This window comes from Marinitoga hydrogenitolerans DSM 16785 (genome assembly GCF_900129175.1).
GTDB classification, from domain to species: Bacteria; Thermotogota; Thermotogae; order Petrotogales; family Petrotogaceae; genus Marinitoga; species Marinitoga hydrogenitolerans.
This window is the reverse complement of the sequence record NZ_FQUI01000014.1, coordinates 1-46,839: the sequence shown is the minus strand read 5'-3', so window position 1 is coordinate 46,839 and position 46,839 is coordinate 1. Positions and strand designations below refer to the sequence as shown.

The window sequence follows — 46,839 nt, the reverse complement described above, 5'->3', positions numbered from 1 at the left end:
GGGGATGTTATCTAAAACTATTTTACCAGAGGTAAAACTTAAAAACAAGCAAAAAATAAATACTGAAAAAGATGCTCAACAGAAAACTACTAATATAAAACATATAACTAAAAACACATAAATCAATATAAATAAAATATATTTACTTTTCAAAGAGCATATAAATAATAATAATAATAATAATAATCAATAACAATAATATAATTATTCTATACTAATTATACGAGGAGGGGGATTAGATGAAAAAATCTTTTTTCTTCATAAGTATTTTTTTCTTAGCATTTTTATTGTATGGTTGCATGAATTTGAACAGTGAAAAAACATATTATATAGAAGGGTATTTTAAGGATGACTGGGGTGATGGACAGTTACATCCATGGTCTGGAAAATTTCTTATACTTGCTTTAGATTCAAGTAATAAAATTAAAGGATATGATATTGCTAATGACCAAGAATCAACAGATGACTATTTTAAAATAAAAAACTTGCCTGAAGGAAATTATATTTTAAAGGTATATACGGATTCCAATAATAATATTGATGAAAATAATTTAGAACCATTATTAAATATTACACCAGATGCAACAAAACATTATAACTTAACGAATAATGCAAGTATCACTATTCTTTTTGGTGAAGATGATTAAGGGGGGATAAAATGCCAGAATTTGCAAATCCATTTTCCGGATTAAAAAGTGATAGGAAGTTAACAGATGAAGAATTAATTAGGGCTATCCGTTATATGATCGCAGCTGAGTATGAAGCAATACAATTATATATGCAATTGGCAGAGTCTACAGATAATAGATTAGCTAAAGAAGTATTGATTGATATTGCTAATGAAGAGAAAGTTCACGCAGGAGAATTTTTGCGATTATTGAAAGAACTCGACCCAGAAGAAGAGAAATATTATATTGAAGGTGCAGAAGAGGTCAAAGAAGAAATTGAAAAAATGAAAAAGAATGATTAATAATAAAATAACCGGTATCAATTTATTGATGCCGGTTATTTTATTATTAATATCTAATTATTCATGATATGTTTTAATTATTTGAAAATATTATTATTTATGATATAATATCTCCGTTAAATTCAAAAAATGGAGGTGAACGATGAAAATACATGTTATAGGTCATAAAAGACCCGATACAGACAGCATTGCAGCATCTATATCATATGCGTATTTAAAAAATCAAATTGATGAAAAGAACGAATATATTCCATTTAGATTAGGTGAATTAAATCCTGAAAGTAATTATGTGCTTGATTATTTTAATATAGCGAAGCCAAATTATTTAGAGCATGTATATATACAGGTAAAAGATGTAATGATTGAAAAAGTAATAACAGCGGATAAAGAATCAACTATTTATGAAATAGGAAATACAATGCTTGAAAAACAAGTAAAATGTATCCCAATTGTGGATGAAAATAGAAAATTAATTGGTCTATTAACCGAACGTGAATTAGCTAAAAATTTTTTAAAAGAGATTCAAAATTTTACTTTAGATGAAAACCCTCCAAAAGTAAAAGATATAATTAAAACAATGAATGGAAAGTTAATTGTTGGAGATGAAAATAGAAAATTAAAAGGTTGTCCGACAATAGGAGCTATGAGTGCTGATGAGGTAAAACGTTATGTGAAAAAGGATGATGTTTTAATTACTGGAAATAGAAAAGATATCCAAAAAATAGCTATTGAAAAAGAAGTAAGTTGTTTAATAATAACAGGTAATTTTATTCCTGATAAAAATATTATAAAACTTGCCAAAGAAAAAAATATTCCAATTGTTGTTTCTCCACATCCAACATATATAACTGCTCGTTTGCTTAGATTAAGTACACATGTTGAAAGGATTATGGAAAAGAAACCCCTTACAACGCATCCGGAAGAAATACTTAAAGACTTTGAAGAAGAATTAATGCAAGATAAAAAAGGAATTGCGATAGTTGTTGATGATAATATTAAAGTAAAGGGAATTATTACAAGACATGATTTAATAAAACCAAAATCAAAGAAAATTATATTAGTCGACCATTCTGAAAAATCTCAAACTGTTGAAGGAATTGAAGAAGCAGAAATTTTAGAAATAATAGATCATCATAGACTTGGAGGTTTAGAAACAGGACTTCCAATAACTGCTCATATTAGACCAGTTGGATCTACTAATACAATAATTTGGGATTTGTATAAAAAAAATAACTTAAAACCCCCAAAAGAAATTGCAGGATTAATGATTTCAGCAATATTATCTGATACAATGATCTTGAAATCACCAACAACAACTTACGAGGATAAAAAAGCAGTAGAAGAACTTTCTAATTTATTAAAAATTGATCCTATTGAATATGGAATTCAAATGTATAAAGCAAAAACCAATCTTGAAGGATTTTCAGAAAAAGAAATTTTAACGCTTGATTTGAAAGAAACACGTTTATCTAAAGGGAAAATCGGAATTTCTCAAATCGAAGTAATCAATCCTGATCAAATACTTTTGAAAAAAGAGAAAATTATACATGCAATGGAAAGAATTGCGAAAGAAAAAAAATATATATTATTTCTTTTCTTATTAACAGATGTTTTAAAAGAAGGTTCATACATATTTGCAGCAGGACAATATAAATTAGCAGAAAAAGTATTTAAGACTAAATTTCACAATCAAATTTCGTTTTTAGAAGGGATTGTTTCAAGAAAAAAGCAAGTTATGCCTTTAATTTTTAGAAATATTTAAAAAAGATATTTTTTATCGGTAATTAAATAGTTGTAAAGATATAATTAAAGAGCGCTAAATGCGTTCTTTTTTTATATTTTATATAAATCAGAGATTATAAATGATTATATCCGTTTAGAGAAGGATATTGTTAATAAATATAAAAAATCTTTATTTTAATAATTGGTTTTTTTGTATTATAATAATATTAGAATTTTCTAATATTCTTTTTATATTGAATTCAAAAAGGGAGATGATAATATTGGATGAATGTAAGTTGATTTCTAACATTTTTAAATCTTTATCGCATCCGATTAGATTAAGAATTATCAAGCTTTTAAATGGGAAAAAATTATCTGTTTTAGAAATTGCTGAAAAATTAGGAACAAGTCAATCGAGTATTTCCCAACATCTTAAAATTTTAGAAGAAAATGGAATTATCGTGAAAGAAAAAAAAGGAAATGTTGTATATTGCAAATTAAAGCATAATTTGGTTATGGAATTATTATCTGACGGAAAAAGAATAATTTCACAAGAACTAAAAGAAGTTAATAATATAATTAAAGAAGCATAATATACACACTTTGTGAAGATAAAAGTTTTAGTAATTTAAAGATTTTTTTCACAAATAAATTTTTAGAAGGAGGGAGTATTTTGAAAAAGTACATTTCAACTTTTCTAACCTTATGGGCTATTTGGATAGCACTTACAGGGTTTAGTATTCAAGAGATATTAACAGGTTTATTAGTATCTCTTGTATTATCAGGGATAATTTCAAAAGTAGTTGATTACTCTTTTGATTTTACTCTGATTCCAAAGGTTTTTATGTTCGTGTTTGTTTATATTCCTGTTTTTATTATAGAGATGATAAAAGCAAACATTGATGTGGCTGTCAGGATTCTAACTCCATCTTTACCATTGAATCCAGGATTTGTAAAAGTTCCCACAAAATTAAAGGGTAACGTTGGAAAATTAACTTTAGCAAATTCTATCACATTAACTCCAGGAACATTATCCATAGATGCTGATAAGGATAGTATTTATATTCATTGGATTGATGTGAAAGGTGAAACTCCCGAAGAATATCAAAAATTTGTTTCAGGAAAGTTTGAGAAAATTTTGGGAGGGATATATAAATGAATATTTTTATTGGAATTTTAATTACATTTGGGGCTTTTTTTTCTGTTTTAAGACTCATTTTTGGACCGACCACACCAGATAGAGTAGTTGCTGTAGACACTTTAAATGTCATTATAACAGGTTCAATAGTTTTTTTGGCTTTTGTTTTCAACAGTAGTTTATATTTGGATATTGCTTTAGTTTATGGAGCATTATCTTTCTTAGAAACTGTTGTAATTGCCCGTTATTTGGAGGGGAAAAAATGATTGTTATAGGATATATTTTAATGACCATAGGAGCTCTTTTTTATGTTTTAGGTGGATTGGGTCTTATTAGAATGCCAGATGTTTATAATAGACTTCAAGCTGCAACTAAAGCTACAACGTTAGGAACTTTTTCACTTGTTTTAGGAGTTGGGATTGCAAATCCTTCATGGTTTATAAAAACATTATTAATTGTAATCTTTTTAACTATTACAAATCCAGTTGGAAGTTCTGTTTTAGCAAAAGCTTCTTATATTTATGGTATAAAACCTTTTAAATTAGTAAAAAACGAGTTAGATGAGCTCTACAAAAGTAGAGGTGATGAAAATGCAGATAATTGAAATTTTAGTAGGTATTACATTGTTAGTTTTTGCTTTTTTAGCTATAGAATCAAAAAAAATAATTAATTCAGTAATTTATTTATCAATATTGAGTATGTTATCAGTAGTATCTTTCATATTTATGAAAGCTCCTGATGTTGCTATTACAGAAGCAGTAATAGGTTCAGGTTTAGTAACAGCAGTATTTATATTTACCCTTTTTTCTATAAAAAAGGTTGGTGATAAAAAATGATGAAAAGATTTATTGCTGCATTAATAGTATTAGTTTTAGGAATTTTTATTTTTACTAACCTTTATTCAACAGGTGAAGGTAAATTATTCCCAAAATTTGGTGAAGTAAACTTAAGCGAAAGAGTATCAAATAGCTTTGTAAATAAAAATGTTAGTGAAAATTCAGGTGAAGTAAAATTTAAAGAAACAAAAAATGCTGAAAGTGGTTCTGCAAATATGGTAACTTCAATTGTTGTAAACTACAGGTCATTTGATACATTAGGCGAAGTTACAGTATTATTTGTTTCTGCTTTAGGTGTTGGATTATTATTAAGCGGTAACACAAGAATGAAATTTAAAACACCACCAAACTTTATTTTAAAAACTGCAGTAAGAATAATTTCAGGAATTATTTTAATAACAGGTGTTTATATATTCATTCATGGTCATTTAACTCCTGGAGGAGGATTTCCAGGTGGTTCTATGATTGCTTCTGCAGTATTATTGTTCTACTTATCTGATGATGAATTCAGAACAAAAGTAAAAGCTTTTAAAGTATTAGAAGGAACAGCTGGAAGTTTATATTTAATATTTGGCCTTTTAGGAATATCATTGGGTGGATATTTCTTATACAATTTTTTACCTACAGGTACAGTTGGAGAATTATTCAGCGCAGGTATAGTTCCAATTATTTACATTTTTGTAGGATTAAAAGTAGGATCTGAGCTTTCAAACTTAATCTCAGATTTTCTCTCAGAGGAGGGGAAATAAATGATACAATACTTATTTATTGGTTTAATATTAATTGGTATATATGGTCTTCTAACTCAAAAGAACTTAATTAAAATTGTAGTAGCATTAAACGTTTTAGAGATTGGTGTTAACTTGTTTATAATTTCCATAGGTTATGTGAATGATGGTGTGGCTCCAATATTATTTAAAGGAGTAGTATCAAATAAAAATATATTTGTAGACCCTTTACCACAAGCGTTGGTTCTTACAGCTATTGTCATAGGTGTTGGAGTTACAGCGTTAGCATTAACAGTTGCAAGAAAACTTTATGAAAAATACAAAACATTAGAATTGGATGAGATGGGGAGTGAAAGCAATGATTAATCCTGTTTTATTAATAGCGATCCCTTTATTGTTTGCTTTTTTGTCCGTTATTTTCAAAAAAGCTGATAAAACATTACTATTAGCTGCAGTTGCATTTAATGTTTTTGGAACTTTGATTATTCAGGAAGGAAATATTATCATTGGCGGTTGGAAACCACCATTTGGTATAAACCTCGTTGTTGATCAATATTCAATATTTGGATTAACAATATTGAATATTGTTTTTGCTTTATCTGTTATTACATCAGTAGCTTCAATAAAAAAATATTCAACTGTACTATTGGTTTCATTAGCTTCCTTGAACGGAATGATGTTAACTGGAGATTTATTTAACTTATTTGTATTTTTGGAAATTGCATCAATTTCAGCATATATAATGTCAACAATGACAAAAAATTTTAAAGGAACATTTAACTACATAATTTTAGGAGCTTTTGGCTCAAATCTTTATTTATTAGGAATTATAATTCTTTATGCTACAGTAGGAACATTGAACATGGCTGATATGGCTTCAAAAATTAGCCTTGTAAATAATAATGTATTATTATTAGCAGTAACATTTATATTTGCCGGATTTGCTGTAGAAGCTAAACTAATGCCATTCAACGGTTGGGTGAAAATGGTATATGGAAATGTTAATGATTTAAATGGTGGAATCTTTGCTTCTGCATATGCAACAGCTGCCATTATGATGTTTGGAAAAATATTTACAAATATATTTGTAGTAGACGGAACATTGAAAACACTATTACTAACAATTACAGTGTTAACATTTGTATTCGGAGAAATTGCAGCTTTTGCACAAAAAAATGTAAGAAGTATTCTTGCATTTTCAAGTATAGGACAAGCTGGTTTAATAGCAACATTGTTCTTAGCTGGGATTACAGGTGGAGCAATGATGCAAGTTGCAAATAATGCCTTTACTAAATTATTAATGTTCACAATTGCAGGAGCAATGTACGTTTATGCTGGTACAGATAATGTAGATAAATTACAGGGTTTATTCAAGAAACATAAATTAATAGGTTTTGGATTTTCAGTAGCAGCACTTTCTTTAGTTGGACTACCATTATTCTATGGTTTTTATGTAAAAATATTTACATTAACAAATCTATTCAAATTAAATAATTTTTGGATTCCTGCATTAATACTATTTGCAAGTTTAATTGAAGGTATTTACTTCATTAGAATGCTAGTTAAATTATGGAATCCTGGAGAAGAAGGAAAAGAATCAAAAGATGAATATACAACAAAACTTTCTTTGGAAAACACATTTGCTTATGCCGTTTTAGCTATTGCTGTTGGATTATTCATAATTTACATTAGTTTCAATCCGGAATTTATAACACAAGGTATAAGTAATTACCTTTCCAATATACCGGGAGGGATGTGAAGTGGCTTTAAATACTTTAATTTTATTCATATTATTAGGTAGTTTAGTAACATATATTGTTTCAAAATTCAACAAACAAGCTGGCGCATGGTTAACTATAATAATTTCATTAGTATCATTATTTGCAATTTATACATTAAAGGATTCATCTGGACAAATTTTTAATATATTCAATTATGGAAATTATTCATTAGATTTAGTATCAACATCATATGCATGGTTCTTCTCAATAGTAATGGTAATTGTTTATTCAATGGTAGCTTTCTTTAATACATATTGGATGGAGAAAGTTATACACCCTGCAGCATACAATCTATTCTATGTATTATCTTTAGGTGGAACAATTGGGGTATTTTATGCAAAAGACTTTTTAACATTATTTATTTTCTGGGAATTAGTAGTTTGGTCATCAATGTTTATAATTCCATTAGGTAAATCTCGAAGAGCTTCAGTTGTTTATTATGGAATAAGTACTATAGGTTCATTTACAATGTTATATGCTATTTTAATGTTGAATGTAAAATATGGAACATTTGAAATAAATACAGTTATTCAAAAAATGACAGAAGATTCTAATTTTGCAATTCTCTTCTTCTTTTTGATAGTAATTGCTGGTTTAACAAAATTAGGTGTATTTCCATTCCATACATGGTTACCTATTGCGCATGGTAATGCACCGCATACATTTTCTCCTGTATTATCAGGTGGCCTTGTAAAAATGGGTGGTTTTATAGCATTTTTAATGACGGCAGTATTACCAACTTCCAAAGTATTTTCAAATCATTTGAAAATTTTAAATAACCCATTTGAAAACTATATGTTGATGATATTAGGAGCTATAAGTATAATTATTGGTACATTAATGGCTATAAAACAAGATGATGCAAAAAAACTCATTGCTTATTCCACAGTAAGTAACAGTGGATATATATTAATTGGTTTATCTTTAGTTGATCAAACAGCATTTGCTGGTGGTATGATGCACGTATTTAATCATGCTATGGCTTCAGCCGCTATGTTCTTGTCATTTGCAGCTATTGCATATAGAACAGGAACAACAAAGATATCTGAACTTGGCGGATTAATTAAAAAAATGCCTGTTACTTTTGCAGCATATTTGATCGCAATAATTTCATTAGCCGGAATTCCTCCAATGAGTGGCTTCGCATCAAAATGGCTTATTTTTCAAGGGTTAATTAGAAAAGGCAATATGTTTATTGCTTTTGCGGCATTCTTTGGTAGTGTAGGTTCATTCTTATATGTTTTCAGACCTTTAGCAGGTGCATTTTTGGGTCAATTATCACCAAAACATGAAGATGTAAAAGAAGTTCCTTTTTTAATGCAATTACCAATGTTAATAATATCTGGTTTAACTATATTATATGGTATATATCCTGGTTTAATGTTAAAATATATAGCTAAAATACAAGAAATGGTTGGTATAAAGGCTATAGTTATTGATGGATTTAAAATTATAACTCCAAATGGTATGTGGGATTCATGGGTTGTAACTCTTGTGTTTACAATTGGATTTGTTATAGCAGCAATACTTTATTTTGTACTTCCAAAAGCAAAATCAGTTGGTTTGATGGATACATATACATCAGCTGAATTTATTCATGATCCAGATAAATATCATTATGCATCGAATTATTATGCCCCATTTGAAAGATTATATAAAAACCATCCTTCAGTTGAAAAATTCTATGACTCAGTTGCTTTAAGAGTAAAGGAATTAGGTCAATTGGTAAGAACATGGTTCTTTAATGAAAATCCTGCGTTTAGTATTTTCTGGATTTCATTAGTGATAACTGCAATATTTATGTGGGGTGATAAAATATGACAACATTCTTTTTAGCTGTTAGTTTAGTATTATTAGCATTCTTTTGGCAAATAACATTGTCTGGTATTCAAAGAAAAATAATTGCGAGAATACATAGACGAGTTGGTCCTCATTGGTATCAAAATTTCATAGATTTATTTAAAACATGGAGTAAAAGTTCAATTTCACATGGATTTATATATGATTTTGGTGTATTGATGGCTTTAGGTGGAACAATAGCAACGTTAATATTTATTCCAGCTGGTCATATCGTAGTTTTTGATAAATTGGATAATTTCTTTGTTATCGTGTATCTTTTAGCTGTTGGATCTTTAGGAATGGCTATGAGTGCTGTTGGATCTGGAAACCCTTGGGCAAGTATAGGTGTTATGAGGGCTTTAACTCAAATGTTGGGTTATGAATTGCCTTATATAATGACTGTATTTGGGATTATATATGCAAATAAAACAGCTTCTATTCATGCTATAGCTCAAGCCCAACAAACAATGGGCATCCTTGGATGGAATATGTTTAGAATGCCTTTAGGAGTAATAGTTGGATTTGTAACATTAATGGGAATGCTCGGTAAAAAGCCTTATGATACCCCAATTGCTCCAGCAGAAATTGCATCTGGTCCATTAGTAGAATATGGTGGAAAACATTTAGGAATGCTTATGTTACAGCACGAATTTGCAACATTTATTGAAATTGGTTTATTTGTAAATTTATTTTTAGGAGGCGGAACAATAATAACATTTTTAATAAAATACTTCTTTGTATATGTTTTAGCTACAATGATTTCTTCAGTAGTTGCCCGATTTAAAATTGATCAATTAGTAGTATTTTATTATAAAGTACCTTTAGCTTTAGCTTTTATTCAAACAGCAATTGTAATATTCACCGGTTTGGGGGTGAGCATATGGCTTTAAATGAAAATGAAAAAATAAATGAAATTGATGTTAATGAATTAGATTGTAGAGATACTTTGACATTTTGGGAAAAATTTGGAAATATATTTAGAAGCAAATCTATTTGGATGTTGCATTACTGTACTGGTTGTGGCGCTATGGAATTACCTCCAACAATGACATCTAGATTTGATATGGAAAGAATAGGTATGGCTCCAATGGCAACTCCAAGGCAGGCTGATGTTTTATTGGTTACAGGATATTTAAGTGTTAAAACATTGAGAAGGGTAATTTATACATATGAGCAAATGCAAAATCCAAAATATTTGGTTGGTTTTGGATCTTGTACCTTAAATGGTGGCGTTTATTATGATTCATATGCCGTTATTTCAAGATTAGATTATTATTTACCTGTAGATTTATACATTGCAGGATGTATGCCCAGACCTGAAGCCGTAATGTCGGGATTTAAAAAATTAATGGATATGATAAAAAAAGGTGATGCTCTTGGATGGAAAAGATATCAGAAATATTATGATTGGTATAAAGCTAATCAGGTTCGAGCCCTTGGGGAGGTGTATGTAAAAGATGAATTCCACGAATAATATAATTGAAGATATAAAATCTAAATTTAACCCTGAAAATATTGAAAAAGTGAAAAAAAATCAAGTTGCTATTGATTTAAAACATGAAGAAGTCCATTCGGTATTAGCTTATTTGAAGTCTCAAGGTTGGAAACAACTGACATTATTAACCTGTATAGATTGGATTAAAGAAAACAAATTTCAATTAGTATATATAATTATGAATTGGGAAAATTCTATGACAATTCAGGTGAGAACAAAAATAAATAGAGATAATCCGCAATTTAGAACCATAATAAATATTTATCCTGGTGCAGAATTTTATGAGAGAGATGTTCATGAGTTTTTTGGCGTTGAATTTGAAGGAAATGAAAAAGCAAACAAACCATTATTTTTAGAACTTTGGGATGATATACCCCCAATGAGAAAAGATTTTGATCCATTAGCTTATTCAAAAAAGAAATTTGATGTAAGAGAATATAAAGTTGATTTCATTCCGAAAGAAGGTGAAGCTGAATGAAAAGACAGGTGAAATTATTTTTAGGACCAAATCATCCAGGTATGCATGGTAATTTCAGTGTTCATCTTTATGTTGACGGTGATATTGTAGAAAAAGCAAGGCCAGTACCTGGAATGCTTCATCGAGGATTTGAAAAATTAATGGAAAGACGATTATGGATGAATAACCTTGCTTTAATACCAAGGATTTGTGTTCCAGAACCTGATATAAATGAAATGGTATATGCTATGGGTGTAGAAACATTGGCCAATGTTGATGTTCCAGAAAGAGCTCATTGGATAAGGATGATAATTTTAGAATTAGCAAGAATTGCAAATCATTTAATGTCTTTAGGTGGAATTGGTGGTCCTACAGGTTTATATACTGGTCCAAATTGGGCTATAGCAGATAGAGATTTGATATTAGATATATTTGAAGAAATTACTGGAGCTAGAATTTATCATATGTATATAGTTCCTGGTGGTGTTAGAAAAGACCTTCCAAATGGTATTGAAAAGAAAATAGAAAATTTCCTTGATTATTTAGAAAAAAGATTACCAGAATATGATGATTTAATCTTAAAAAATCCTATGGTACAGGTAAGAACTGTTGATAATATTATTTTAACAGAAGAAGTATGTTGGGAATTGGGAGTCACTGGTATAGGGTTAAGATCGTCTTCTGGAAAACCTTATGACATCAGAAAAATAGATCCATATGCAAGATACGATGAAGTCGAATTTGAAGTTCCAATTGCAACATATTCTGATGCATATACCAGATTAACAATAAAATATAAAGAAATACAACAAAGTATTAAAATAATAAGACAAGTATTAGATAAAATGCCAAAGGAAGGTCCTGTTAGAGTTAGTTTTTCAAGAGGAAGTGCTTTAAGATGGAGAGTCCCAAAGGGTCAGGTATTTAGCCATATTGAATGTGCCCGTGGTGAATATGGTTATTATATTGTTTCAGACGGTTCCAACAAACCATACAGAATAGCTGTTAGAGGTGCTTCTTATCCACAAGGGTTATTAGGTATAGAAAAATATTTACCAGGTACAAGAATTGATGATGTTGCTATTTGGTTAGATACTATGGGGGTATGTGCTCCAGAAATTGATAGATAATAATTTATTTTAATTATATAATTTTAAAAAAGGGAAAAATTTTTATCCCACCGGAGGTGAGTTCATGTCTGAAATAAACAAAAGTTTTTTTTCTCCAGCTAAAGCCTGGAAATATTTAACAAAAAAGCCAGTTACTTTACCTTTAGATAATATAATAAAAAATCCTCGTGAAGCTGCTGATAATTATAGAGGTTTTCATACAAATGATTGGGAAAAATGTATAGGATGTGGGACATGTTCAAAAATATGTCCAGCAGAAGCAATAAACATGATAAAAATACCTGAGTTACCCGATGAAGAAGGGTCAAAACCTGAAAGACCCGCCTTTGACTATGGACGATGTACATTTTGTGGTTTATGTGTAGATATATGTACAACAGGTTCATTAAATATGTCAAAAGAATATGTACATTTATCTAATGATCCAAACACATTCTTTTTCTTACCCAAAGAAGATGGTATTCATCAGATCAAGGTAGAAAAAGCATATCAAAGAACAGATGACTCAGAATTACTTGATCTCGAAAGAGTTCCAATGGAAATTGTTGATGCAGAAACAAGAAAAAAATCATTTATAGAAGTTGTGAAGGGCTTTTCGAAACAACAAGCCATTGAAGAAGCTGCAAGATGTGTTGATTGTGGAATATGTACAAAAACATGTCCAGCTCATATGGATATACCTGATTACATTAGAACTGTATATGATGATAATGTAGAAGAAGGGTTAAGATGGTTATATAAAACAAATCCTTTGCCATTAGTTTGTGGAAAAATGTGCACTCACAGATGTGAAACATCATGTACTATTGGCCACAGAGGAGAAGCTGTATCCATTAGGTGGTTAAAAAGATATATTGTTGATCAAATTCCAGCAGAAGAATATCATGATGTTTTGAAACACGACCAACAAATCATTAAAAAAACGGATAAAAAGGTTGCTATTGTAGGTGGAGGGCCTGCAGGTTTATCTGCTGCATATTACTTGATATTAATGGGATATAAAGTTACAGTATTTGAAGCTGAAAAAAGACCTGGTGGAGTTTTAAATTATGGAGGGCCAACATATAGATTGCCGTTGGAGTCATTCGAAAAAGATTGGAAATATATAGAATCATTAGGTGTTGAGTTTAAATTAAATACAAGAGTTGGTGTGGATGTAACTTTAGAAGAACTAAAAGATAACTATGACGCTGTATTTTTATCAACAGGATTCACATTAGGGAGAACAACTGGTGTTCCTGGTACAGAACATCCAATGGTAAAACAAGCAATGGTTGTATTAAAAGAAATGAAGTATTATGTTGTTGGAGATGGGCCAAAACCATATATTCCTAAAAAATTAGTTGTTATTGGTGGCGGAAATGTTGCTATGGATGTTGCAAGAACTATGGTAAGATTACAAAATATAGAATATGGTAAATCAGAAGTTCATGTTGTAAGTTTAGAAAGAACCTTAGAAGAAATGCCAGCCGATTGGGATGAAATTGAAGAAGGCGGCGAAGAAGGAGTAATCTTCCACCCAGGTTGGGGACCAATTGAAATAGTAACTGAGGGAGATAAAATTAAAAAAGCTAGATTTAAAAAAGTTTTATCTATATTTGATGAAAATAGAAGGTTTAATCCAAAATATGATGAGTCACAAGTAATAGAAATAGAAGCTGATTTGGTTGTTGAATCTATTGGACAAATGCCAGATTATTCATATTTACCAGAAGAGATTAAAAATAAAGTAACAATTGAAAGAGGAAGATTAAAAACTGATGAATACAATCATGTAGTAGGAATTCCATGGTTGTTTGCAGGTGGAGATATAGTGCATGGTCCAGATATAATTCATGGTATTGCAGATGGTCATAAAGCGGCACAAGGAATAGATTTTTATTTAACAGGTTATGATAAAGATAAAAAATAAAATATAAAAGGTGAAGGATAATTCCTTCACCTTTTAGTTTATGATATTTCGTATAGTAGTATCTAATGCTGTATTTAGTGAAAATGTAATTGTATATAGATTTGATTTTGGATAGTAATAATAATTAAATTCCAAATTTATAGGAATATTTTGATCTAAAAGAAAATAGATTTCTGGTGAAATTACAAAGGAAAATCCAAAAAGATTATTAAAGTCAACATTTTTATAAATTAAACTTAATGTCGTATCAATATCTCCAACAGAAAATAAATTATAGAAATTCATTCTCTTATTAGAATTATCAGAAAAATTTAATAGTTCTATGTTTATACCTAAAATCTGCTTAGCTAAACTCAAATTATTCAATAATTCATCATTTTCTTTAATTAAAGAAACTTTTCCATATAATGGATTAAATACGTAGTTATTTGAATAATCTAATTCTATACTAAATGAGTTTAATATTGGAGAGTAATTATCGAAAAAATATGCAGTATTGAATGAAAAAGCATGAATATAATTATTTAAACTGTTCATAAAATAATATTGTCCAGCGAAATATAACCCTAAATTATATAGATTTTCAAATATCAGGTAGGGACTTAAATAATAATTGTTAGACTCCAAAAATTGCCCATAAAATCCAAAATGTGTTGTTGAAGCAATAACTTTTGATGATTCTCCTATATCCAATTCATTTGGTATGGATAACATAAAATTACCATTTAAATCTTGCATATCAAAATAATAACTTTTCAGATAGTTTAGTTTTAAGTTTATCCAAGGATTAGGATTTAAATTCAAGTTAGTAGTTAATCCCATATCAACTAAATTATAATCACTTGAAAAAGTAGAATATTGTCCAAAATCAATATTATAATATGGGTATTTTTCAAAAGATAAGGATAAATATTGTGAGGAATAATTCTCTGTATAGTCAAAATTTCCAATTATATTTATACCATATGCATCATATTTAGAAATATCTGTATCAAATAAATTATTTCTAATTTGTATTGGAAAGTGATTATTATGCCTTTCAATGTCAAAAGTATGCATTTCTGGATCAATATCAATTTTAATAGAAGGATCATACTCTAATTCTATATTTTTAGTAGTTATAATTTCTTTTGTTCCATCTTCAGTGATAATTCTAATTTTTGTCGGTATTTTCATATTATCTAAATCTATAATTATTTTGTCTTTTATACGCTTTACAGAAGCATCAAAGCTTTTTGGATTTTCAAATAAATCATATAATATATCTTTTTCAACATATTTTGAAAGGAAATCGAAAAATTCCTCTTCAGTCGGATTTTTATCTTTATACTCATAATAGTATTCAGATAATATATTTAATAGTTTTTTTCTTGAGAGGTATTCTTCTAAGGAGAATAATGCTCTTTTTCCTTTATTATAATATATATAAGATGCAAAATTCGCAGGAATTTCATCAATATTATCTTTAATAGCGTTTTCAATATTATAATATCCTAATTTGAATATAGCAGCTTGGTCCAATTCAGAAAAGTCCTTTGTAATATCTTTTGTAATATTTTCAACCAGAATATCAGGGAGAAATGTATTATATAATCTATCATCATCATATTTTTCATACATAGAGATATGAGCAGAATAATCAGCTAAGGATTCACTCATAAAATTATTATTTGCAAAATCCACACCTACACCTATTCCAAACCACATATGTGCTAATTCATGAGAAATAACATAAAAAGTTAAGGGTTCGAATAGTCCTGGCAATACTAAATCAGCTGTGGTAAAAAAACCATCTCCTAATAAAAAGATACCGTCAGCAGCCATGCCGTATACTCCAGGATATGGATCTTGAACAATATTTATTTTTTTATATTTTAATTCACCAAAATCTTTTGTATGTAATTCTAAAGCTTTTATTACATGTGTAGCCATAATAGCTGCTCTTTGTTCTTGCCCTTTTCTAAACCATACATTAATTTCATAATTTTTGGTATTTAATGTAAGGTTTTTATAAGAATTTTTATTTGCTAATATTAAAGGCATAGTTCTGTATTTTCCATATGAGTAGTAAATCCCTTTTTTATATATTCCTGATATTATAGGTATAAACTTTTTATTCAAATTTTCAAATTGTATAGATACATTATGCGAAGAAAGTGAATAATCAGTATTTCTATCAAATATTAAAGGATACCATCCAAATCTCCATATTATAATGTCATCAAAAAAAACATTATCAGGAGCATTTCCATCAAATAAATATGTTTTAAATTTTATTATTAATGTTTTTTCTTTTGATTTTACTTTTAAAAGTGAATTTTTTATTTGATAATCTCTGAATCTTTTTGATGAATAGTCTTCTATAGTATAATCTAAATAATTATTATTTTCATCTTTAACTTCTAAAATTTCAATTTTAGATTTCCTCTTTGATTCAAACAATGCATTTATATATGGATTATCCTTGCTTTCTAAATTAGGAAATAAGGCAAAATATGGATCCTCATTATCTGAAAGATGTACTTTCATGGTACCAAGTATAACCTTTGAATTTTCCAAAATTTTAACAGTTAAATCATAATCTGCAGCAAATACTATAAAAGAAATAAATAAAAATAATAGCACTAAATATTTTTTCACTCAATATCACTCCTTACAATTTTTATATAATAAAAACAATAATATTATATCATAAGTTATAAAAATAATTTTAGATGTATAATTATGATATAATTATTCTATAATAAATTATAAAATTTAATAAAAAGGAGACTAAATATGAAAATTTTACACACATCTGATTGGCATTTGGGAAGAAGGCCTACAGGAGGAATTGGAGAATATTCTAAAATACGTTATGAAGATTATTTTTTAGCTGCTGAATATATTGTCGATGAAGCTATTGAAAATAAAGTAGATATTTTTATTATTGCTGGAGATTTATTTGATAGAAGTTCATTATTACCTGATATATTATTTAAAACAGAAAATATTCTTGAAAAACTTAAAAAATCTAATATCACGACATTATTAATAGAAGGAAATCACGATAAAATTTATTCTCATAACGATTCGTGGATATCTTATTTGGAAAATAAAGGACTGGTTAAAGTACCAAAATTTAAAAAAAATGGAGATGATTATAATTTTATTCCAATAAGAATAGACAATATAAATTTTTATGGTATACCTTATCATGGAGTCCTTATAGATGATATTCTTTTAGTATTATCAAAAAAATTAGATGAAAATGAAAAAAATATAGTTATAGCACATACTGCAATTGGTGGAAACTTTATTCCAGGATGTACAAAAAGAGAAATAATTGATTTGTTTAAAGATAAAGTTTTATATATTGCTGGAGGTCATTTGCATAGTTTTAAAATATATCCAGAAGATTTGCCATATTTTTTTGTACCAGGTTGTCCTGAATATTGGGATTTAAATGAAAAAAATAATAAAGGATATATTATATTTAATACAGAAAACAAAGAATACAAATTTTATCCTTCGAAAAAAAGAAAAATAACATCATATAAATTCAAATCATCTGAAAATATTATAGAGAAAATAAAAGATATAGAGATTGAATATAATGAAATAATTATTTTAAAAATATTAGTGGATTCTGATGGATTAATTGAAGATAATGAAATAGAGCAGATTTTAAAAGATAAAGGAGTATTAAAAGTACTCATACAAAAAAAATATGATATAAATGAAGAATATAATTCATTTGAAGAAGTTGATACTAAAAGCATAGAATATAAAGTTGTTAAAAAATGGGGGAATATCTTTTCTAAAAATAGTGTGGAGACAGTTAATTACATTGAAAAGTTAAAAGAAAAAATTACAGAAAATGATAATGAAATTTTTGAAGTTTTTGATCATTTTTTAAATAAACTGATAAAGGGTGAAATAGATGAAAATAAATAAAATTTCATTGAAAAATTATAGAAATCATATAGATAAAACAATAGAGTTTAAGAATGGAATAAATATTTTATTGGGCAAAAATGGTTCAGGCAAAAGTTCTATATTTGAAGCTCTTGGTATAGCTCTTTTTGATGTTGAACCAAGAGATAAAAACCTAAAAAATGCCGTTAATAAAGAAGCAAAATTTTCAACTATAACAGTTGAATTTGTAGGAAATGATGATGTGGAATATATAGTTGAAAAAAAAATTGGGAATCAGAGTAAACATATGTTAAAAGAAAAAAATGGAGACACATTATCTGAAAGAAAAGAATATGTTTTAAAAAAAATTGCTGAATTGGCTGGAATTAATGGAAAAAATTCAAAAGAAATTTTTAAAAATGTTATAAGTGCTTATCAAAATGATCTTATCAATATTTTTAATCTAAGTCCATCACAAAGAAAAGAATTGTTCAATAAGATTTTTGATACAGAAATATATGAAAAAATATATACACATCTTTTAAATTCAGAAAATAAATATAAAAATTTACTATCAATATATGAAGAAAAAATAAATCTATTGAAAGAACAATTAAAAGAATATAATAATGTAGAAGAAGAACTTGAGAAAATTAACGCAGATATTTTAAATTTAAAGAAAAAAATAGATGAACTTGAAAATCAAGAAAAAGTTTTTGAACAAGAAATAAAGAAAAAGGATCTCGAAATTAAAACTTTAGAAAAAATAAAACGTAATTTAGAAATAAAAGAAGCACATCTTAATAATAAACAAGAAAATAAAGATAAATTAAAAAAACAAATTGCTGATGCTCAAATGGCTGTAGAAATGCTAAAAAGTACCGAAAATGGATATAATGAATATATAAAAGCAGAAAAAAAGTTAACAACGCTAAATGATTCTGAAAAAGAACTAATAAAAAAACAAAAATTAAGAGATAAATTACAAAAGAAGATAAATGATTTAGAGACAGAAAAAAAAGTTTTTAAAGAAAAAATAAATAATGAAAATAAAAATTTGGAAAATATAAAAAATGTGTTAGCACAAACAGATAACAAACTAGTTGAATTTGAAAATAAGGAAAAAATTCTTCAGAATGAAATCGAAAAAATTTTAAAAAAAAGAGAACAACTTGATGTTGAAAACAAACTATTTAAAATGGATTTAGATAAATATAATGAAATAGTTTTTAATTTAAGTATATTAGATGATGAAATAAAGAAAGAAGATTACTATAAACAGCATTTAGAAGAAAAAGAAAAAAAATTAACTAAAATTGAAAGTGCAATAAAAGAAATAAAAAGTAAAATTGTTGAAGAAGAAAGTTTAAGCAAAAAGTTCGATGAGTTAAAGCTTAAACTTGAAAATTTAGAAAATTCAAAAAAACAATTATCAAATGGAATTTGTCCTATCTTAGATGAAAAATGTTTGAATCTTGAAGAAAAAGGTGGAAGTAATACCTATTTTGATAATTCAATAAAAAATTTAAATAATGAAATTAAAGAAATAAAAAAGAAAATACAAAAATTGGATAATCCAAAAAACAAATTAGAGAAAGAATTAAATGATTTAAATGAGGTTAAAAGCGACATTAAAACATATAATAAATATTTAAGCGATATTCAAGATAAGAAAAAGGGAAGAGAGAATCTCTTAAATCAAAAAAGTAATTTAGAAAGAAAATATGGAAATCTTGCTGAAAAAGAAAAAGAATTAAGAAATACTTCTAATGAAATACTAAAATCTATAACTGAAATTGAAAGTAATCTCAAAAATATAAGAAAGCAAATTTTAGAAATGGAAAAAGAAAAAAATGATAATATGAAAAACTTTAATGAAATACAAAATGAAATTATATTATTAAATAATAAAAAAGAAAAAAATATAAAAAAAATGGAAGAACTAAAAAAAGAAATCAGTGATTATGAAAATCTTGATATAGAGTTAGAAAGATTAAGAAAAGAAAAATCTAATATCGAGAATATAAAAATAAAATACAAAAAAGATTATGAAGTTTATATCGAAAACAAAAATATAGCAAAAAATCTTGAAAAGTATATTAAAGATTATGAAGACATAGAAAAAGAGATTGAAGTTATAAAAAAAGAGATTGAAAAATTAAAACAAAAAGCTAATAACTATCCAGATTTATTATTATTGGAAGAAAAAAAGAAAAATTTAGAAAAAAACCTAAATAGCATAAAGAAAATATTAATTAATTTAAATTCACAATATGGATCTTTAAAGGCAAATAAAAAAAATCTTGAGATTAAGATAACAGAAAAAAGAGAGAAAGAACAAAAAATATCTAAATTTGAAGAAGAAAAAAATACAAATGAAGAAAAGTATATTTTAACAAAAGAATTTAGGGATAAAATTAAATTAATGGGAAAATATGTAAGCTCAGAATTTACTGACATTATTTCAAAAATAGCTACAGAAAATTATAGAAAAATTTCAGGGAAAAATGAAAATATAATTTGGAGTTCCGAAAAAGAGTATTTGGTTATTTTAAGAGATCCCGTTAAAGGTGATCGTGAATTTTCTATTCTTTCAGGTGGAGAACAGGTTAGCGTAGCTATAGCTATACGAACAGCATTGGTGAATTTCTTGTCAAAAGCAAATATTTATATTTTAGATGAGCCAACAATTAATCTTGATGAAGAAAGACGAAATATGCTTGCTGAAAATCTTAAAAATATGTTAAATGAAATAGAACAAGCTTTCATAGTAACACATGACGGAACATTTTCTGAAATGGCTGAAAATATAATAGAAATAACAAATTCCGGCAATTAAACGCCGGAATTCATTTATAACTTATATTATCAGCAGCGGATTTAGCTGAAGAAAATGCCCATTGTATATTATATCCTCCAGTGTCCCCATCCACATCTAATACTTCACCTATAAAATACAAATTTTTAATTAATTTTGATTCAAAAGTTTTAGAATTTATTTCAGTTGTATCCACGCCACCTGATGTAACCATTGCAATATTAAAATCTCCAATTCTATCAACAACAAATTTATGATTATATAAAAAATTTATTATTTTATTTCTGTCATTTTTTGAAATATTACCACATTTTGTTTTTTTATTTAATTTGAGCGTTTTGAACATAATTGCAATAAATCTTTTGGATAGATTATATCGTTTTAGAACAAAAAAAATCTCTTTGTTTTTATTATTATTAATAGTTTTTATAAAATCTTCTCTAAAATTATCTTCCGTTTCGAATTTTACGAATGAAATTGTTATTTCATTACCATTGGATATAAGTCTCGAACTATTTAAAATCACAGGGCCTGAAAATCCTTTATGAGTAAAAAGTAATTTTCCAAAAAATTTTTCTTTTTTTATTCTTAAAATAACTTCAGTTGAAAAACCAGATAAATCAGAAAAATAATAATCTTTTATGAAAATAGGTGTTAAAGCTGGTTTTGGTTGTATTATATTATGACCGAATTTTTTTGCAATTTTATAACCATCTCCAGTTGTTCCTAATGAGGGATATGATTTACCTCCAGTTGAAACTATCAAATAATCAGAATAATAAGTTTTATTTTCTGTTTCCACAACAAACTTAGAATCAATCTTTTTTACATTTATAACCTTTGAATTATAAATTATATCAACTCTATTTTCTTCGCATTTTTTCATTAACCAATTTAATACAGTTTTTGAACGCATACTTTTTGGGAAAACTTTATTTTCCTGAATAATATATTCAAAATCTATTTTTTCTAATAACTCTTTATTAGAAAAGTGGTACAAAGCTTTTTTTATAAAATTTTTTTTATTACCATAATGTGTTATTAATTCTTTGAGATCATCAGTATTAGAAAAATTACATTTTCCACCACCGGAAATTAATAATTTTTTTCCTGGACTATTATTTTTTTCTAAAATTAAAATTTTTTTATTCTTAATATTTGAGCCACAAAATAATCCACTAGGGCCAGCACCTATTATTATTACATCAAATTCTATATTCATAAATATACCTCCGATTAAAAATGGACAGTCAATTGACTGTCCATAAATCATTGAATCAAATTATCAATAATAGATTTATAAAAATCTAAAATGTTGTTATAATTACTCGCCAAAATATCTACGTTGATTTTTTTATTTTTTAAACCCGAAAAAGTAATATTATTATATTGTCTTTCTGAAACTAGTATTTCTTTATTAGTAACTAAAATATCATCACTGTATAATTTATAATTAATATTGTATCGTTCATAAAAATGAGTGAGCAAATTATTCATATCAATTATTTTTATATTCTTATCTTTAATGGATTTTGAGAATTCTTCAGACAAGTTAATTAATTTCTGAGTAAAATTCAACAAATTGTCTCTATAATATAAAGAATTTTCAGGATCAATAATTTCTAATTTTTTTTCTATTTTATATGCTATAACTACCGAATACAGTGGGTCTGTCCATAAATAGGGATTATCTAAAAAGGGATAATATAAAACTCCTTCAGATAGGATAACAGAATTGAGATTTTTTTCTAATTTTAATTCATTATTGATCATTATAACTAAATCTATATTTTTATAATCGTTAAGTGCAGTATTTGAGGTTTTTAAATCGTTAAAAGAATCAAAAATATTAGTTATACTAGCATTTGGTGAAATTTCTTTAACAATAAGTTCTAAGGGTTTTATTGAAGTTACAACATTTAAAGAAAAAATATTAATCATAAGCAATAAAAAAAGAAATACACAAAATTTTCTCATATTTTACCTCCGTAATTTTAGTCAATAGGTATTATATCATATAAAAAGACAAAAAACAATATATATTATAATTTGATTTTTTCCTATTATTAAGAAAAGATATAAAAATTAAAAAGAATAAATTATAAAATTATAAAATAACACTTGACAAAATATAAAAAATAATTTATAATATTATTATGGAGGTGATGATATGGTTGGGGCGATATTAATGATTTTATATGGTATTATTTTATTTTTTTGGGGAGCTAAGATTTTTTGGGCATCTTTTTTTATTGGTTTGGGTTTATATATATTATATACTTATTATAAAGCATTTAAAAGAAAGACTATACAGAAAACTTTTTTAAGAACTTCAATAAAAAAAATAATTGATGAGAATGATTCTGAAACCGCCGCAAATATAATTTCAGAGAAAATAAAATATCCAGTTGGAACAAAATTTGTTATTAAAGTTATTACTGATGAAACAAAAGTCAATCTCGTTTTTCCATTAGGAATTTTGTTATCTATGAAACCTCTATTATATAGTTTTAAACCACTATTAAAAAAAGCGATTATATCAAAATTAAAAAAAGAAAATAAATATATTGATTTTGATATAGATGAAGCAGTAAATGCTATTATTGAATCTGTAGATTATCTTTTTGATTTTTATGGAGATTTTGTAGATGTTGAAACAGATGGAGGCAAAACCAAAATAAAAATTTATGTTGCTTAAGGAGATGGATAAAATGTATAAAGCACCAACTATTTGTCCGGTGTGTTATGGAAAAATGAATATAGAAGTTTTAAGATGTTCAAATTGTAATTCTAAATTAGAAGGTAATTTTGAAATGAATGAATTTGCATCTTTAAGTAATGAAAACGTTGAATTTTTAAGGCTTTATTTGTTAAATCGTGGTAATCTTTCTAAAGTATCTGAAATTTTAAAAGTCTCTTATCCGACAGTATTAAATAAATTCAATAAATTATTGCAAGATTTGGGATATTCATCTAATGATGAAATACAAAATAAAACCGAAGAAGAAATAATATCTTCAGAAAAAAAGAAAATACTAGATGATCTTGAAAAAGGTTTATTAAAACCTAAAGAAGCTGTTGAAAAATTAAAATCATTAAGGGGGTAAAAAGGATGAAAGAAGAATTGGTAAGAATTTTGTTTATGGTTAAAGAAAATAAAATTGAAGTTGAAGAAGCAGCAGAATTAATAGAAGCATTTTTTGAAACAAAAAAAGAAAAAATCAATACAAAAAGAAAATTAGTTATTAAGGTTAATTCAGGAGATGGTGATAAAGTTAACGTGAAAATTCCATTAGGATTAATAAAAATGGCAAAAGCATTAATACCTTTAGGATTAGCTCAACAAGGAGCAAACATAAGTAAAGAACAAGTAGATCAAATAGTTGAAGCACTAGAAAATATCAATTTTGATGAATTTGAAGGAGAGAATATTGTAGATGTTAATACTGAAAGCGGAGATGTAGTAAAAATCTTTATAGAATAATAAAAGAAATTATAATATTAAATTACTTTGTTTTTTAAAATTATTTAATTTTTTTATTTGCCCTTGACTAAAAGAATATTTAATGGTATAATAAATTTGGTTTTGCCGAGATGGCGGAATTGGCAGACGCGGTGGACTCAAAATCCACTGAGGGTGAAACCTCGTGTGGGTTCAAGTCCCACTCTCGGCACCAAATTTCAACCGGCTTTAATAAGGCCGGTTTTTTTGTTATAATATAAAATAGATTTTGTTATGGAGGTGGAATTATGGCAAAGGTTGCATTTACTTATGAAATACCTGAAATAGCAGAAAAAAAATTGACTGAAGCAGGTTTTGAACTCTGGATTAACAAAGAAGATAGAACTTTAAGTCATGAAGAGATAATTGAGTTAGCAAAAAATTATGATGCTTTAATTACATTATTAAGTGATAATATTAATAAAGAAATTATTGAAGCGGGAAAAGGAAAATTAAAAATAATTTCTAATTATGCTGTAGGATATAATAATATTGATGTTGAGGCAGCTAAAAAAGCGGGAATATTTGTAACTAATACACCTGGAGTTTTAAGTGATGCTACAGCAGATTTAGCCTGGGCCTTATTATTTGCTGTTGCAAGAAAAATTGTGGAAAGCGATAAATTTGTTAGAGAAGGTAATTTTGTAGGTTGGAGACCAAAATTATTTTTGGGTTATGATATTAAGGGTAAAACATTAGGTATTATCGGAATGGGTAGAATAGGAAAAGAAATGGCAAAGAGAGCAAAAGGATTTGAAATGAAAGTGTTATACTATAAAAGAAACAGACTTTCTGAAAATGAAGAAAAGAATTTAGGTATTGAATATGCTGATCTTAAAACTTTAATAAAAGAATCTGATTATATATCCTTGCATACACCACTTACTGAAGAAACTTATCATTTATTAGATGAAGAAGAATTTAGTCTAATGAAACCAAATACAATTATTATAAATACAGCGAGAGGTCCTGTTATTAATGAAAAGGTTTTAATAAAATATTTAAAAGAGAGAAAAATTGCAGGTGCCGGTCTAGATGTATATGAAGAAGAACCAAAAATACCACAAGAATTAATAGAACTTGATAATGTTGTATTAACACCACATACTGGAAGTGCAACATTTGAAACTAGAGATAAAATGGCTGAAATGGTTGCTGAAAATATTATTACAGCATTGAAAGGAGAGATTCCGCCAAACAATGTCTATTGATTTAATGGAAATATATAATAAATTACTAAAATTATATGATATACCAGAAGGTTGGTGGCCTGGAGATACTAAATTTGAGATAATGATTGGAGCATTATTAACCCAAAATACCAATTGGAACAATGTTAAAAAATCTTTGGATAATATAAAATCAGCTAATTTGATGAACCCAGAAAAATTATATATTATTCCAGATGAAAGACTTGAAATTTTAATTAGACCCTCTGGTTTTTATAAAGTAAAAGTTCAGTATTTAAAAAACCTTTTAAAATGGTTTAAAGAATACAAATTTTCATTTGAAAAAGTTAATGTGAAAAGTAAAAATGAATTAAGGAGTGAATTATTAGAAATTAAAGGTATAGGAAAAGAAACTGCAGATTCTATTTTATTATATGCTTTTGATAAATTGAGTTTTGTAATAGATGCATATACAAAAAGAATATTTTCAAGAATAGGGTTAAACATAAAAAATACTTATGACGAATATAAAAAATATTTTGAAAAAAATATCCCACAAGATTTAATAATATATAAAAATTTTCATGGATTAATCGTAGAACATTCAAAAAAATTTTGCAAGAAAAAACCGATTTGTGAAGATTGTAAACTTAAAAAATTATGTAATAGAAATTTATAAATTTAAATTTTATTATTAACAAAATGTTGATTTTTATAAATTTTATATTATAATGTATATAGCATGCATGTGTTTATCACATAGAAGATTGAGGGGGTATTGGTATGAAAAAACAGAGTCTTTATATTAAATTAGGAATACCTATAGCATTATTTGTCTTAATATCATTGTTTACTTATTTTTCAACTCTATATATTACTAATCTTCAAAAAACAGATGGACTCGTAATAAACTTGGCTGGGAGACAAAGGATGTTAACTCAAAGAATGACAAAAGAGGCTTTAACGTATTATCTTTTTAAGGATGATAAAACTAAAGAAAGCTTGTTAAACACAATTAAAGTTTTTGATACAACATTAAATGCATTAAAAGATGGAGGAAAAGCCCCTTTTGATCTTGCGTGGGAAAAATTAGTAGATGTTCCACCGGCATCAGAAAATGTAAAACAACAACTTGAAAAAGTTAAAGATTTTTGGGTAACTTTTAAATTTCATATGGATGAATTTATAAAATCAGACAATAAAGAATCTTTAGACTATCTTTTATCAAATAATATACCATTATTAGTTGAAATGAATAAAGGGGTTACTTTGTTTCAGCTTGAATCAGAAAAAAAGGTTTCATTTATGAAAAACCTTCAACTAGTGTTATTTTTAATATCATTATTAACAGGGATTTATGCTATTTATATTCTTAAAAAATCTTTATCTCCTTTAAAAGATCTTGAAAAAATAGCTGAAGGTGACTTAACAGTTTCTGCTAATATTACATCAAATGATGAAATTGGTATTATTGCAAAAAAAATGTATTATCTTGTTGGGGAAAAATTGAGGCCAACATTTGATTTTATAAAAAGAAGTATGGAAAGTATAAAAATTTCTTCAGATAATGTTTCTGGAAGTGCTCAAGAATCAAATGCAATTATTGAAGAATTTAAAGCAGCTTTTGATATGATGGCAGAAGAAGCAAAAGTTATGGAAAGTGAAACAGATAGAACTAGAGATTCAATAAAAGAAATTTCCCGTTCTACCGACGAGGTTGCCAATGCGGCAATAGAACTTGCCAATGTAGCTAGTATTTTAGAACAAGCAACAAATGATGGAAAAGATGTTATGCAATCATTGGATATATCGATAAAAAATGCGGTTAATGAAACTTTAAAAACAATTGATGAAATAAAAGAATTAGAAAATTATGCTAGTAAAATAACTGAAGTTATTGCACAAGTTTCAAACATTGCTGAACAAACAAATTTGCTTGCGTTAAATGCGGCAATAGAAGCTGCTAGAGCTGGAGAAGCCGGAAAGGGTTTTGCAGTAGTTGCTGATGAAATAAGAAAGTTGGCTGAAGAAACTCGTAATGCTACAGATGAAATTTCCAGCATATTAGGTTCTATAAAAACGAATGTTGATAAATCTACAACACAAATATACACTGTAAAAGATACAATGGAAAAAGTTACAGAAAACTCTTCTTCTTTAAATACAGAATTGAATAAAATTTTAACCCAAACGTCAATTCTTTCTGAAAGAGCACAAACATTAGCTGCTTCAGCTGAGGAGCAAAATGCATCATCTCAAACAATCGCAGAAGCATTTACCAATGTGAATGAATCTTTAAATAAATATTTTGAAAATATTAGTAATATGAGAGAATCAAGTGGAGAAATACAGAATATGGCAGATAATTTAGCTGAAATTGCTGAAGATTTGCAAACAAGTGTAGATCTTCTAAATAATGCTCTGTCTGAGTTCAAATTTTAAAATTATATAAAAGCTATATATAAAAAAATCCCCTTTGTTAAATAAGGGGATTTTTATTAGTTTTAATTGAAAATAGCAAATCAATAATTTTTATTAAAAAAATCTAATAAAAATCTTCAAGTATTTATGAATAAACATTTTTTAATGATTCTTACAATCATGATTGACATGTTCATGAAAATGTTCTTTCACTTTATACTCTCTATCTTTTAACATATTTTCCTTTAATGCTTCCATAATTTCTTTAACCTTGCCATTAGCTCCACGTATAACTTGTATTCCTAATTGTTCAAAAAAAGTTATAGCTCTTCCACCAATGCCTTTTGCTATTAACAAATTAACACCATTCTCATGAAGATAAGCTGGAACTTCACCTGGACTATGTTCCATTAAAGGATTTTTGATAATATTTAAATCGTAATTTTTATCTTCTTTTAAATTTATAAATCCAAAATATGGTGCATGTCCAAAATGTTCGCTAATTCTTGAATCTTCTCCTAAATTTTCAATTAACGGAATTGCTATCTTCATTGTTTTCACTCCTTTCATATTCGTTTAAAAATTGTTTCAATACAATTATTCTATTTTCTATATTTCTTATAATTTCTTTTAAATAGTTTTTACCGTCATCAGTAATATAAAAAACTTTTTTTGGTGGACCATCTTTTCCAGGATGTATTTTTGAATATATCAATCCAAAATTTTCCATTTTTTTTAAATGCCTATAGATTATTGCGGGATCCGTTATTTCAAATCCTAAATTTTTGAGTTTTGTTGATAAAAGGTAACCATGAGTGGGCTGTTGTTTTAAGAAAAGTAATAAATAGCCACTTAATAAATCAGCACCTTTAAACCTTGGGCAATTTTTTTTCATAATCTAACCTCCAATAATTATTATATATCAATAGTGACATTTTGTCAATAGTGGTTAATTACATTTTCGTGAATTAAAATTTAATATAAAAATAATATTAAATTACAAAAAAGATTTAAATAAAATTAGAAACCTTATGTTCATATAATGATGATAAAATTATAATATGTTATTAAAAAAGGAGGGGGAGCATGAAGAGATTAGTATTTATATTAATATCTATTATTATTCTTAGTATTGTATCATTTGGTTTTGAAGTATCAGGTACATATTTTATGGAATTATCTGGTTATGAAAGAACTTTTTATGGACTGAAAGTTACATTTGCCGATAAAAGTATAATTGGTTTAGAATTAGGTGTATTTTCTCCTGCAGATATAATTGAAACTGGAGAAATAACTTATTTACAACCGACAACATTTATATTGTTGCAAATCCCATTAAAATATTTAAAAGTTTATGGAGGAATAAGTCCTATTATTCAGTTTTATGATAACAAATTTTCGTTATATTCTTATACGATGTATTTGACAAAAGCCGGTATTGCATTATATTTAGGTCCATTAGTAATTTCAGGTGGAATAAATACTGTATTTGATTTATCTTTTCAACAAACTTTTGGCATTTATGGCATTTTTGCAAATTTAGGTTTTAGATTTTAAGGGGGGAGAATATGAAAAAAATTTTTTATACAATTATCCTTTTATTATTTTCGATATTTTTAATTTCATCGTGTCAAAAAATAGATCCTTTATTGGGAAATAGTAATATTGGCGGAGTTGCGGAGTTAAGTAATAGCGAAAATCATGAGAATATAAAAGTTTCTATAGAGGGCTTAGAAAGTTCTGGTGAAGGATTTAGCCCTATTAATACTATATCTGAAATCGGAGAAAGTATTACTAATTCTAATGGTAATTTTAAAATAGAAAATATACCTGCAGGAAATTACATTATCAAAGCAGAACATGAAGGATATTTTCCGACTAAACAATTCATTGAAGTAAAAGAAGAATCTGAGATTACTCTTGATTCATCTTTAATTCTTTATCCATTAGGAGATTATGGAATGCTTGAAGGTAATGTGAAATTTATTGATAAGAGTATTCATAGTGGAATTTTATTAGAAATTAGAACTCCAGAAGGAGAACCATTACCAGGAATGCTTACTTTTTCTAATGAAGAAGGTAACTATTATTTCAATTTTATTCCTATTGGTAATTATGTTGTATATGCTCGTGATCCATCTGAGAATTCTAATTATTCGTCAGATGCTGCTCCTATAATTATTGAAAATACAAAAACTACTAATGCTCCAGATTTAATATTAAGGAAAGCTGCTGAACATGTTGTTATTTTTAGAGATTTAGCACCTTGGAGTTCTCCAGAAGCAATTCCGAATATTTTAATTGATATAGGGTTTACAGAAGGTTTGGGTATAAATCAATATGAAATCAAAAATTCTAATGATATAAATAGTATTGATTCATTTGATCCAACTTGGGCAATTATCATCGAAGGAGATCAGTCAACAAGTTTTTATGATATATATAAAGCAAATTCCGAAAAATTCGACTCTTTTGTTAATAATGGTGGAACATTGTTCTGGGTTGCTTGTGATAATGGTTGGAATGGTGGAGATTTTACCGGAACACTTCCAGGTGGTGTGACTTGGAGAGATTATTATGATAATTACAATGAAATTGTAAATAAAACACATCCTTTATTATATGAATTTCCAAATGAACGTTCTTTATATGGAAATTATGCAAGTCATGGAGGATTTGATAATTTAGAAGATAGTGATATAGAAAATCTTGTAGTATTTATTAAAGAATCAACATCATATGAACAATATTCAACATATATTGAATATAGATATGGAAATGGTAGAGTTATAGCTTCAACCACTCCACTTGAATATTATGTGGAAAATCCTAACAATGATAGTGAATGGTTTGTTTTATTACTTAGAAGATCTATAGAATATGTATTTAATATGAATTTAAGTCCATCAAATATTGTTGAATAATATATTTTCCAAACCTCAGTCTTTAGACTGAGGTTTTCTTTTTTATATGATATATGTTATAATTATTTTGAATATTTTTTGGAGGGGATAATGTGAAAATAACAGGTATTGTTGATAATTTTAAAGTTCATCCTTTATTAAAACGAGATTGGGGATTTTCTGTATTAATAGAAGAAAATGGAAGAAAAATGCTTTTCGACACAGGCAATGATTATAGAATTTTAGAGCATAATATGAAACACCTTGGAATGAATTTTAAAAACATTGATTATTTATTTTTAAGTCATTTTCATAATGATCATACTGGAGGATTAGAATATATTTTTGAAAATTTTGAAATTAAAAAAACATTTATTCCAGATAGATTTCCTAATTCTCTAATGGAAAAAATAAAAAATAATACTGAAATAGTTGAATGTAAGGATAAAATGAAAATAGATGATAATTTGTATTCTACTGGAACTTTTACAGGAGATATTGCTGAGCATTCTTTAGTGATAAAGACAGATAAAGGGTTAGTAGTTATAGCGGGTTGTGCTCATCCGAAAATAGAAAATATATTAAATTATGTTAAGGAGTCATTTAGTGAAAAGTTACATGCTGTAATTGGTGGGTTTCACTTTTATAAACTCTATGAGGAGAAACTCTTTGTTCGATTAGATAAAATAAAAAAAACAGGTGTTGAATTTTTACTTCCTTCACATTGTACAGGAATTGAAGCAATAAATGCTATGAATGTTGAATTTAAGGGACGGATAATAAAATTTGGTGCAGGTACAACATTAGAAATTTAATGCGAGGTGGAAAGATGAAGATAAATATGTCAAAAAGCGGATTAGAACTTTCTAGAATTGTTCAAGGGATGATGCGTTTAAATGAATGGGGGTTTTCAAAAAAAGAATTAGAAAACTTTATTTTGAAAGCTATTGATTTTGGAGTGACAACATTTGATCATGCTGATATATATGGCAATCATACATGTGAAAAGATTTTTGGAGAAGTGCTAAAATCAAATTCTTCATTAAGGAATAAAATACAACTCATTACTAAATGCGGTATAATGGTAAAAAATGAAAAGTATCAAAGAAGAGTTAAACATTATAATACCAGTAAAATACATATAATAGAATCTGTGGAAAATTCATTGAAAAATTTAAATACTGATCATATTGATTTGTTACTAATTCATAGACCAGATCCTTTTATGAATCCAGAAGAAATATCAGAAGCTTTTGATGAATTATATAATTCTGGGAAAGTTTTATATTTTGGTGTTTCTAATTTTACTATTCAACAATTCAAAACATTGCAATCATGGGTTAATGTCCCGCTAATTACAAATCAAATAGAAATTTCACCTTATAATATTGAACATTTTGAAAATGATAATATATATTTCTTAATGGAAAAAAGAATTAATCCAATGGCATGGTCACCTTTAGCTGGAGGGAATTTATTTAAAATTAATTCTGAAAAAGCCAGTAAAATATTTTATGCACTAAAAGAAATTGGAAAAGATTTTAGTATTGATTCATTAGACACAATTGCCTATGCATGGTTATTAAGCCATCCAGCTGGAATAATACCAATTTCAGGTAGTGGGAAAATTGAACGATTAGAAAATGCAGTTAAATCACTTGAATTAAAACTTTCACCGGAACAATGGTATATTATTTATGAAGCAGCATTAGGGCATAGGGTACCATAAGGAGGTAATAACTTGAATATTATTGATGAAAATGTAATTGAAAGAAAACAGGAATTATGTAATTTAATAGATGATTTAAAATTAATATTGAAACCAATGAAAAAGGATAAAATATTAGAAGAAATAAAAAATAGAATTAATGAGCCTTATACATTTATGATAGTAGGAGAAGTAAATTCCGGGAAAAGTAGTTTTGTTAACGCATTGCTTAAAAGTGAAGAACTGGCAAAAGTTTCACCAGCAACTTGTACAGACAAAATAAATGTCATTGAATATTCAGAAAAACCATATGAAAAAGAATTATTAGATAAATACATAAAATATATTGGGCGCCCTTTTGAAATATTAAAAAATATAAGAATTGTTGATACACCAGGAACAAATAGTATGATGATAGAACATGAACAGATAACAGAGTCGTTTATTCCAAATGCAGATTTGATTGTTTTCGTTTTCCCGTCGAATAATATAGAAACTGGAACGGCTTGGAAGTTTTTTGAGAAAATATCAAAAAAGTATCAAAAAAATATAATTATTGTTTTAACAATGAAAGACATTTCTAAAAAAGAGCAATTAAAAATCAATCTTGAAAATGTCAAAATTCGTTCAAAAGACAAAGGAAAAGAATCGCCAGTATTTTCAACTTCAGCTGATTGGGAATTTGAAGGAAGAAAAGATTCTGGATTTGAGGAAATTAGAAATTTTATAATAGAAAAAGTCACAGGAAGTAAGAAAGAATTTGGGAAATTAGAATCTTTAGCTCAACATATTAAATCTATTATTTTTGAAATAAAAGATGATATTTTAAAAAGAAAAAAAAGTATAGAAGAACAAGAAGAAGTTTTAAATATTATTGAGAAAACTATAGAAATATCAAGAAAAAATTCTATAAATGAAATAGAGTTGTGGATAAAAATAATTCTTGATAATTATAGAAATATTTCTAAAAAAGCAAAAATGAAATTAGAAGAGGAAATAACATTATGGAAATTATTAAAAAGATCATTTTCCAAAAAAGAAAACTTACGATCTTTAGAAGATGAAATAAAAAATATTTTTATTGAAGAACTTTTGGATTCAACTAAAAAAATATCATCAGAACGATCTGGAAAATTCTTTGAAAATATAAAAAATATGCTAAATAAAAATTTAGATGAATTAAAAAAAATAGAAAAAAATCTTGATTTAAAAAATATATATTATGAATTTGGAGAACAGAGAAAAAAATTAATAGAAGACACAATAAATAAAATTGAAGACTATATCAAAAATAAAAAATTTATTGAGCTGATAAAAGAAGAAAAATTAAAATCAGTAAATACAACTATTTTTAGTGGAACTGGGTTGTCTGCATTGGGAATAATTTTAATGATGTCTACACAACTTTCTATTTTAGATATAACAGGTGGTGTGTTTACTGCAATAGGTTTAATGACCGGAACAATATTTGCGGCATTTAAAAAGAATAATATTATAAAAAAGATTGAAAAAAAATTCGACAATGGTGAAGAATTAATAAAAAATAATCTTGAATCAGAATTTTACAATGTTGTCGAATTAATTTATAATGATATTCGTAACTTATTTTCAGAATTTAAAATAACTATTTTAAATGAAAAAGAGCAACTTGAAGAACTTGAAAATACTTTAAACAGATATATTGATCGTATCGATAATTACATTAAAAAATTAAATAAGTAGTTTGCTTACTTACTTCTTATGATATAATATAATATAATATAATATAATTTCTTAATATTAATAAAATTCAATATCCAAGGCGGTTGTTTCCAACCGCCTTTTTTGTGTTAACTTATAGAAAACATGGTATAATATTATTATGATTTTTAATAATAGGGGGGAAAGTATGATTTTCACTTTAACAATGAATCCATGTCTTGACAGATATATTTATATTGATGAGTTAAAACCAGACGATACAATTAGAGCGAAAAAATTAGTAGATTACCCAGCAGGAAAAGGAATTGATGTTTCAAGAGTTATTAAAGAATTAGGTGGTGTTTCTGTTGCAGTATCCTTATTAGGAGGACATAATGGAAGAAGAATAGAAGAAATGTTAGATGAAGAAGGAGTTATATATTCTTCTGTAAGAATTGGACATGAAACAAGAATGAATATCATATTAGAAGAAAAAACTCAATATAGAATGAGTATGCCTGGAGAAAAAGTAAAAAAAGAAAAGCTTCAGAAAGTTTTTGAAATTCTTCATTCATTAATAAGAAAAAAGGATACAATTGTAATATCAGGAAGTCTTCCAAAAGGAGTTGATCCAAATTACTACACAGGATTGATTTTTTCACTAAAACAATGGGGAGCTACAGTGTTTTTTGATGCTGATGGTGAAAATCTAAAGTCCGGTTTAGATGCTGAACCATATTGTATAAAACCTAATACACATGAATTATCAAGATTATTGAATAAAGAAGTTGATGAAAAAAATAAATTTGAAATAGTAAAATACGCTAAAGAAACTTTAGAAAAATATAAGTTAAATGAAATTCTTGTTTCTATGGGAAAATACGGTAGTGTATACGTTAATTGGGATGAAGCTTATTACTCTTATCCTGTTGAATTAAAAGTAAAAAGTGCTGTAGGTGCTGGAGATTCTTTCCTAGCGGGATATGTGTTAAAATATGAAGAAGATAAATTAGAAGCTTTTAGATTAGCAAATGCTGCAGGAAATGCAGCTGTTCTGACTCCAGGTACAGAATTATGCAAAAAGAAAGATGTTCTTTCATTACTACCAAAAATAAAAATAGAAAAATTATAATTGGAGGTAAAATTATGAAATATTTCAAATATAATATTGGAGATCCTATTGATTTTGAAATTATTGAAACAAATGGGAATATTATTAAAAATGAGGATTTAAAAGGAAAATGGATAGTATTATATTTTTATCCAAAAGATAATACGCCCGGATGTACTACTGAAGCAAAAGATTTTTCTAGTTTAATTGATGAATTTAAAAAATTAAATGCTGAAGTTATTGGCATAAGTCCAGATGATGTTGAAAAACATAAAAAATTTATTTTAAAGCATGATTTGAAAGTTAAATTGGGATCAGATGAAAATAAGGAATTATTAGAAAGAGTTGGAGTATGGCAAAAGAAAAAAATGTTTGGAAAAGAGTATTATGGTGTTGTAAGAACTACAGTTTTAATAGATCCTGAAGGAAAAATAGTTTATGTATGGGAAAAAGTAAAAGTAAAAGATCATGCAGAAAATGTTTTAGAAAAACTAAAAGAACTTGGAGGTAAATAATGGAATTATGCGATGTTTTTGGAAAATGTGGTGGATGCTCTTATCTGGATATTGAATATGAAAAACAGTTGAATCAAAAAACTGAGGATATTCTCAAAATTTTAAAAGATAGTAATATTGAAATAAAAAATTACGAAGGAGTATTATCTTCTCCATTAATTTATCATTATAGGAATAAAATGGAATATTCTTTTGGAAACGAATTTAAAGATGGGCCTTTAACAATAGGATTAAGAGGAAAAGGAAAATTTTATGATGTATATTCTGCAAAAACTTGTAAAATAGCTCCTGAAGATTTTGGAAAAATAATTGAGTTTTCTGAAAAGTTTTTTAAAGATTTACCATTTAGAAATTATAGAAAACATAAGGGTTATTTAAGACATCTTGTTATGAGAAAAGGATTTAAGACAAATGAAATATTATTAAACATATCAACATCTTCAGAAGATCATCATTCGATTATTGGAAAATGGAGTGAAGAGATTAGAAATTTAAAACTTGAAGGGAAAATAGTGAGTATTTATCATACTATTACCGATTCAAAAGCTACAGTAGTTAAACCAGATAATGTAAGAAAATTGTATGGGAAAGATTATTTTGTGGAAAATGTTTTAGGTATAAATTTTAAAATAGGGCCTTTTTCATTTTTACAAACTAATACTTTAGGATCAGAAATATTGTATTCCAAAGTCTTAGATTATTTAGACAAAGATGCAGGAATAGGGTTAGATCTTTATTGTGGTGCTGGAACAATAACCTTATTAATGGCAAAAAAATTGGAAAAGGTGGTTGGTGTTGAAATAATCAAAGAAGCTGTAAATGCAGCTAAAGAAAATGCTAAAGAAAATAATGTGAGAAATGTAGATTTTTATTTAGGTGATGCGAAAGATGTTGTGAAAAATTTAAATATGGATTTTGAAACGGTAGTCGTGGATCCACCAAGAGCGGGATTACATAAAAATGTTATTAATTTCATTATGGAAAATAAATTTAATAATGTAATATATGTTTCATGCAATCCTTCGAATTTTGCAAGAGATATGATTTATCTAAAAGAAATATATAATATTGAAAAATTCGTTTTTGTTGATATGTTTCCTCACACAAAACATTTAGAATCTGTAGCATTGCTAAAAAGAAATAAAAGTTATTAAACCACAAGCAATAAAGCTTATAGTTTTTTTGCATGTAAAGGAGGATACTATGTTTCCATTACGAGATATTAATCCTAGTAGTAAGAAACCTATAGTTACCATAATTTTAATTGTTATTAATACCATAATTTTTATATTTGAAATAATATTACCCCCAGAAATAAGAGAAATGTTTATAAACAACTTTGGATTTACTCCAGTCGAATTAACAAAAGGAATAGTATATGGGGATTTAAGATATATTATATTAAACTTTTTTACCATATTAACGAGTATGTTTTTACATGGAAGTTTTATGCATATCATTGGTAATATGTGGTCATTATGGCTATTTGGAGATAATGTGGAAGATAAATTGGGGCATTTTAAATTTTTATTAGTATATATTATCAGTGGTTATATCGCATCATTTACTCATTATATTTTTAATATAAATTCTCCTGTAGTAGCTATAGGTGCATCTGGAGCAATAGCGGGCGTTATTGGTATATACTTTGTTTTATTTCCCTTTGCAAAGATTCAAACTTTATTTTTATTATTATGGTTTCCATTTTTTGTAAACATTCCAGCATTTATTTTCATTGGTTTATGGTTTTTAACCCAAGTCTTTAATGGATTATTATCTTTAGTAGGTCCATATTATGGTTCAGGCGTAGCTTGGTGGGCGCATATAGGCGGGTTTATATATGGTACTTATTTAGCAGAAAAATATAAGAGAGAATTTTATTATTATTAAAAATAATAATAATATATTATTGCAAACAACTACTTTATTTAGGCTAGGCATATTTGCTTAGCCTAAATTTTATGATATAATAGTTCTATATGCTAACAATTTTTTAAGGAGTGATGGTGTGGATATAACTTTAATAAACAAAATAATATTATTTCCTTTAATTTTTTTAGCAGGGTTTGTTGATTCTATTGCAGGTGGTGGAGGATTGATTTCTTTACCAGCATACTTGTTTATCGGACTTCCTAGTCATAATGCATTAGCTACTAATAAATTATCATCATCAATTGGAACAACAATTAGTACATTAAGGTATGCAAATGGAAAAGCTATAATTTTTGAAGTGGGTATTTTTTCTGTTATTTTTTCTTTTTTAGGTTCTTTTTTAGGAGCTAAACTTGCGCTCGTTATTTCCGATAATACTTTAAAAATAGTTTTGACAATTCTAATTCCTGTTGCTGCCACTTTTATATTAATAAAAAAACCGATCAAAAAAGATAATAAAATTAAAAATCTAACACATACAAAAACAATATTTTTATCAAGTTTTATTGGTTTTATTATTGGTATGTATGATGGTTTTTTTGGACCAGGAACAGGGACATTTTTAATTATTTTATATGTGACGTTATTATCTTTTGACCACGTAAAAGCTTCAGGAACAGCTAAAATTGTTAATTTGGCTTCAAATATTAGTGCGTTAATTACTTTTATAATTGGAGGAAAGGTTATATTTTCTATTGGATTACCTGCAGCTCTTTTTGGAATAGCTGGTAATTGGATTGGCTCTGGTTTAGCATTAAAAAAAGGAAGTAAAATTATAAAGCCAATTATGTTAGGTGTATTGCTAATTCTATTAATAAAAATTTTGTATGATATTATTTAGGAGGAATTGCTATTCCATACCTTTCGGTTTATTTGAAAAAAATTAGAGAAAATACAATAAGGGTTATTGAAAAATGTAAAGAAAAAAACATTAAGGTTGCAGCGGTAACCAAGGTTTTTGCCGGTGATTTTAAAATAATTGAAAATATAATAAATTGTGGAATTGATATTTTAGCAGATTCTAGACTATTAAATTTAAAAAAATTTAATACTTTCTCTGTAGAAAAAATGTTAATAAGAATTCCGATGAAAAGTGAAATTGAGAATGTTGTGAAATATACAAATATTTCATTAGTTTCGGAATTAGAGACTATAAAAGAAATCAATGAATATGCAAATAATTATAATAAAGTATATGATATCATATTGATGATAGATATTGGTGATTTAAGAGAAGGTGTTTATTTTGAAAATTATGATGAATTATATTTTTATGTAAAAGAAATATTGAAAATGAAAAATATTAATCTTAGAGGATTAGGTACAAATTTTTCTTGCTTTGGTGGTGTAATACCCACTGAAGATAAATTTAATACCCTGATAAATATAAAATATAAATTAGAAAAGGATTTCAATATTGAAATTAAAGAAATATCAGGAGGGAGTTCTGGAACATTATCTTTATTTGAAAAAATAAATATTCCAAAAGAGATCAATCAATTAAGATGTGGTGCATCTATAGCCCTTGGAATAGGACTTAATGATATGCCTTTTGATTATCTTCATCAGGATACATGTGAATTTGTAACTGAGTTTGTTGAAATAAAAAATAAAACATTTAAAGGTGTAACTAAGAAAATAGGTATATGTGTTATTAATATACCAGAATTAAAAAAAGAATATTTAGTTCCTTTAGATAAAAAAGTAAAAATAATAGATATTAACGATGATTACATAGTCCTTGATATTACAAATTCAGAAAACAGATTAAATTTAAATGATCCAGTTAAATTTAATTTATCATATGGAGGTCTGCTTTTTATGATGAATTCTCCATACATTAAAAAACATTATATTGAATAAATTATATATATTTAGCTGCTAAAGTTATATATGTCATTGCTTATAAACCTTTCTTTTTAACAACAGATTATTGTATGACTCAGGCAATCCTCTCAAAAACAAAAGATATATAATTAAATTAAAAAGGATCGGCAATCCGCCGATCCTTTTTATATTTAATTATTGACCTAATTTTATATTTAAATCTATATTATCACTGTTTACTTGTATTGTTGTTGCATAATCAGAAATTTCATTATCAAAATTTATTTCTGAATTATCACCTGCAAATTCTAAATTAGTGTAAACTTTAATATCATATTCTCCATTTTCAAATTTACCTAAACAGAAATTACCTTCGTCATTACTTAATGTTACTCTTAAAATTGTAGAATCTCCTGTAATTGATGTAGAAGATAAAGTAACTACAGCACCAGCAACTGGACTATTATTATTCGTTGAATCTACAATATTTCCTTTGATTAAGAAAATATCTGTGGCGTGTCTTCTTCTAAATGTTGGTTTCAAAACGGGAGTGAGTTTATAAGAATTATCTAAAGGATTTCCAACCTGTTTTAAAGATCTTACAACATCAAAATCAATAACTAATTCACCATCATCAGAAATTGTAATGCCCACATTAGGTATTGTAATTTTACTATAATTTTCCAAATCGCTTTCACCACTACCATTTACTGAAACTGAATATTCATTTCCACCTATAACAACTGTTGCAATATTACTTACATTCATGTGAATACTTTCTAATTGAGCGTTTACAGGTAATTCAAAGTCAAACAAATGCGTTTCTGTTCCTGCCAATGTTAAAATATCATACTCTTTATTTATTTCAACAGGAGTTGAATTTTCGAATTCACCGTTAATTTCATAGGTAAAATACACATCTTTTATAAATACTAATAATCCATCAACATCACTAACAGGTCGATCTGTTAAAAGAACACTTACAGTTGCTTTTTCTAATGATTGTTCATCATTTAAGTTTGAAACACAGCCTACAAATATAAAAGTTAAAATAAAAAATAAACTCAAAAATATAATAGTTCTTTTTTTCATACTTAACCACCTCCACATTTTAGTTTGATTTTTATACTTTTCAAAAATATCATAACATATAAACCTTAAAAAATCCTTAAAATTATTTTCCTTAATTGACAAAATTCTATTTTTTATATATAATTAGAGTAATTAGCTTAACGAATTTTAGGAGGGATATTATGTTATATATTTTGGTCTTTTTTGCGGGGTTGTTTAGCGGTTTTTTAAACGTTATTGCTGGCGGAGGATCATTAATTACATTACCTGTTTTAAATCTTTTAGGATTACCTATTAATATTGCTAATGGAACAAATAGAATAGGTATTATTTTTCAAAATATTACTGCAACAACAAAATTTAGGAAAAATGATGTATTAGATTTAAAAAGAGCTGCTTTTTTGGCAATTCCTTCTACGCTAGGGGCAATCGTAGGTGCCAATATAGTTGTTAACATAGATAAAGCGCTATTAAAAAGTATTGTTGGGATTATTTTAATCATTATGAGTATATTTTTGGTTTGGAAACCAGATATTTGGACCAAAGAAAGAAAAGTTAAGAAAAATAATATTTTAAGTTTTGTTGTTTTCTTTTTAATAGGTATATATGGAGGTTTTATTCAAGCTGGTGTAGGTTTTTTCCTAATGTCAGCTCTAGTATTATTAGAAGGATATGACCTTGTAAAAACTAATGCTGTAAAAGTTTTTTTAGTATTAATTTATACGCTTTTTGCTTTTGCTATATTTGCATATAATAAACAAGTAAATTATTTAGCAGGATTAGTTTTAGCACTTGGTAGCATTTCAGGGGGTTATTTAGGAAGTTCTTTTTCAATAAAAAAGGGATCAAAATGGATTCAAAGAATTTTATTTGTAATATTAATTATAATAGGAATATATTATATTTTTAATGCATTAAATAGATAGATAGGGGGATTTATATGAATTTTGATTATCTGGAATATCCTTACTCTTCAAAAAGAACATGTCTATTTGCAAAAAATGGTGTTGTTGCAACAAGTGAGCCGTTAGCTGCACAAGCAGGATTAGACATATTAAAAAAAGGTGGAAATGCTATAGATGCTGCTATTGCTACAGCAGCTGCTCTAACTGTAGTAGAACCGACTTCTAATGGTATAGGTTCAGATAATTTTGCTATAATTTGGTATAATGGAAAATTATATGGAATGAATTCAAGTGGTTATTCTCCTAAAAAGTTATCAATAAAAGAATTACATAAAAGAGGAATTAATGAGATAAAACCGCATAGTTGGGAAGCTGTTACAGTTCCAGGAACACCTGCTGGGTGGAATTTAATATGGAAGAATTTTGGTAAATTGGAATTTAATATATTATTTGAACCTGCTATTAAATATGCCAATGAAGGTTATCCTGTTTCACCAACAGTCTCTTTTTATTGGAATAGAGCCAATAAAATTTATAAACAAAAATTAAAAGGAGAGATTTTTAAATATTGGTTTGAAACTTTTGGTTATGATGCTCCAAAACCAGGTCAAATAGTTAAACTCCCCTTTCATGCGAAAACCTTTGAACTAATAGCTAATTCAAACTCAAAAGAATTTTATTATGGAAGCCTCACAGATAAGATTGTTAAATTTTCAAAGAAATATAATGGATATTTTGATTATGAGGATTTTGAAGATTTTAAAAATAATTTAGTAGAACCTATAAAAACAAATTATAATGGATATGATATTTGGGAATTACCTCCTAACGTTCAGGGAATAATAACTTTAATGGCTTTAAACATATTCAAAAATTTAAATTATTCAAACGAATATGAATTTTATCATAATTCAATTGAAGCTTTAAAATTAGCGTTTATTGATGGAAAGGAATATATTACAGATATATCTAAAATGAATATTAAAATAGAAGAAATGTTATCAGAAAAATATGCTAAACAAAGAAGTAATTTAATTTCAAGTATCGCAATAGATCCAAAACCAGGGGAAATACCAATGTCTAATACCGTATATTTAGCTACGGCAGATAAGTGGGGGAATATGGTATCCTTTATTCAAAGTAATTATATGGGTTTTGGATCAGGAATAGTAGTTCCTGAAACTGGTATAGCTCTACAAAATAGAGGACATAGTTTTTCCTTAGATGAAAAGCATATAAACTTTTTAGAACCTAGAAAAAAACCATATCATACAATTATTCCAGGCTTTATTACAAAGGGAGCTATGCCTATTGGACCTTTTGGAGTAATGGGAGGATTTATGCAACCTCAAGGGCATTTGCAGGTTGTTTTAAATATGATAGATAAAAACTTAAATCCACAAGCTGCTTTAGATGCACCTAGATGGCAATGGATAGAAGGTAAAAAAATATTAGTAGAAAAGGATTTTCCATCACATATAGCCGAAAAATTAGAAAGACATGGCCATAACATAAATGTATTATTGAATCCCGGACCTTTTGGACGTGGACAAATAATAATCAAAGAAAAAGATGTCTATGTTGCTGGAACAGAAAAAAGGGCTGATGGTTATATAGCAGTATACTAATGCAAAAAGGATTGGCAGTTTGCCAATCCTTTTTTTAATTTAATTACTGATCTAATTGTATATTTAAATATACAACAATTTCTTATGTTTAATTTTTATGATATAATATTTTTAATAGAAATATCTGTTATATATTTCAAATATGGAGATGATTTAATGATAGAAAATAAAAATGAAGTAATTCAGGGTATTATTGTAGCTGTTAATAGAGGAGATTTGGATTTTGATAAACAAATTGAAGAACTTGAAATTTTATGTGAAAACATTGGTATAAATATAGTAACAGAGGTTATACAAAAAAGAAAGAATATAGATAAAAAAACTTATATAGGAAAAGGAAAAATAAATGAATTGGCAGAAATAATTTCTGCATTTAAAGCTGAAATTTTAATATTTAATGATCCCATTTCAGTTTCTCAAAGGAAAAATATTCAGGAGCGTATAATTGATGTTGAGATATTAGATAGAAATGAAGTAATTCTGGAAATCTTTAAAAGAAATGCTAAAACTGCTGAAAGTAAATTACAAGTGGAATTAGCTACTTTGAAATATGAATTACCAAAAATAATGGGGTTGGGTAAAGAAATGTCGCGAATTGGTGGTGGCGCTAGAGGGACAGGAACTGGCACTAGAGGTTCTGGTGAAACATTTTTGGAATATAAAAGAAGGAATATAAGAGATAGAATAAATTATTTAAAAAAACAGTTAAAAGAACTGGAAAATGTTAGGGAAATCAAGAATAAAAAAAGAAATGAGTCATATATTCCACAAATATCTATATTGGGTTATACAAGTGCGGGTAAATCAACATTATTAAAAGCATTATCAGAAGATAAAGCGATTTTTACATCGAAAAAATTATTTTCTACTCTTTCAACTTTATCTAGAAAGGTTCAATTCCCCTCCGGATTACCAGCCATTTTTTCAGATACAGTTGGGTTTATTAGAAAATTACCTGTTGAATTAATAGAATCATTTAAATCCACATTAGATGAAATAAACTATGCAGATATTATTTTAGAATTAATAGATATAAGTGAAGAAAATTTTGAAGAAAAGATGAAAGTTGTTGAACATATAATAGATGATATATTGATAGAAAAAATCCACAGAATTATAGTATTTAATAAGATAGATCTTTTAAATTTTGAAAGAATTCAACACATAAAGACATTGTATCCAAATGCTTTATTAGTAAGTGCTAAAGATAAAAATAGCATCCATGAATTTTTAATTGAATTAGAAAAAAAGATGTTAGATTATAATGTGATAAAATCTAAAAAAATATATTTTAATTATGCTGAAATGTGGAAAATTGAAAAGCTAAAAAATGTCATAGGCATAAAAAGCCAAAAAGAAGTCGAAAATGGTTATGTAGTTGAATTGTTGTCGAAAGAAAACTTTTTAAATAAATTAATAGAAAACAATTTTTTATTTGAGTAATGAAGAAATAATAATGCTTAATAATAATATAATAGCTCCTATTATCTGGTTAAGCGAAAGCTGTTCATGTAATATAATGAAAGATAAAAAAGCTGAAAAAACTGGTTGAATTAAAAATAACAAGGCAGTTGAATTACTGCCTATATTTTTTTGGTATTTCAGCTGTAAAAATATTACAATGACACTACCTATTATAGCAGAATAAATTATGGTTAGAAAAGAAATTAAATTCACATTATACTCTACTCTAAATAATATTGATATTATGAATGTAATTATAGTTACTGTTAAAAATTGATACGTCAATAATTTATCTTCATTTATTTTTTTACTAAATCTTGTTATTAAAACAATATGTAAAGCAAAACTTATAGCGCATATAATCATTAGAAAATCACCAAAATTAAACCCAGTTATTCCTCCAGATAAAAGATATGAACCTATAATAGAAAATAAAAATCCCAATCCCTGATATTTATTAATTTTTTCTTTATCTATTAAATAAGAAAACAATGGAATAAGTATTATATATTGAGATGTAATGAATCCTGCTTTTGTTGCTGTTGTATATTTTATGCCAATTATTTGGGATATGTAACCAATAGATAAAACTAATCCTAAGATGAAGGAATAAAAAAATTTTCCTCTTTTAAAAATAAAAAAAGAAATAATGGTTGCTATTAAAAATCTTAACGTAACATAAATTAAAGGGTTTGTATTTGCAAGCCCGATTTTTTGTATTGGAAAGGTACTTCCCATTAAAACAGCAGCTAATAAAATATATATAATAGATTTTTTCATAATTCCCTCCACAGTTTGTTATTATTTTGGCATAAGATATTTATGTTATTATAACATAAAACAAAAAGCCCCGAATGGCTTTTTGCTATTTCTTTCCACCTTTATACTGTTGGCTGTTATTTTGTTGCATAGTATTTGTAGAATTTAATATTCTTTGGAATTCTTCCATAGTTATAAATTGTGGTTCATAAGAAGCTTCGTATTGTTTAAGTGTGTTTATAAAAGCTCTCATATGATTTTCTGATCCTTTAATTAAATTTTCATATACTAATTTTATATCTTGATTATCTGTTTCCTTTAAAGAATTATCTAAATCATAAATATCAAGATCTTCAATAGTTGCTCCCACTTTCAAAGCATCAATTTCTGATTTCATCCCTAGTGTAACTAAATCATAATATAATTTTTGCATTCTCTCATCGGTAAAAATTCCTATAGTATCATCTTTTACAGGATCATCTAATTTATACTTATCAATAAGATTTTTAACAGAATCCATATGGATTTGTTCGGCGCGTGTTGCGATGTTGTAGAATATTTGTATATTCCATGCATCATATAATGTCAAGTATACATCTCTCGCCAGTTTTTCTTCTTCTCGCATCATCATAATAGAGTTTATTTCCGTAGAGGAAAGAGTTTCATATGGCAATGTTGATATATCCAATGGTTTGTTTAAAAGTGGGGTAAAGGTTGGAATATTTGAAAATAGAGACAAAAATAAAAAAAAGATAAATATAAAACTTAAAACTTTTCTTCTCATAAAACCCCTCCTTATAAACTTTTTGCTATTTTATTTTATCATTTTTTGTACATGAATATTATATCACAATCATTTAAAGACGTCAATATTTTTTAGAAAAAAGAAGTAATTTGTTAGAAATATTATTTATTTTATAATATAGAAACATTATATGTATTTATATTAGCAATAGGATTAACTAATTTAAAAAAGTATAACATTTAAAATTTATTTTTACTTTAGAATAAAGCTATTTATTAGTTGTTTTTTAATCTTCTATTAATTTCCTTTTTCTTAAATATTCTTCCTCGTCAATCTCGCCTTTTACAAATTTTTCATTTAAAATTTTCAGAGCTTCGTTTTTTTCTCCCGTTTGTTTTTTGGGAATATAATAATCTTGATATTTTCTAGTGTTATTTTTAAATAAAAAATAAAATACTGCAAATATTAGTATACCCAGTATAATTAATTCCAACAACCCATACCATCCATAACCTAATCCAAAAAAACTTCCAAATGTATGATATCCAGGATATGCATAACCTCTCATAATATCAACCTCCAACTCTTTTTGTTCTTTTTTATTTTACCATTTACAGTGTTATTTATATAATAACTTATAAACCTTAAAAAAACCTTAGAATATATTGATGTTTTCTTAATATTTTACTTGAAAAAACTAAAAAAATATGATATCATAAACATATGACTAAAATAATAAACAAAAGTTTAGGTGATATTATGACAAATAGAGAAAA

Annotated in this window: 48 protein-coding genes and 1 tRNA gene; 40 read left to right on the top strand and 9 right to left on the bottom strand. The window is 26.7% G+C overall.

Going from position 1 to position 46,839, the window contains the following annotated elements; all coding sequences use genetic code 11:
• Positions 1-239: 239 nt before the first annotated feature.
• The 17 genes from BUA62_RS05545 (at position 240) to BUA62_RS05465 (ending at position 14,008) form a co-directional block, all read left to right on the top strand.
• The gene (locus BUA62_RS05545) at positions 240-647 is read left to right on the top strand and encodes a hypothetical protein (protein WP_072864305.1); all 408 of its coding nucleotides are present in this window, start codon (positions 240-242) and stop codon (positions 645-647) included.
• 11 nt (positions 648-658) lie between these two features.
• Complete coding sequence (locus tag BUA62_RS05540) at positions 659-970, top strand: ferritin family protein (RefSeq protein ID WP_072864303.1); 312 nt, start codon at positions 659-661, stop codon at positions 968-970.
• Positions 971-1,112: 142 nt separating this feature from the next.
• Entirely contained in the window at positions 1,113-2,732 is a 1,620-nt protein-coding gene (locus tag BUA62_RS05535) for a putative manganese-dependent inorganic diphosphatase (protein WP_072864301.1), read from the top strand.
• A 241-nt stretch (positions 2,733-2,973) separates the two neighbouring features.
• Positions 2,974-3,285, top strand: coding sequence for an ArsR/SmtB family transcription factor (locus BUA62_RS05530; RefSeq protein ID WP_072864317.1), 312 nt, complete (start codon positions 2,974-2,976; stop codon positions 3,283-3,285).
• An 80-nt stretch (positions 3,286-3,365) separates the two neighbouring features.
• Positions 3,366-3,851 carry a Na+/H+ antiporter subunit E gene (locus BUA62_RS05525; protein ID WP_084670716.1) on the top strand — a complete coding sequence of 162 codons (486 nt, stop codon included), beginning with the start codon at positions 3,366-3,368 and terminating at the stop codon, positions 3,849-3,851.
• Entirely contained in the window at positions 3,848-4,096 is a 249-nt protein-coding gene (locus BUA62_RS05520) for a cation:proton antiporter (RefSeq protein WP_072864299.1), read from the top strand. Before BUA62_RS05525 ends, BUA62_RS05520 begins: the two co-directional genes overlap by 4 nt.
• A complete protein-coding gene (gene mnhG / locus BUA62_RS05515; protein WP_072864296.1) occupies positions 4,093-4,434 on the top strand; it encodes a monovalent cation/H(+) antiporter subunit G in 342 nt (113 codons plus the stop codon). The genes BUA62_RS05520 and mnhG overlap by 4 nt, the downstream gene beginning before the upstream one ends.
• Entirely contained in the window at positions 4,421-4,666 is a 246-nt protein-coding gene (locus BUA62_RS05510; protein WP_072864293.1) for a Na(+)/H(+) antiporter subunit B, read from the top strand. The genes mnhG and BUA62_RS05510 overlap by 14 nt, the downstream gene beginning before the upstream one ends.
• Positions 4,666-5,415, top strand: coding sequence for a Na(+)/H(+) antiporter subunit B (locus BUA62_RS05505; protein ID WP_072864312.1), 750 nt, complete (start codon positions 4,666-4,668; stop codon positions 5,413-5,415). Before BUA62_RS05510 ends, BUA62_RS05505 begins: the two co-directional genes overlap by 1 nt.
• Entirely contained in the window at positions 5,416-5,760 is a 345-nt protein-coding gene (locus tag BUA62_RS05500) for a sodium:proton antiporter (RefSeq protein WP_072864291.1), read from the top strand. It abuts the gene before it with no gap.
• The gene (locus BUA62_RS05495; RefSeq protein ID WP_072864289.1) at positions 5,753-7,153 is read left to right on the top strand and encodes a complex I subunit 5 family protein; all 1,401 of its coding nucleotides are present in this window, start codon (positions 5,753-5,755) and stop codon (positions 7,151-7,153) included. The genes BUA62_RS05500 and BUA62_RS05495 overlap by 8 nt, the downstream gene beginning before the upstream one ends.
• Before the next feature lies 1 nt (position 7,154).
• Entirely contained in the window at positions 7,155-8,996 is a 1,842-nt protein-coding gene (locus BUA62_RS05490; protein WP_072864287.1) for a proton-conducting transporter transmembrane domain-containing protein, read from the top strand.
• Positions 8,993-9,904: a respiratory chain complex I subunit 1 family protein gene (locus BUA62_RS05485; protein ID WP_072864285.1), complete on the top strand. Its 912-nt coding sequence runs from the start codon at positions 8,993-8,995 to the stop codon at positions 9,902-9,904. The genes BUA62_RS05490 and BUA62_RS05485 overlap by 4 nt, the downstream gene beginning before the upstream one ends.
• Complete coding sequence (gene nuoB, locus BUA62_RS05480; protein ID WP_200782337.1) at positions 9,895-10,488, top strand: NADH-quinone oxidoreductase subunit NuoB; 594 nt, start codon at positions 9,895-9,897, stop codon at positions 10,486-10,488. The genes BUA62_RS05485 and nuoB overlap by 10 nt, the downstream gene beginning before the upstream one ends.
• Positions 10,472-10,987, top strand: coding sequence for an NADH-quinone oxidoreductase subunit C (locus BUA62_RS05475; RefSeq protein ID WP_072864283.1), 516 nt, complete (start codon positions 10,472-10,474; stop codon positions 10,985-10,987). The genes nuoB and BUA62_RS05475 overlap by 17 nt, the downstream gene beginning before the upstream one ends.
• Positions 10,984-12,096, top strand: a complete 1,113-nt coding sequence (locus tag BUA62_RS05470; RefSeq protein WP_072864281.1) for an NADH-quinone oxidoreductase subunit D — start codon at positions 10,984-10,986, stop codon at positions 12,094-12,096. Before BUA62_RS05475 ends, BUA62_RS05470 begins: the two co-directional genes overlap by 4 nt.
• Before the next feature lie 64 nt (positions 12,097-12,160).
• Positions 12,161-14,008 (top strand): FAD-dependent oxidoreductase, encoded by a 1,848-nt coding sequence (locus tag BUA62_RS05465; protein WP_072864279.1) that lies wholly within the window; start codon positions 12,161-12,163, stop codon positions 14,006-14,008.
• Between the two features lie 33 nt (positions 14,009-14,041).
• Here the strand turns inward: BUA62_RS05465 and BUA62_RS05460 are convergent, their stop codons facing one another.
• Positions 14,042-16,648, bottom strand: coding sequence for a M1 family aminopeptidase (locus BUA62_RS05460; protein WP_072864277.1), 2,607 nt, complete (start codon positions 16,646-16,648; stop codon positions 14,042-14,044).
• Positions 16,649-16,786: 138 nt separating this feature from the next.
• Between BUA62_RS05460 and BUA62_RS05455 the strand changes: the two genes are divergently transcribed.
• Both BUA62_RS05455 and BUA62_RS05450 read left to right on the top strand, forming a co-directional pair.
• Positions 16,787-17,944 (top strand): metallophosphoesterase family protein, encoded by a 1,158-nt coding sequence (locus BUA62_RS05455; protein WP_072864275.1) that lies wholly within the window; start codon positions 16,787-16,789, stop codon positions 17,942-17,944.
• Positions 17,931-20,744, top strand: coding sequence for an AAA family ATPase (locus BUA62_RS05450; RefSeq protein ID WP_072864273.1), 2,814 nt, complete (start codon positions 17,931-17,933; stop codon positions 20,742-20,744). Before BUA62_RS05455 ends, BUA62_RS05450 begins: the two co-directional genes overlap by 14 nt.
• Positions 20,745-20,754: 10 nt before the next feature.
• Here BUA62_RS05450 and BUA62_RS05445 read toward each other — a convergent pair whose 3' ends face one another.
• Both BUA62_RS05445 and BUA62_RS05440 read right to left on the bottom strand, forming a co-directional pair.
• Positions 20,755-21,945 (bottom strand): BaiN/RdsA family NAD(P)/FAD-dependent oxidoreductase, encoded by a 1,191-nt coding sequence (locus BUA62_RS05445; RefSeq protein WP_072864271.1) that lies wholly within the window; start codon positions 21,943-21,945, stop codon positions 20,755-20,757.
• A gap of 47 nt (positions 21,946-21,992) precedes the next feature.
• Complete coding sequence (locus BUA62_RS05440; protein WP_072864269.1) at positions 21,993-22,700, bottom strand: metal ABC transporter solute-binding protein, Zn/Mn family; 708 nt, start codon at positions 22,698-22,700, stop codon at positions 21,993-21,995.
• A 193-nt stretch (positions 22,701-22,893) separates the two neighbouring features.
• Between BUA62_RS05440 and BUA62_RS05435 the strand changes: the two genes are divergently transcribed.
• From BUA62_RS05435 to BUA62_RS05405, 7 genes are all read left to right on the top strand, one after another.
• Entirely contained in the window at positions 22,894-23,421 is a 528-nt protein-coding gene (locus tag BUA62_RS05435; RefSeq protein WP_072864266.1) for a hypothetical protein, read from the top strand.
• A gap of 13 nt (positions 23,422-23,434) precedes the next feature.
• Complete coding sequence (locus BUA62_RS05430) at positions 23,435-23,830, top strand: DUF2089 domain-containing protein (protein WP_159429498.1); 396 nt, start codon at positions 23,435-23,437, stop codon at positions 23,828-23,830.
• Positions 23,831-23,835: 5 nt separating this feature from the next.
• Complete coding sequence (locus tag BUA62_RS05425; RefSeq protein ID WP_072864260.1) at positions 23,836-24,207, top strand: hypothetical protein; 372 nt, start codon at positions 23,836-23,838, stop codon at positions 24,205-24,207.
• Between the two features lie 104 nt (positions 24,208-24,311).
• Positions 24,312-24,400 (top strand) — tRNA-Leu (locus BUA62_RS05420).
• Positions 24,401-24,473: 73 nt separating this feature from the next.
• Positions 24,474-25,436: a 2-hydroxyacid dehydrogenase gene (locus BUA62_RS05415; protein WP_072864258.1), complete on the top strand. Its 963-nt coding sequence runs from the start codon at positions 24,474-24,476 to the stop codon at positions 25,434-25,436.
• Positions 25,426-26,073, top strand: coding sequence for an endonuclease III domain-containing protein (locus BUA62_RS05410; RefSeq protein WP_072864256.1), 648 nt, complete (start codon positions 25,426-25,428; stop codon positions 26,071-26,073). Before BUA62_RS05415 ends, BUA62_RS05410 begins: the two co-directional genes overlap by 11 nt.
• A 104-nt stretch (positions 26,074-26,177) precedes the next feature.
• The gene (locus BUA62_RS05405; protein ID WP_072864254.1) at positions 26,178-27,836 is read left to right on the top strand and encodes a methyl-accepting chemotaxis protein; all 1,659 of its coding nucleotides are present in this window, start codon (positions 26,178-26,180) and stop codon (positions 27,834-27,836) included.
• A gap of 141 nt (positions 27,837-27,977) precedes the next feature.
• Here the strand turns inward: BUA62_RS05405 and BUA62_RS05400 are convergent, their stop codons facing one another.
• Both BUA62_RS05400 and BUA62_RS05395 read right to left on the bottom strand, forming a co-directional pair.
• Entirely contained in the window at positions 27,978-28,367 is a 390-nt protein-coding gene (locus BUA62_RS05400; RefSeq protein ID WP_072864251.1) for a NifB/NifX family molybdenum-iron cluster-binding protein, read from the bottom strand.
• Entirely contained in the window at positions 28,342-28,710 is a 369-nt protein-coding gene (locus tag BUA62_RS05395; RefSeq protein ID WP_072864248.1) for a PadR family transcriptional regulator, read from the bottom strand. Before BUA62_RS05395 ends, BUA62_RS05400 begins: the two co-directional genes overlap by 26 nt.
• A 191-nt stretch (positions 28,711-28,901) precedes the next feature.
• Between BUA62_RS05395 and BUA62_RS05390 the strand changes: the two genes are divergently transcribed.
• From BUA62_RS05390 to BUA62_RS05340, 11 genes are all read left to right on the top strand, one after another.
• Positions 28,902-29,372: a hypothetical protein gene (locus BUA62_RS05390; RefSeq protein ID WP_072864246.1), complete on the top strand. Its 471-nt coding sequence runs from the start codon at positions 28,902-28,904 to the stop codon at positions 29,370-29,372.
• An 11-nt stretch (positions 29,373-29,383) separates the two neighbouring features.
• Positions 29,384-30,739 (top strand): hypothetical protein, encoded by a 1,356-nt coding sequence (locus tag BUA62_RS05385; RefSeq protein ID WP_072864244.1) that lies wholly within the window; start codon positions 29,384-29,386, stop codon positions 30,737-30,739.
• A 92-nt stretch (positions 30,740-30,831) separates the two neighbouring features.
• Positions 30,832-31,533, top strand: coding sequence for an MBL fold metallo-hydrolase (locus BUA62_RS05380; protein WP_072864242.1), 702 nt, complete (start codon positions 30,832-30,834; stop codon positions 31,531-31,533).
• Positions 31,534-31,547: 14 nt separating this feature from the next.
• On the top strand, positions 31,548-32,447 hold the full coding sequence (locus BUA62_RS05375; RefSeq protein ID WP_072864240.1) for an aldo/keto reductase: 900 nt from the start codon (positions 31,548-31,550) through the stop codon (positions 32,445-32,447).
• 12 nt (positions 32,448-32,459) lie between these two features.
• Positions 32,460-34,148, top strand: a complete 1,689-nt coding sequence (locus tag BUA62_RS05370) for a dynamin family protein (protein ID WP_072864238.1) — start codon at positions 32,460-32,462, stop codon at positions 34,146-34,148.
• Positions 34,149-34,314: 166 nt separating this feature from the next.
• Positions 34,315-35,238, top strand: coding sequence for a 1-phosphofructokinase family hexose kinase (locus BUA62_RS05365; protein WP_072864236.1), 924 nt, complete (start codon positions 34,315-34,317; stop codon positions 35,236-35,238).
• Positions 35,239-35,252: 14 nt separating this feature from the next.
• Complete coding sequence (locus BUA62_RS05360) at positions 35,253-35,732, top strand: peroxiredoxin (protein ID WP_072864307.1); 480 nt, start codon at positions 35,253-35,255, stop codon at positions 35,730-35,732.
• Complete coding sequence (gene rlmD / locus BUA62_RS05355; RefSeq protein WP_072864233.1) at positions 35,732-36,886, top strand: 23S rRNA (uracil(1939)-C(5))-methyltransferase RlmD; 1,155 nt, start codon at positions 35,732-35,734, stop codon at positions 36,884-36,886. Before BUA62_RS05360 ends, rlmD begins: the two co-directional genes overlap by 1 nt.
• Before the next feature lie 49 nt (positions 36,887-36,935).
• Positions 36,936-37,622, top strand: coding sequence for a rhomboid family intramembrane serine protease (locus BUA62_RS05350; protein ID WP_072864231.1), 687 nt, complete (start codon positions 36,936-36,938; stop codon positions 37,620-37,622).
• 118 nt (positions 37,623-37,740) lie between these two features.
• Entirely contained in the window at positions 37,741-38,505 is a 765-nt protein-coding gene (locus BUA62_RS05345) for a TSUP family transporter (RefSeq protein ID WP_072864228.1), read from the top strand.
• A gap of 32 nt (positions 38,506-38,537) precedes the next feature.
• The gene (locus BUA62_RS05340; RefSeq protein WP_159429497.1) at positions 38,538-39,527 is read left to right on the top strand and encodes an alanine racemase; all 990 of its coding nucleotides are present in this window, start codon (positions 38,538-38,540) and stop codon (positions 39,525-39,527) included.
• A 159-nt stretch (positions 39,528-39,686) separates the two neighbouring features.
• On the opposite strand, the gene BUA62_RS05335 is transcribed toward BUA62_RS05340, so the two are convergent.
• Positions 39,687-40,583, bottom strand: coding sequence for a DUF4382 domain-containing protein (locus BUA62_RS05335; protein WP_072864223.1), 897 nt, complete (start codon positions 40,581-40,583; stop codon positions 39,687-39,689).
• A gap of 161 nt (positions 40,584-40,744) precedes the next feature.
• On the opposite strand from BUA62_RS05335, the gene BUA62_RS05330 reads away from it, so the two are divergent.
• The 3 genes from BUA62_RS05330 (at position 40,745) to hflX (ending at position 44,538) form a co-directional block, all read left to right on the top strand.
• Positions 40,745-41,488, top strand: coding sequence for a sulfite exporter TauE/SafE family protein (locus tag BUA62_RS05330; protein ID WP_072864221.1), 744 nt, complete (start codon positions 40,745-40,747; stop codon positions 41,486-41,488).
• 14 nt (positions 41,489-41,502) lie between these two features.
• Positions 41,503-43,095: a gamma-glutamyltransferase family protein gene (locus tag BUA62_RS05325; protein WP_072864218.1), complete on the top strand. Its 1,593-nt coding sequence runs from the start codon at positions 41,503-41,505 to the stop codon at positions 43,093-43,095.
• A 156-nt stretch (positions 43,096-43,251) separates the two neighbouring features.
• A complete protein-coding gene (hflX, locus tag BUA62_RS05320) occupies positions 43,252-44,538 on the top strand; it encodes a GTPase HflX (protein WP_072864216.1) in 1,287 nt (428 codons plus the stop codon).
• Here hflX and BUA62_RS05315 read toward each other — a convergent pair.
• The 3 genes from BUA62_RS05315 to BUA62_RS05305 all read right to left on the bottom strand — a co-directional run bounded on the left by BUA62_RS05315 (position 44,527) and on the right by BUA62_RS05305 (position 46,631).
• Positions 44,527-45,339: a DMT family transporter gene (locus BUA62_RS05315; protein ID WP_072864213.1), complete on the bottom strand. Its 813-nt coding sequence runs from the start codon at positions 45,337-45,339 to the stop codon at positions 44,527-44,529. The two genes, hflX and BUA62_RS05315, sit on opposite strands and share 12 nt — an antisense overlap.
• An 85-nt stretch (positions 45,340-45,424) precedes the next feature.
• Positions 45,425-46,102: a DUF2202 domain-containing protein gene (locus tag BUA62_RS05310; protein WP_072864211.1), complete on the bottom strand. Its 678-nt coding sequence runs from the start codon at positions 46,100-46,102 to the stop codon at positions 45,425-45,427.
• A 247-nt stretch (positions 46,103-46,349) separates the two neighbouring features.
• On the bottom strand, positions 46,350-46,631 hold the full coding sequence (locus tag BUA62_RS05305; protein WP_072864209.1) for an SHOCT domain-containing protein: 282 nt from the start codon (positions 46,629-46,631) through the stop codon (positions 46,350-46,352).
• Positions 46,632-46,839 lie beyond the last annotated feature (208 nt).

What these genes read in the sequence shown, in the direction of transcription:
- BUA62_RS05545 (WP_072864305.1), top strand. Translation starts at nt 240, where the DNA reads ATGAAAAAATCTTTTTTCTTCATAAGTATTTTTTTCTTAGCATTTTTA.
- BUA62_RS05540 (WP_072864303.1), top strand. Translation starts at nt 659, where the DNA reads ATGCCAGAATTTGCAAATCCATTTTCCGGATTAAAAAGTGATAGGAAG.
- BUA62_RS05535 (WP_072864301.1), top strand. Translation starts at nt 1,113, where the DNA reads ATGAAAATACATGTTATAGGTCATAAAAGACCCGATACAGACAGCATT.
- BUA62_RS05520 (WP_072864299.1), top strand. Translation starts at nt 3,848, where the DNA reads ATGAATATTTTTATTGGAATTTTAATTACATTTGGGGCTTTTTTTTCT.
- mnhG (WP_072864296.1), top strand. Translation starts at nt 4,093, where the DNA reads ATGATTGTTATAGGATATATTTTAATGACCATAGGAGCTCTTTTTTAT.
- BUA62_RS05510 (WP_072864293.1), top strand. Translation starts at nt 4,421, where the DNA reads ATGCAGATAATTGAAATTTTAGTAGGTATTACATTGTTAGTTTTTGCT.
- BUA62_RS05505 (WP_072864312.1), top strand. Translation starts at nt 4,666, where the DNA reads ATGAAAAGATTTATTGCTGCATTAATAGTATTAGTTTTAGGAATTTTT.
- BUA62_RS05500 (WP_072864291.1), top strand. Translation starts at nt 5,416, where the DNA reads ATGATACAATACTTATTTATTGGTTTAATATTAATTGGTATATATGGT.
- BUA62_RS05495 (WP_072864289.1), top strand. Translation starts at nt 5,753, where the DNA reads ATGATTAATCCTGTTTTATTAATAGCGATCCCTTTATTGTTTGCTTTT.
- BUA62_RS05485 (WP_072864285.1), top strand. Translation starts at nt 8,993, where the DNA reads ATGACAACATTCTTTTTAGCTGTTAGTTTAGTATTATTAGCATTCTTT.
- nuoB (WP_200782337.1), top strand. Translation starts at nt 9,895, where the DNA reads ATGGCTTTAAATGAAAATGAAAAAATAAATGAAATTGATGTTAATGAA.
- BUA62_RS05475 (WP_072864283.1), top strand. Translation starts at nt 10,472, where the DNA reads ATGAATTCCACGAATAATATAATTGAAGATATAAAATCTAAATTTAAC.
- BUA62_RS05470 (WP_072864281.1), top strand. Translation starts at nt 10,984, where the DNA reads ATGAAAAGACAGGTGAAATTATTTTTAGGACCAAATCATCCAGGTATG.
- BUA62_RS05465 (WP_072864279.1), top strand. Translation starts at nt 12,161, where the DNA reads ATGTCTGAAATAAACAAAAGTTTTTTTTCTCCAGCTAAAGCCTGGAAA.
- BUA62_RS05455 (WP_072864275.1), top strand. Translation starts at nt 16,787, where the DNA reads ATGAAAATTTTACACACATCTGATTGGCATTTGGGAAGAAGGCCTACA.
- BUA62_RS05450 (WP_072864273.1), top strand. Translation starts at nt 17,931, where the DNA reads ATGAAAATAAATAAAATTTCATTGAAAAATTATAGAAATCATATAGAT.
- BUA62_RS05445 (WP_072864271.1), bottom strand. Translation starts at nt 21,945, where the DNA reads ATGAATATAGAATTTGATGTAATAATAATAGGTGCTGGCCCTAGTGGA.
- BUA62_RS05440 (WP_072864269.1), bottom strand. Translation starts at nt 22,700, where the DNA reads ATGAGAAAATTTTGTGTATTTCTTTTTTTATTGCTTATGATTAATATT.
- BUA62_RS05435 (WP_072864266.1), top strand. Translation starts at nt 22,894, where the DNA reads ATGGTTGGGGCGATATTAATGATTTTATATGGTATTATTTTATTTTTT.
- BUA62_RS05430 (WP_159429498.1), top strand. Translation starts at nt 23,435, where the DNA reads ATGTATAAAGCACCAACTATTTGTCCGGTGTGTTATGGAAAAATGAAT.
- BUA62_RS05425 (WP_072864260.1), top strand. Translation starts at nt 23,836, where the DNA reads ATGAAAGAAGAATTGGTAAGAATTTTGTTTATGGTTAAAGAAAATAAA.
- BUA62_RS05415 (WP_072864258.1), top strand. Translation starts at nt 24,474, where the DNA reads ATGGCAAAGGTTGCATTTACTTATGAAATACCTGAAATAGCAGAAAAA.
- BUA62_RS05410 (WP_072864256.1), top strand. Translation starts at nt 25,426, where the DNA reads ATGTCTATTGATTTAATGGAAATATATAATAAATTACTAAAATTATAT.
- BUA62_RS05405 (WP_072864254.1), top strand. Translation starts at nt 26,178, where the DNA reads ATGAAAAAACAGAGTCTTTATATTAAATTAGGAATACCTATAGCATTA.
- BUA62_RS05400 (WP_072864251.1), bottom strand. Translation starts at nt 28,367, where the DNA reads ATGAAGATAGCAATTCCGTTAATTGAAAATTTAGGAGAAGATTCAAGA.
- BUA62_RS05395 (WP_072864248.1), bottom strand. Translation starts at nt 28,710, where the DNA reads ATGAAAAAAAATTGCCCAAGGTTTAAAGGTGCTGATTTATTAAGTGGC.
- BUA62_RS05390 (WP_072864246.1), top strand. Translation starts at nt 28,902, where the DNA reads ATGAAGAGATTAGTATTTATATTAATATCTATTATTATTCTTAGTATT.
- BUA62_RS05385 (WP_072864244.1), top strand. Translation starts at nt 29,384, where the DNA reads ATGAAAAAAATTTTTTATACAATTATCCTTTTATTATTTTCGATATTT.
- BUA62_RS05375 (WP_072864240.1), top strand. Translation starts at nt 31,548, where the DNA reads ATGAAGATAAATATGTCAAAAAGCGGATTAGAACTTTCTAGAATTGTT.
- BUA62_RS05365 (WP_072864236.1), top strand. Translation starts at nt 34,315, where the DNA reads ATGATTTTCACTTTAACAATGAATCCATGTCTTGACAGATATATTTAT.
- BUA62_RS05360 (WP_072864307.1), top strand. Translation starts at nt 35,253, where the DNA reads ATGAAATATTTCAAATATAATATTGGAGATCCTATTGATTTTGAAATT.
- rlmD (WP_072864233.1), top strand. Translation starts at nt 35,732, where the DNA reads ATGGAATTATGCGATGTTTTTGGAAAATGTGGTGGATGCTCTTATCTG.
- BUA62_RS05350 (WP_072864231.1), top strand. Translation starts at nt 36,936, where the DNA reads ATGTTTCCATTACGAGATATTAATCCTAGTAGTAAGAAACCTATAGTT.
- BUA62_RS05335 (WP_072864223.1), bottom strand. Translation starts at nt 40,583, where the DNA reads ATGAAAAAAAGAACTATTATATTTTTGAGTTTATTTTTTATTTTAACT.
- BUA62_RS05330 (WP_072864221.1), top strand. Translation starts at nt 40,745, where the DNA reads ATGTTATATATTTTGGTCTTTTTTGCGGGGTTGTTTAGCGGTTTTTTA.
- BUA62_RS05325 (WP_072864218.1), top strand. Translation starts at nt 41,503, where the DNA reads ATGAATTTTGATTATCTGGAATATCCTTACTCTTCAAAAAGAACATGT.
- hflX (WP_072864216.1), top strand. Translation starts at nt 43,252, where the DNA reads ATGATAGAAAATAAAAATGAAGTAATTCAGGGTATTATTGTAGCTGTT.
- BUA62_RS05315 (WP_072864213.1), bottom strand. Translation starts at nt 45,339, where the DNA reads ATGAAAAAATCTATTATATATATTTTATTAGCTGCTGTTTTAATGGGA.
- BUA62_RS05310 (WP_072864211.1), bottom strand. Translation starts at nt 46,102, where the DNA reads ATGAGAAGAAAAGTTTTAAGTTTTATATTTATCTTTTTTTTATTTTTG.
- BUA62_RS05305 (WP_072864209.1), bottom strand. Translation starts at nt 46,631, where the DNA reads ATGAGAGGTTATGCATATCCTGGATATCATACATTTGGAAGTTTTTTT.